The following is a 50,603-nucleotide window of genomic DNA, read 5'->3' on the forward strand; positions in this document are numbered from 1 at the left end:
AAATTATCAGCAGAAACCCGGAAATCAAAAGTAGCATAATCTAAGGGTTTGAATAATTGCATTAAATCTAAAGTTACATCTTTTAGCTTTTGCAACTCTGGAAGAGACAAATCCACATTGATTTTTCCGAAACCACCACGGCGCTTTGCTTGTAGGTCTAAAACTTGCTCTTGCATAACTGCACCTTCTGTTGTTACGGTTTCCACTGCACCAATAAACACGGGTGCATCATTTCCCACCACACCTACGGTAATTTCACGTCCGGGAATAAACTGCTCGCACAACACTGCGGCTTGAAATTGCTGATGTAATTGCTTTACTTGATTTTGTAATTCTGATAATCCTGTCGATACTTCCCAAACTTGCAAACCTAAGGAATAACCTTCACAAGCAGGTTTGAGAATACATTTTTTCCAAAGTGGTAGATTGACAATTTCTTCACCAACCCCATAACGACACCAAGGGGGTGTTAAAATTCCTCGCCATTGCAAAACCGGTTTGAGAAAATCTTTATTAAGCGTCAGACTTTTGACCGTTGTATCTCCACCGGTGTAAGGTATACCCAATTGTTCTAAAATCGCCGGTGCAAGGGCGGTACGGTTGCGCGATGTGGTTCTAACGGAAAGATTCCAGATGAATTCTGGTAATTGATTTTGTCGCCATCTTTCCAATAAATTATCTAATGTACCAATTAAATCCACATCGTAACCTAAAGCTGTTAAATTAGTGGCGACAGCTTCCACTTCTTCGGTTTCGCGCCAGTGGTAGTGGGTTTCTTCTGTTGCGTCAGAGTTAGACATGATGTCCGATTGACGCTCGAATAGGATTCCGATTTTTCGCATTTTTTGAGGTAGAAGTGTCAATTAATTAAATCTCTTTTTATCTGCTTGACCCAATTAATCACAGTATTATGAGAAACTCCGGTTTTTTTCTCAATCGCCCGAAACCCCATACCTCCCCGATATAAACCCAAGCATCGCTGCTTAACTTCCTCTGGATAACCTTTAGGTGAATAATTCCCTGAAAACTGCTTTCCACATTCTTTGCAAATATAGCGTTGCTTATTGTGACGATGACCATTTTTAGAAATTCGTTCTGATTTGCAATGGGGACATTTCATTACTTGGGATTCTTGTGGGGTGGATATCTCAACTTTTTCATTATTTAATTGTGCAATCATTACTTTGTTGTGCAAAGCTTCATCCCCAACATGGGGACGTAGGTAAGCTGTAATTAAATTTTTGATTTGAGAAATGATTTGCTGACGGTAGGTTTCATCGCTGCGTAAAGCAACCAGTAACAGTGCATTACCCGATTGCGTGCATACGTCGGCGAGCAAATGACACTTGTGAGAACTCAAGTTAGGATTGCGTAAGGAAAGCATGTTTGCAAGTCCCTTAACAAACTCCTGAGTAAAGCTTTCATCAATAGATTTAAAAATAGTGGAATTGGTAAAATATTGGATAAACATGACTTTGGGAGCGGGATTATCAAAGAATTTCACGCATTTTTCCACCATCTGCGCGATAAATTCTTCTAAAGGTAGTTGAGCCATTTCTGAGCTATACATTTGCTCGCCTAAAATACGCCCTTGTTCGATGTGACGCAATTCCAAGGCGTGAAAAATCGCTAATTTGTCCGGGAAGAATTGGTAAAGGGAACCTACCGCAGTATCGGCGCGAGTTGCAATGTCATGAGTTGTTGCTGCATCAAAACCCATCTCTAAAAATACTTCTGCTGCTGTATCTAAAATTCGATTGACGCGCTCTTTACTACGCTTTTGCTTTGGTTGACGGCGCATTGATGGCTTTTCGCTTGTCATTTATTTAACTAATTTTCTTGCTTCTTGTTGACAAACATGAAATATTTGTCATATTTTAAATTTAATAAAACATGAATAATCTGTCGCAATTATAGCTATTTCGGGGAATTATTAGTAATTCACCCCGGATTAATGTGCAATGCAGGGAGGAAAGAATGAAACCCGTATTACCCGGTGCGCCTTGGTTAATTGCTCATAAGTCGATGTTGGGAATAAACAAGCCAAATAAAATCACTTTAAACGGTAAGGATTATGTGATTTGGCAAAATGCTAAAGGAGAAGTTTTTGCACTCGATAATATTTGTCCGCACATGCAAGCACCTTTATCGAATGGTTGGGTTTGCAAAGAAAGAAATACGATTGCTTGTCCTTTTCATGCTTTGGAATTTGACACAAAAGGTAGGCTTTATCAAGATGAAAAATTTAACATTCAATCTTTAGCTGAACCTTTAGAACTAAAGATGATCGGAACTCAATTTCAATATCCATTTTTGAAAAGCTTATTGAAAAAATCATTGCTCAAGGCTATAGATACAATTGTAGAGCAAGATACTACTGCTGTAGAAAATCTATATCCCCGACAAAATCCTAAAATTAAACTACCCAATGAAGAAATTATGTTTTATGCAGAGCAACTTTACCAACAATGGTGACAATATTTTGGGATTTTAAATTTGGGATACTATGGTGTGTTTTCCCAAAAAATCCCGAGAGACACCCCACCGGGTCGTCTCTACAATTTGACTTTTGTTAGCGCTTAGCGATAGTGTACCGCAGGTAGCGCAGCTATAGGTATTGCCTGGCGTTTAGCCACATTTTGACTTATGTCCTACGGACACGCAATAACTACGTTACGCTTTGCTAGGCGCTAATGAATTTTGAATTTTGACTTATGTCCTACGGACACGCTATAGCTATAGCTGCGCTACCTGCGGAGCCGCTACCTACGGATCCGCTAATGACTTATGTCCTACGGACACGCTACGCTAATGACTTTTAACTTATGTCCTACGGACACGCTATAGCTATAGCTGCGCTACCTTGCGGATCCGCTAATGACTTTTAACTTCTTACTTCCCCTCCTGGGGCGATCGCATCAATTAATCCCCCAACCAAACCGTATCCTCATTAACCCCAACCACCATCAAACCAGACTTATCCAAACCCCGTCTTACCTGATGCCATCTAGCCACTAGCTGCATCGGCGAACCTTCAAGCAAACCCACTAATTCTAACTTTCCGTCAGAATGGGTCAAAATATAACGAAAACGTTTCACCGAACCATTACAATGCTGACGTATTTCTTCCACTAATTTGATAGCTTCGATAATTGGTAACTGAAAATGAGTCGCATGTTTTACGGGTCGTGGATGAAATAAATATTGAGGAATCACACCCAAGCGATGCAGACGTTTGAATAATTCAGTCATTGTATTTACTTCTGCATTGACTCCCCGCATCATTGCTATTTGCGAAGTTAATACACAACCAGCTTGTCTTAAGTTAGATAATGCTTTTTCTGTGATCACTGTGATTTCTCGAGGATGGTCAAAATGACATTGAATGACGATTTGAAATCGAGAATTATATTGATGTAAAACTTCTAGTAATTCTGGGTCCGTAGTGAAACGAGAAGGAAGAAAAGCAGGTAACTTGCTACTTATGCGAATTTGCCACAGGTGAGGAATTTGCGATAATGCTGCAAACAGGTTAGCTAAACGACGAGTACTGCAAATCATGGGGTCACCACCAGAAAGCAACACATTATCAATTTCCGGATGCTGTTTGATGTAGGATATTGCTTCTTGTAAATCTTCGATAGTCTCCTTGACCATTACATCCTTACTCATCAACCGTCGTCGAAAACAATAACGACAGTGACCTGCACAAGCCTGAGTGACAATTAATACCGCTGTTTGCTCGTATTTATGCTGTAAGCCAGGAATGATAGTTGAAAACTCTTCACCACTAGTATCAAGGGAACCTAAATCATTCTCTTCATAGGGTGATGGAAGTAGCAATTGACGCAAAGGATCTGCAGGATTTTGCCAATTTATTAGATCAGCGTAACCCACAGGAACCATTAAAGGAAAACGTTGTTTTGCATTCTCAATTAATTGCTTATCTGCATCATCGAGAGACAACCAATCTTCTGCAGATTTAGATAAATTCAGGCTTTCAATTAATTCGTCTCGCCAATTTCTTACTTGTGGGAGTTTCTCACCTATCAACTCTGTCATGGATGGTTACCTCACGCAGGAAATTGCTTTCATTATCAAAATTAAACCATAAATATTTGATAAGTAATATCTATTGCTTTGAATATATGAGTGACCTATGAGGAGAGAGTCAAAACCCTAACAATAATAGATTTCTGTATGTATCAATGCCCTAACCTAATTATCTAAACCTATAAAATATGCAGGATTTTCCAGTTCTACAAACACCTCAGGGGGAGCATCTCACTTTTCAAAATTTGGGAGTTCCCCACCACCAATAACAACAATTTTCATTTTTCAAACATGCGATCGCAACGAAAATCAATTATGAGTAGATCCAGCACCAACTAATAATAAGCTCTGTAATTGATTGGAGAATCAAGAAAAATTTACTCTCATCAACAACAATATTTATTGATAGATTATTTCTTGATATTCACCCATTCGTAAAACTCGATCGCTTCATCAGCACAGCTATGACATCCACCACATGTTTTACTATCTTCCATCTTACGAATCCGACCTTTACGAATTAACCGACCGAGCATACCTCGTAAAGCATCCGCATCAATACGAAAATGTAACTGTAGCTCGGCAAGAGAAACTTTTTTGTGTCGAACAAAAAATTGTTGCAATTCTTGTAAAACCATTTTTAAATTCAGTTATGTTAATTCCTCCCTGGGGGTAGGTTAGGAGGAGTTTGGGAGATTAAGGGGGAGTCAGAGGGGCTATGACGGCTTCAGAGAGTTTAGGACGTGATCAGTTAGAGAGGTTAGGGAGGAATTAGGAAGCTTAACATGGGATTATTTAGCCTTGGCTTTTGACTTCCGCAAAGCGGAGTGGTGCTAGTTGCTTTTCGCTGTTTGTAAAGGCTTTGAACCAACTATCTTCATTCCAAAAAAGGTTGCAAGCATAAGCAAACTTAACCCAACAATCCAAGTAATAGAAGATGTTGGATGTTGAGCAAAAGTTGCTAATTGATAATAAATTACCGCTACAACATAAGCTAAACCTGTAGTCCAAGAAGCTGCAAATATAGTCCATCCCCAATTTGTCTCTCGGTAAAGAGCCGCAGTTGCAGAAACACAAGGGAAGTACAACAATACAAACAAGAGATAAGCAAAAGCAGCAGCCTTATTCGGAAATAGTTGAGCCATTTTCCCGTAAACGCTAACTGATACACCTTGAGCTTCTGCTGCTTCTTTTTGCTCTAAGGAAGAAACATTTGCAGAGCCAAAATCTAAGGGGTCGAGAAATTGACTGGGGAGTTTGGATAAATTTTCGGGGATACTAGCGAATGCTGTACCAATTCCACCCCATAAGCTGTATGCTTCTTCTACTTCCTCTACTTGCTCTTGTCGATCCAACTGGCTATACAGAGAATTCATTGTCCCGACCATAACTTCTTTCGCAAACACACCAGTGAAAATACCGACTGTAGCAGGCCAATTTTCTTGGGTTATACCCATTGGATTAAAGACTGGAGTTAAAGTTTGACCTGTGGCGCTAAGAATTGAGTCTTGGCTATCTTGTTTGCCAAAAGAGCCGTCAGTACCAACTGAATTCATAAAACCTAAAACTAGAACCATCAAACAAATAACCACCCCAGCCTTTTTAATAAAACTTTTGAGGCGATCCCAAGTACGTAAAAGTACCCCTCTGAGTTTGGGAATGTGATAGGGAGGTAATTCCATCACAAAAGGCGCAGCTTCCCCCTTCAATAAAGTATTTTTCAAGACTAGACCGGTGAAAACTGCCGCCAAAATACCGAGTAGATAAAGACCTAAAACAATATTTTGACCGCCAGTCGGGAAAAATGCAGCAACAAATAAAGCATATACTGTGAGTCGAGCACTACAAGACATGAAGGGATTCATCATGATTGTAGTTAGGCGATCGCGTTGATTTTCTAAAGTCCGCGTTGCCATAATTCCCGGTATGTTACAGCCAAATCCTACTAACATCGGCACAAAAGATTTACCCGGAAGCCCCACAAAGCGCATCAACCTGTCCATTACAAATGCAGCACGTGCCATATAACCGGTATCTTCCAGTGCCGATAAACATAAAAACAACATCCCAATTTGAGGGATAAAAGTCGCTGTTGTCTGAATACCACCACCTAAACCATCAGCCAAAATACCAATCAACCAACCGGGTGCACTAACATTAGTTAATAGCTCTTTAGTTCCATCAACAAAGACCGTAGCAAAACTAATATCAAAAAAGTCAATAAATACACCACCGAAGTTAATGGAAATCGCAAACATCAGGTACATGACCAAGAGAAAAATCGGGATACCCAAAAAGCGATTCAAAACTACTTTGTCAATTTGGTCGGACACCGTACTTTTTACTTCCCGTCTACGTTCGACTGCATTTTGAGTTAATTGACGGATAAAAGTATAGCGGCTATCTGCAATGATGATATCAACATCATCTTCTAGAGTGTTGTGAATTTTACGACGATTCTCAACGACTATCCTTTCTAACTCTTTGCTGTGTAACTCAGGAGCAATTCTGTCTTCATATTCCAGTAATTTTAAAGCTGTCCAACGCTCGTCAAATTTATGGTTAGGACTGTGGTTGGAACTATTTTGTTTAATAAATGGTACGAGTTCAGTCAGTGCATTTTCAATAACAGCAGGATAAGCTACATAAGAGCTTAAAAGAGTTGGTTTATCAAAAAGATGATCCATTAATAGCTTCAATTCAGCTATTCCTTCTTCCTTTGCTGCATTTGTGGGAATAACCGGACAACCAAGATGCTCTGAAATAACTTTAAGGTTGATGGAGATATCTCGTTCCTTAGCAACATCCATCATATTTAGCACTACCATCATAGGTAGACGCATCTCCATGATTTGAGTAGAGAGATAGAGATTGCGCTCTAAATTTGAAGCATCAACTATATTTATGATGACATCGGCTTCACCGGATAGGAGATAATCTCGGGCGATTAACTCATCAAGTCCTGTATCTCCTTCTTCAGCATCGAGGGAGTATACCCCCGGTAAATCAACCACTGTAACTTGTTTATCGTTATGGTGATAATTTCCTTCTTTGCGCTCAACAGTTACTCCAGACCAATTACCAGTTCTTTGGTTAGCACCTGTCAAAGCATTAAAAACCGTTGTTTTACCGCAGTTCGGATTGCCTAATAAGGCGATTACTTGCTTCGTCATCACTTGACCTCTTCAACAAACAGGGCATTAGCTTCATCTTTACGTAGGCTAAGTTTAAAACCTCGCACCAGAATTTCTACCGGGTCTCCTAGAGGTGCATGTCGCGTCACTGTAAATTCTGTTCCTGGAGTCAAACCCATTGCTAGCAATTTTCCTCTATAAGCACGGGCTGCTTTTTCGTAGCCAACCACCCGACCCATAGAACCAACTGCTAAATCCCGTAAATATTTGTTATCGTCCATAGTCTCAATTTCTCTTTTAATCGGTCAGTTAACTTCTTTGATACACATAATCTTTTGTGCCATACCAACCCCTAAACCAATTCTGTTATCACCGATTGCCACAATTACAGAACCACCAATAATATTAATCAATTTAATTTTGCTTCCTGGAACAAAACCCATTGCAATGAGACGATGCACTGTACCTTCAGAACCTTTGAGTTGAAGAATCTGAAGACTTTCTCCCTGAGAAGCCATTGCTAAAGGGAAAGGTTTACTGATATTTACCCGGTCATATGATGATTCTTGAGCTTTACGAACTTTCCCATCCTGTTGTGCTAAGAAATACTGAGTATTTTGAGCAGAATTATTTCCTTTCTGATATTGATTGCCATCATAGTTGTTCATAATTCTTTCTAAATGAATTACAAATTTATTGCAAAAAAAATATAAGCCAGTTAGACGAGTAGCATTAAGTAAATGATAGTAATTTCATCTGTATTAAGAAGCGATAGCAAAATAACTCCTACTAAAAATCAGCTGTATTCAGTATTCAGTAGGCAGCAAACCAATGTTAATCAATAATTTGAATCGCATTATATTCATACTTGAATCAAAATCTTCATAATTTTATAAGACTTCTAGGAAGTTATTTAAGATTAGAAAATATGATAAGGAGAATATATGTATTCTATTAGTCTAATCCATAGTCTTTAGCTAAATAAGAATCTTTTCTTTTAGTTAGACTATCAAGAAATAGGAATTTATTGCAATAACTTAAAAAATCTCAAACCTAAATCACTGAGTATCTTTCAGAAAATCAACTATCCAATTTTTTTAATCATTAAAGCCAAGTAATCCTTGCAAATACTTCACAGTAACTAATTAGCTTAATAAATCTCTTCAGATTAAAATGAAAGTATTTTCACATAACTTTGTTAAATGGGAGAGATAATTGTAACTATAAGAATTAGCAATCAAAGATTGAGATAAACTACCATCTAATAACAAAAAGCTCTGTTAGAACTATATACTTTAGAAAAACTACAGGCTTCATTGATGAAACTTAAATAAATATAAAAGTAATAAAATATTTGAATCGTATGTTTGAAATTCTAGTCGGATAAGATTGAAAAATATAACCCTGCTGCGAATCACTGCTTCAGACTAACAATCCTTGGGACTAACAATTGAGGAATGAGAATTTAATAATCTCTAATTCCAAAATTTGGAATGGTGCATTACGCAATGCTACCAGCACCCTACTTTTGTGATTTATTTCATCCACATTTCTAACTTAATTTTTTAAACTAAACTTTAATTGTCTTAGAGTAATAAAAATAAATATAGCGAAAATAATTTTCGATTAAAAATTTACTCGGAGAATCAGTAGTAAATAATACTAGTATTTACAGACATAAGCAGAGGTGTAGAGAATTTGCATAGGCTCGCTGAAATAGAGAAAATATGTCAGAGTTTTACCTTTTTTAGTGAAAAATGTGATCGTTGTAAAAACGACTGATAATTTCCAAACAAAATATACTCCCCTCGAAAGCTAATAATACCAATCTCCTTTAATATTGCTGCACTTTGCTTATAGAAGGGAATAGCCCTTGGACATCGCAAGCTGAACAGACCCCGTACTTTTTCAAAGCGCAATCCGGCGCACCCGAACTGATATCATGTCCGGTAAAACACTTACGATAAGGTTCGTAGTAGCGCTTGAGCGCCAATATCTTTACTATGGCGCTAAAGCGCTACTACAAACAAACATATTTTTTCATAAGTAATTAAGCGGACATGATATGACAAGGTGATGGGGAAAAGATTGAAAAAAATGATGTGTGGAAGTATTTTTTTCAATCTGTATAACCATAGCTGTAAGAAAATCACAAGATTAACCAATGACCATTAACAGAAGCAAAAGTTGAGTGTGCGTAGCGTTACAGATCGGTTTACATAGCAGACTGATATCCAGCAACAAAAAAACCGAGTTTGTTAGGAACTCGGTTTTTTTGAATTTATTTTTTCTGAATGTATACTAACCGACTTGAAGCGAGGAAAATCTTTAACCAATGAAGTGGAATTTACTCACTGCAAAGTTAATGACATTGTGAGTTAAAGGAAGACTATCAATTACCATAGTCAAACACAACAACATCATGTAGGAAATGGAATAGAGAAACATCCCTCGAGCTAAAGTACGATCTTCAGGATTATTTAACAATTTCCATGCTTTTTGGATAAATACGCTACCTAATCCCAAAGCAACACAAGCATAGACAATTCCACTTGCGTGGAGGGGATAAACCAGTAACAAGCTAGCAGCAACAGTAACTAGGGTGTACCACCAAATTTGCTTGACAGTTGGCTCGCTACCTGCCACAACTGGTAACATTGGTACGCCTACTTTTGCGTAATCATCTTTAATCATTAAAGCTAAAGACCAAAAATGAGGTGGCGTCCACACAAAAACAATAGCAAAAATTAACCATGCTGTGAGACTTAAGCTATTGGTGACTGCAGCCCATCCCACCAATGCGGGGATCGCACCTGCAGCCCCACCAATCACAATATTTTGTGTGCTATGACGCTTGAGCCAGTGAGTGTAAATTAGCACGTAAAATGCGATACCAGACATCGCTAACATTGCAGCTAATAGATTGGCACAAACAGTTAATAGGGTAAAGGAAATGATAGCTAAAGCGATCGCGAAAATAATCGCATCCCGCCCTTGAATTCTACCGGAGGGCATGGGACGGTGACGCGTGCGCTCCATATCATAATCGATATCTCGGTCATAAACACAATTGATTACTTGGGCGCTAGCAGCTGCAAAGGTTCCACCTGCAAGAGTTGCTAACAAAAGCAATGGATCTACCTCTCCCGAAGAAGCAATCCACATACTTCCAGCTGTAGTAATCAATAGTAGGGGAATGATTCGAGGTTTTGTCAGCTGGTAATAGCTTTGGACTACCTGGAGAAAGGTTTCGTGGTGGCGAGAGACGTTTGTCTCAATCATCTTGACAATTAGTTCCTTATGAAGGTTGACAACTTATACTGAGCGCCTGTGTGACAGGGAGAGAAAATCTAATAGCAACGAGAAAAGTTTTTGCTACAAATAGTTCCTTTCGTAATCTTCAAGTTCGAGTAAACAAGAAAATTTCATTATTCAAAAATCGAGATTGAGACTTGCTAGACCAAATTTTGAGTTGGGTTGGTTTGATTTGATTTTTGATCGGATTTTGCGCCGGAATTCAATCTCGAAATTTTGCAATAAGAATCTGTCAGGACTTAAGCAAACCCCATACCATGACCTGCTTGGGGTAATCTACAATAAACGGGATACCCGAAAAAGCTTCAATCTTACTGCTTTTCCCATTAGTGTTTCCATCTTTAAGTTGGCAATACTCGCCAACAACCAGCTATAAATTCTAAGTTAAGAGTTTTTTAGCTAATTAATCCGTAGCATTTTTAATCAAATCGCTTGAACCTTCCATCCAATAACAAATAATTACCTGGGAAATGGGGGTTGAGATGGGGAAGTTCGACTTTCCTGTGGGCTGTATTCCTGTGGGTAATTATATTAATTTTCCAGAATAGGTATTTTCCAGAATGAGCGGATATATGGTGATTCTGGATGGAGAATATACTTCAGTAAATCCCAATACTAGCAACTCCCGACACTAATACTCTGACTAACACCCACAAAATTTAGCACAATTAACTTTTATTTACCCCATCTCAAATCAATTATGACGATAGATTTTACTTATTTACTGCTCAACTACTACTAATTAACTTGTAGTAGATGACTCAGTAACACTTGTAGGAGTAGAACTATTAGAAACGGAATACCAGTCACGAATTGCAAATGTTGTGAAAGCAACTAAAGTTCCTAACAAAGCCGCTCCGATAGCCTGATGGGAAACTGTCAATGGCTCTACCTGTAAGTGCAGCCGGAAAGTCGCGAAACCTAAAACCAGTTGCAAAATCAATAAAGAAGCGGCTAAGTTCGCTAATTTTCGTAACACTGCGTGTAAAGCAGGCGTGCGCCACGCAATAAATACTACTGCTAAAGTTGCTGCTGTAGGGGGGAGAATGCCAATTATATGGCTATACATGACAGCACAAAGTTGAGAATCGCCAAAACATTGATGTAGAGCCCATCTAGAACCAACCAATGCTCCAAGTAAACTTTGCAAATAGACAAAAATTGCTGCAGTTAAACCTACCCAAGGTAGGCGAGCAACAGTACCGGTACCTTGATAGGGAGTAAGGACTACACCAATTACTATCAGGGTAATAAAAAATAATAATGCTGTTGCTAAGTGGGCTGTGACAATATCAAACCGTAACAGTTGGGTAACGGTAAGTCCTCCTAGTATGCCCTGAAAAACTATTAAGAAGAGGGCGAAGGTTGCTGCAAATGGTAACCAACGGGGTAAGGAGCGACGATACCACCAAGATAAACCAGAAAGTGCGATCGCACCAAAGCCAATTAGTGCTGCATCTAAGCGATGAAACCATTCTAAGAAAACCTGAAGATTCATTTGCTTTGCAGGCACCAATTCACCATAGCACAATGGCCAATCCGGACAAGCTAATCCGGCATTCATGACTCGGGTTGCGCTACCTATAGCCATTAAAACTAAAGTAGCTATACATAATTTCCAGACCAGGCGACGAATCTTTTCCCGTGGTTCGTGCTGTTTTGTGGTTACTAGATTCTCTTGTTCTAGGACAAATTCGCTCATAAACAATACCTTTTGCCTGCAATATGTTAGCTATGAACGTGTTATTAATGGACATCCCCAGCTGTGAAAATTTTAGCTATGGATATTCCAAATATTTATCGGCACTAATAAATTAGTACTGATTCACCTATACCCTAGCGTATAGACCAGGGTGAGATATTAAATCTCATCTAATACTTTGAAGCAAGCTAGCCAGTTTTCCCGTGAAGCTTTAGGTATTTTTCAGGTTCTTGGGACTAAACGATAACAATTGGCAGTCCCTTTGATTTTTTTTTACAAAATTACGACTTACAAAATTACGACTAATCTCAGCGCTCCTATTCTTTGACTATATGCTGTTGAAGATTTGAGTTATGAAATACTTGCAAATGATGAAATCTTGATATTCACAAGTTTATTTTTCCATACATTTTAGTCTGATTCGAGAATATTCTACTCACAAAAACCAAAAGTCGCAAAAATAATATTTACGAAAATAATATTTACGAAAATAAAATCTTACTATTAATCTTCCTGGCGCGATAAACTTTACTTTAATGTTAAGAAATGTATAAAAACAAAATACCGTTGCTAGGGTTTGTAGGACATCTTTACCTTGGCTTGAAAGGTGAAGCATGAACTTCAGAATCAGATTTATCGCGGTTTGTTTGAAGGCGCTATATAATGCTTCAATTTGCTATTTACTAATTATTATCAATAATATCTTTTATTCTTAAGCAAAATTACTCATAATTACCCCTAAAAATAAGAAAATTACCCCTAAAAATAAAAAAGTTGAAAAAATTTGCGATCTTGTCACCAGTTTGTCACTTCTTTTTGAATAAGCTTTACCAAAGCTTTGTGAATGAAATAACAAGCAATGAACAAAAATAAACAACTCGCAATGAACAACGTTGATTTAGTTGCACCTGGAGAACAAGCAGTGGTGTACGAAACAATAGTTGAGCTCGCAGGAGATATTTTTGTAATGCAAAGAAGTATGAATTTAGCTCGTCATGGTCAAATGTGTATCGACTATAAATATCAGCATGTAGATATCTAAATTTTCGCTTCTGTTGTATCCGAGAATATATTTCAGCTTGTAGGTTTACAAAAATAAATAAAAGTTGGCTGATTGTTTGATTTCTTGATGGAATAGATTTTTAAAACGTACTGTATAAGCAATTCAGTCATAGCCGATAAACCTGACCAAGAATAATCTCAAATTTGGTAAAGTTAAGAATTTAAATTCTCCCGTAGGCCAGATTAGAAATTGTAACACTCCTATTTCTTGTGCAAATTAGTTTAGTTTTTTTAGTTAACTGTTAGTAGTCGGTTATAAACGCAATTTTTGAATTCAACATCCATATTCCAGATGTAACTTTGTTGCACTTACTACAAAAAATATGGATATATCACATCTAGTAAATGTTTTTAGCCGACTACTAATAATTAAGCAGACAAATTTTGACATGTTGTTTTAGGCATTATATTTTGAGTTGGAATCACAAAAATGACTCACTAGTTGTCTTTATAACCTGTCATAAATTGTTTGAACAGTTATCAGTTTTTTTTCTCAAACAAGAGTGTGAATTCGCAATTATCGGCGGATGCAAGTGCGAGATACAAGTCTATATGAAAGGCGAAATTCTTACGTAGTTTAAGAGTATCCAAAAGAATGATTACTCAATTTCCTTTGCTCACTGCAATCATTATTTTTCCGTTATTAGCAACATTTGCTATTCCATTAATTCCAGATAAAAATGGTAAGACTGTCCGTTGGTATGCCTTAGGAGTAGCAATTGCAGATTTCGCATTAACAATTTACGGTTTCTGGCGTAATTACGACTTACAAAACTCAAGTTTACAGCTGGCAGAAAGTTATTCTTGGATACCTCAATTGGGTATGAATTGGTCGCTGGCAGTAGACGGTTTATCTATGCCACTAATATTGCTCACGGGTTTAATTAATACTGTGGCAATATTTGCAGCTTGGAGAGTAGAGAAGAAACCGCGTCTGTTTTATGCATTGATGCTGGTGATGTACAGCGCCCAAGTAGGTGTTTTCGCCGCTCAAGATATGTTGTTGTTCTTCCTAATGTGGGAAATCGAATTGGTACCTGTATACTTACTAATTTCGATTTGGGGTGGAGCAAAACGTCGTTATGCTGCGACTAAATTTATTCTCTACACTGCTGCTGCATCCATCTTCATTTTGGTCGGTGGATTTGCGATGGCTTTCCACGGAGATACATTCACATTCGATATGGCATCTCTGGGAATGAAGGAATATCCCAAAGCTTTTGAAATGCTTGCTTATGCAGGTTTCTTTATTGCCTTTGGTGTTAAGTTACCAGTTTTTCCATTCCATACCTGGTTACCCGATGCTCATGGTGAAGCTTCAACTCCAGGTTCGATGATTTTAGCAGGCGTGCTATTAAAGATGGGCGGTTATGCTCTCATCCGCATCAATATGGAAATGTTACCCAATGCACATGTTTACTTCGCCCCAATGTTAGCTGTTTTAGGGGTTGTAAATATTATTTATGGTGCATGCTGTGCTTTTGCTCAAACCAACCTCAAACGTCGCTTAGCATATTCATCCATCGCTCACATGGGATTTGTGTTAGTTGGAATTGCTTCCTACACAGAAATCGGTATGAGTGGTGCGGTATTACAAATGCTTTCCCACGGTTTGATCGCTGCAGCTTTATTCTTCCTAACTGGTGTCACCTACGAACGCACCCATACTTTGATGATGGACAAAATGGGTGGTATGGCTGCATTAATGCCTAGAACCTTTGGTTTATTCACCGCCGGTGCAATGGCTTCTCTGGCTTTACCAGGAATGAGTGGTTTTGTAGGCGAGTTGATGGTTTTCCTCGGAATTACCAACAGCGATGTTTACAGTTCCAATTTCAAGGTGATTATTGTACTGTTATCTGCGGTAGGGGTAATTTTAACTCCAATTTACCTACTCTCCATGTTGCGTGAAGTTTTCTACGGCAAGCAAAACGAGGAATTAAAACTCGACACTTTTGTCCCTGATGTTAGACCCCGCGAGTTGTTTATTACTGCTTGCTTGTTAATTCCAATTATTGGCGTTGGTTTGTACCCCAAACTGATTACTCAAATGTATGATGTAAAAACTGTACAGGTTGCAACACATGCGCGTCAGTTTTTACCAGTAGTTGCAAGCAAAGAAGAATTTATCTTGCAGCAATCCCCCATTTTGACAATTCCAACATTAGCTGATTCTGAAATTTCAACCTTGGTTAGTGTTATCGAATAAATATTCTCAACGAAGAAAGCAAGTGCGGTCAAGTGAGAGATCGCACCTGCATTGATTCCGGTAACCCAGAATTGGTTTTCGAATCTAGAATTGATTTTGAATCCAGAAGTAATTTTTGAATTAAGAAGTGATTGTTAAGTTTACTTCCGAATTAATTTCCGGTACATCCCGTCTGCCACAGAAACACTAAATTTTAATTACGTTCGCTTTTGATCGCGGACTGACTTCGAACAAAATCGTTGAACACTTGAACCCTGTCTACACCCTATTTATTTAGACTTAGACGGGGTTAGCTATTTTTTGTCAGAGAAACATGTGATTGCAGAAATGAGCCTATGTGCTAACGCCCCGCTACCGCTAACACTGCGCTAACAGTAGTCAGGATACAAGAGATAGGAATTAAATAATCCTTATACCTAGCTTTTAGCTTTTTTCGCTGTAACTCACTGACTTGCAATCCGCTATAATTGTAGTTCTTTAGACTTGACTTGTACTATCCGGTGGTGGCCAAACATAGAGCACACCAGAGAATAATGATGATAACTGCACATATACGGCCATATTAAGCAAGAATGTTAAGGTAAACAGTGTTTTTCACGGTGAGCAATAACACATCATGATATATTGCTATGCAGTGTTAATCGGATGAGAAAAATATGACAAAAAATTAATTGAGTATTGAAGTTTGATTTGAGTGTTAAAGTTAGATTTGTGTATTAAATTTTAAATATTACAATATCGGCTTTTTCTCAAGTAATAAAACGCAATGTTAGTAGAACATAGTGTTTTATATCTATAACCGGTCCTATTTCTTCATTTTCCAATGGTTAATCCCAAATTTGCTTTACTTTAAAAGGCACTTAGAATAAAGTAATCGCAGCCACAGCAAAAAATTATTTTCGAGTAGGAGGAAATACAGGCGATGATAATTTCCCTATAGAAGGTTAGTAGTCATAAACATGTTTTATAGTTAATGCAGTATTTGACTATAAAATTTAGAATAATTAAGTACTGAATAATTAAGTACTGAAAAATTAAATCATTAAAGAATTAAATCCCTAACAAAGTATTGAGGTATTGACAAACATTGCAGAATATTTATCAGAACAGTTTAATTGCAGAGGTTTAGGTGATAACCTCAGGTTTATATCTAACCGAAGCATTCGTAAGTTATTCTAGTAATTGAGAAATTAACAAAACTGTGATGTAGACTTCAAAGCTATAATAGGGGCTTGTGCATGCTCCGATATTCAGATCTTGTCCTATAAGATCCTTAATAATTAGCTTGCCGATATTGTGTAGATAAATATAAGTTTGGTTTGGTATCGAAATTAATTTGCATAAATTTGCTTCAGTCCTAGAACTCTCACGAGTCATAAATACAAGGTTATACTATGTCCTCAGTTTCTTAGTTAGTATTTTCTTGGTTCCTAGGTTCTTAGTTTTTAATTCCGTATTCGCACCGCACCGTATCAAAATATGTTCTCAATCTCAAGGCTCGTACTTTGTGGTGTTCTTAACAAAGATTTTGAAGACTGAAGTCCCAACTGCAAATAATGGGCAGTTGAATTACCAAAATATTAGATCTTCAAACTAAAAAAAATATCATCTTTATGGTATTAATTACTTGAATATTCCCTGCAGATGGTAAACAATCCTTGATGGATAAAAGAGGCATATAAGAATTCTTTGCTATTTCGGTCGATTTATCTATTTTTTCAGAGTTGTACAGAATCATTAAATAAGAGAAACGACCGAAAAAATTAATAAAGATTTCAGACTCAATGTCTATATATCCGATAGGCTGGATTACCTTAGTAGATGGGTCGTTTTATCTAAGACAGTAAAGTCGTTAATTTTATCAACCGTGAAAATTCCAAATTCGATCTGGACATTACTCATAGGCATTGTTCTGACCTTAGCAAGTCTGTGGTATGGTCAAAACCACGGATTGCTACCTTCAGCAGCCTCTGACGAAGCCGATTTAGTGGATGGTCTGTTTAATTCCATGATGACCGTATCCACAGGCATATTCTTAATTGTGGAAGGTGTAATAATTTACTGCGCTATTCGCTATCGTCGCCGTGCTGGCGATAATGAGGATGGTCCGCCAGTACATGGTAACGTACCCTTAGAGATACTTTGGACTGCTATTCCTGCTGTTATTGTACTTGGTATATCAGTTTACAGCTTTGATGTCTATCAGCAAATCGGAGGATTGGGTCCCAGCAAAGAAAATACAAACCCAGTGGCGACAGAAACTAGAAGCGCGCCGGGAACTGCTGTCGCTGCCACTTTAAGCGATGGACAACCACTATTAGCATCCGATCCCCAGTCAGATGGAGATAATCCTGCAGATAGTGAGGCATTACCTGCGAGTGTAAAAGTAAACGACAACTCAGAAATAGTTGTTAACGTTACAGGTTTGCAATATGCTTTCATTTTTACCTACCCAGATACTGGGGTTGTCTCAGGGGAGCTTCACGTTCCTGAGGGTCGACAAGTAAAGGTAAATATGAATGCTAATGATGTAATTCATGCTTTCTGGGTACCTGAATTTCGCTTAAAACAAGATTTAATTCCCGGTCGCCAGACTGAATTAAGTTTTACCCCCAACAAATTAGGTAATTATCCTGTAGTTTGTGCTGAACTTTGCGGTCCCTACCACGGCGCAATGAGAACCCAAGTTATAGTTCACACCCAGGAAGATTTTGATAGCTGGATGAAACAGCAACAAATTGCTAGCGCTCAACAAATGGAGCAAGCAGTTGCACTTGCTTCCTATACCGAACCAATGGGAATTTCATCGGAAATAATCCCCAATGATATGCACGCTGCTCATCACCATCATTAAGGAAGCCAGTTAGTCGTTGGTGGAAAGCCCTACGAAAAATATAACCAACAAGCAAAAACCAATAACTGACTTAACTCAGAATTATTTATGACCAAAGCACAGATTAAACCGGAAGTACCATCAGTCCCAGTGACTGAACACCGTCAACGAAAATGGTGGGAATACTTTACCTTCAACACCGACCATAAAGTAATTGGCATTCAATATTTGGTTACCACCTTCATGTTTTACTGCTTGGGTGGTGTATTTGCTGATTTAGTCCGTACGGAGTTAAGAACTCCAGCATCAGATTTTGTAAGTCCAGAAACCTACAATGGTTTGTTTACCCTGCATGCCACAATTATGATTTTTTTGTGGATTGTACCAGCAGGTGCAGGATTTGCTAATTATCTAATTCCCCTAATGATTGGGGCAGAAGATATGGCATTCCCCCGTTTGAATGCTCTTGCTTTCTGGATTGTTCCTCCCGCAGGACTATTACTAATTAGTAGTTTGATTGTTGGTGATGCACCCGATGCGGGTTGGACATCTTACCCACCCCTGAGCTTGGTTACGGGTCAGGTTGGTGAAGCCATCTGGATTATAAGTGTCTTGCTCTTGGGTACGTCGTCAATTTTGGGTGCGATTAACTTTTTAGTTACCACATTCAAAATGCGAACCCCTGGTATGGGTTTCAATCAAATGCCTTTGTTCTGCTGGGCGATGTTAGCTACTTCAGCTTTAGCATTGATTTCTACTCCAGTACTTGCAGGTGCTTTAATTCTGCTTTCCTTTGACTTGATTGCTGGAACGGCATTTTTCAATCCTACTGGCGGTGGCGATCCCGTAGTTTACCAACATATGTTTTGGTTCTACTCCCACCCAGCGGTTTACATTATGATCTTGCCCTTTTTTGGCATTATCTCCGAGGTAATTCCCGTCCACTCCCGCAAACCAATTTTTGGTTACCGAGCGATCGCTTACTCTTCCTTAGCAATTAGCTTTTTGGGTCTAATTGTTTGGGCACACCATATGTTTACTAGTGGTGTTCCTGGTTGGTTGCGGATGTTCTTCATGATCACCACCATGATTATTGCCGTACCCACGGGGATCAAGATATTTAGTTGGTTGGCAACAATGTGGGGTGGAAAGATTCGTCTCAACAGTGCCATGCTTTTTTCAATGGGCTTTTTAAGCACCTTTGTGATTGGTGGAATTAGTGGCGTAATGCTGGCTTCTGTACCATTTGACGTTCACGTCCACGATACATATTTTATTGTCGCCCACTTGCACTACGTTCTCTTCGGTGGTGCAGTTTTCGGGATCTTCTCTGGTTACTACCATTGGTTCCCTAAAATTACCGGACGGATGATTAATGAATTTTGGGGTAGAGTTCACTTTGCTCTGACATTTGTCGGTATGAACATGACCTTCTTACCCATGCACAAATTGGGAATGATGGGTATGAATCGTCGTATTGCTCAATACGACCCCCAATTTACTGACCTCAACCAAATTTGTACTTACGGTTCTTACTTACTGGCAATTTCCACTCTTCCATTCATCATCAACGTAATTTGGAGTTGGATGTATGGACCAAAAGCTGGTAATAATCCATGGCAAGCACTAACTCTGGAATGGAAAACAACCTCTCCACCAATTATTGAAAACTTCGAGACTACTCCAGTACTTATTTGTGGGCCCTACGAATACGGTATGGGATATAGTATTGATGAGGTTGATGTACCCCTTTCCGATGAAAAAGAACCAGTCTTAGCAGCAGGTCCCAACTCAATTTTGCGAGCCGAGCAGGAAGGAAAAAATGCCGAGTCTAATAAGGGAAAGTAATTAGATCAAATCTTTTCTGAAAACAAGAGGTATGTTTTTACTTTTGCTCTCCTGATGATAGAAATTTAAATATTCCCAGGTTTTAGTTGCCTGGGAATAACCCCAATTAATTGCGTTACTTCGCCTGCTAGAACCAGAATGTTAATGACAATATAGCAGTATACTCGCTTCTATGAAGGAGCTAGATCTTGAAAAGATAAATTGAACATGTGGGGGTGAAGATTTGGGATATTTAACCTTAATTTTTGCTCGCGAAGCTCATTAGCAGTAGTACAAGTATCGAATTCTAATATTTATGCAAACTCAAACAGTAGATCCGGCAAAAACGGAACTCAATCATCACCATGTGGCAAGTGCAGGACATCATGCCGAACATCCAGACCACCGTATAACTGGTTTATTTGTTTTCCTCATTGCCGAGGGAATGATTTTTATGGGTATGTTTGCAGCGTATCTAATTTTCCGTTCTGAGTTACCGGTTTGGCCACCCCCTGGAACTCCAGAAAGAGAACTGCTGCTACCCGGAGTAAACACCGCGATTCTAATTGCTTCCAGTTTTGTCATCCATAACGCAGACACTGCGATTAAGAAAAATAATGTCACAGGGATGAGAATTTGGTTTGCCATTACTGCATTGATGGGAATCGTTTTTCTCTGCGGACAGGCGTATGAGTATTACCATTTGGAATTTGGTTTAACCACAAACTTGTATGCTAGTGCATTTTATGTGTTAACAGGTTTCCACGGACTGCACGTTTTCATTGGCGTATGTGCAATTTTGGCTGTATTTTTACGTTCTCTCAAAGCTGGTCACTACAGCAGCGAATCTCACTTTGGTATTGAGGCGGCAGAGATTTACTGGCACTTTGTAGACGTAATTTGGATTATTCTTTTTGGTTTGCTTTACATACTTTAGCTGTGGATAATTTTAATCTCGGCTCAAAATCAATTTTTAATATTTCGATTTTTTAACCCCCATTGTGGGGTTTTTTATTTTTTGGTGAGAATTGGTACGGTGCTACGCACAAATCATATGATGTCCGCTTAATTACTTATGAAAAAATATGTTTGTAGTAGCGCTTTAGCGCCAATATTTGTCTATCGCGCTAAAGCGCTACTACTAACCTTATTACAAGCATTTTACCGGACATGATATCATTTTGCTCTGGGATAATAATACCGGAAACTTACTTCGAAGTTAGGATAAATTTTTTATTTTTGAGAAGGATTGAAGGAGAAAAGACTTCAAATATAAGCATATTGAGACAAAAGAATCAATTTAACTGTATTAGATATGTTTTTTTTTGAGTTTAATCTGTTTTTTTGAGCAATTACTTTTAAATACTCAAAGGTATAGTTTAATTATATTCTTAATGTGCATAAGTTAATTTGGCAGCACCTATTCTAATTTAGAAAGAAAAAAAGTAATTTCTGTTATCTTTTCAAAGAATTCATTGCTTTGAAATTATATCTAGTCGCGGGCAATTAATATTATATTGCCTATTAGATTAAATATGAGAAACAAAATAAATTTTACTTTTTTTTTACTTTATAACACTAATAAAGGATATTGAATCATGTCTGAGAAAATTGTCGAACACTATGAAACAGATTGTGAATTTACTTTCCCAATCAAATTAAATATACCTGTTACAGTTCATCCGCAAGTATCTGTTACCCCAGCTAATGCAGTTCAAGAGAAGTTACCCATATCTTTTGAACCTGATATTTTGCTAGAACCAGAAGTTAAAAGTAAAAAACCAGTTTGTCAAGCTTTAGGTGGTTACTAAAATATTCACTTCATTAACCAATTTATCTTTAATTGGTAGCAAAAAATCAACTACATCAAACATCATAAAAAAATAAAAGGATAGTTAATTATGTCTGAGAAAATTACCGAAAGCTACGAAAAAGCTTGTGAATTTACTTTTCCTATCAAGTTAAATATACCTGTTACTGTTCATCCACAAGTATCAGTTACTCCAGCTAATTCTACTCAACAAAAACTACCCATCTATTTAGAACCTGATATTTTGCTAGAGCCAGAAGTTAGTAGTAAGAAACCAGTTTGTCAAGCTTTAAATGGCTATGATAAACAGCCATATCAAGCTTAGTGATATCTGCTAATCACACCAAGCAAACAAATTTAAAATAAAACTCAACCAAATATCTAAATCATCAGAGGATAATTGATTATGTCCGAGCATACCAAAGAATATTATCAAAAAACTTGCGAATTTACTGTTCCCATCAAGTTAAACATACCTGTGACAGTTTGTCCGGAAGTATCTGTTGTTCCAGTGAATCCTGCTCACGAGAAATTACCTATTTTCTTGGAGCCTGATGTCTTACTAGAACCAGAAATTAAGAGTAAGAAACCAATTTGTAAGCCCATTGACACTTACAAGTATTAATCGCGATGCCTCTGACCATGCCCTGAGACGCACCTGCGGTGAACGGGCTTATCGCAGTTACTGAAAATAGTAGTAGAGAAAACAGTAATAGATATTAAGTATAATCACCAAATCATGATTATATTTAGAACTATTTGTTGCTAGTTTTCGATGAATAACTGTTATTCAAGGAAGTATTATAACTAGTCTTTAAGTGATTACTTCCTTGACAACTAACTTCATTATGGAAGTATCGTCCTACAGTAACTATACTAATAATAGTGACCTAAAGTTATGTCTACTTTACCTGATGTAAAATCCAACTCAGGAACCAAAAAAATTTTGGTTAATTTGATGTTGAGAGTTCCAATAGAAATTGAGCTGGACTTATCACAGAGTTTATCTACAGAATATCTTCAATTTTTTCCCCAAGAAGTTAAGTCTCAAATAGATAATTGTGAGGAAATTACTATTGCTAAGGGATTAAATTTATCGAATTCACTTGAAGATGTGTTAATTGATTCAAGTCAGATAAAAGAAATAGTGAATAAAGCCATTGAGGATAATCAAGTTTTGCCTTCATTTCCGCTTTCAGAATCTGAAACTACAGAAAAAGACTCTAAAGATAAATCACTTCATAATCAAGACATAGAACATTCCTTAGAGAAAGAAATTAATCTCACTCATAATTCAAACATAAGATTAAATAAGCCATCTATTACAGGTTTGGTAGATTTATTCAACGATGGAATGGTTTTTACTATTAATGCTTTAGGAACCATACTATTTTTGGGCAAAATTGCTAACTATAGTTGGGAAAGCGAGACATATGGCGCTACACGCAATTAAAAAGTCAAAATATGAAAGGTAAAAATATAACCTACGGGTTGCGCGCTCTTTGAGAACATTCACTGATAAGTGCGGGTAAACACGCTATGCTAACAAAATTCAAAAGTTAAAAGTTTATTACTCATAGGCTTTAGCACGTCTACGACTTTAGGGGAACTGCTACGTTTCGCTTCCACTAGGCGCGTTTGGACGCACTACGTGTTAGAACGCGCTTACAGCTTTGCTGCATCTAAAACTAATTTCTCAACCTAATTACGTAACGCTATAAAATTCACTGTACTAAGAAATTAAAAGTGTATGACTGTATTATGAACCGCAGTTGCTTCTATTGTAAATATTCTTAGTCATTGGGGGTTTTTACGGTTATTTACAAGACATTAAACTTGTTATGTTGATAGATGGTTATAAAAAATAAGTTTAAGTCTTATCATCCAAATCAATGAATAATCTATCTTTGATAAATTGGAGTCTTGCTTCTGAAGTTGGTTATACTAAATTTTTTTATAGATACTTTATTAGACAATTTTATAAACGTATTCTCCAACAAGATAATATTATTCAATTAAATAAAGAAATTTCAATTAACCTTCCTCGTACTAGTAGGTTTGGAACCGAGTTATTTGTAAAAAATGGTTATGTTGATTGGGGAAGTGAAGAATATTTTATTAGATATCTTGATAAGCAGAAAAGTTTTTTAGATATTGGTGCAAATATTGGTTATTACTCTTTACTGCTTTCTCCTTATTGTCATAAAGTTTATGCTTTTGAACCAGACCCCAGAAGTCTTAACGCTTTAAAAGAAAATGCCAGAAAAGTTGATAATATCACGGTGATTCAAGAAGCTGTTTATTCAGAAGCTGGTGAAATGCAGTTTGATATTACGAGGTTACCTGAATTAAGTAGATTAAATACAAAATCAAAAGCAGTTCCTGGAGATTGTATCAATGTTAAAGTTAATACTTTGGATGGTTTTGCCAATCAACATCCTGATTTAAGAGTGACTGCAATCAAAACAGATGTAGAGGGTGCTGATATTGAAGTATTGTTAGGTGGAAAAAATTTAATTGAGAGAGAACAGCCTTTAATTTTATCTGAGGCTTTTCCTGATAATCGTTTGCTTGAATATGCAAAACAGCTTAATTATTTAATTTTTGCTTTTGTAAAACCGAAAGATAAATCAAAATATCATTTAAAACCAAAGTTTATTCAAATTACAGGATATCCCAAAGATGTTCTTCCCAAGATGATATTTTTAGTTCCCAAAAGACTTCATCAAGAATTTTTCAAAATTACCAATAAAAGTTAGTTCATTATTTTAAACTTTAGTTTAGGGCATAAATCATCAAGGGCTGAAAATCATTTAATGCTTCAGCAAATGTTTCGGTCATTGATTTTGATCTAGTATTTCAGCCATCTGTCCTTTTCTTCATACCAATTGCATTCACACAAGTAACAAATTCCTGACATTTGCTAATTCCGGAATCCCATAGTCACTATTGTCTAAAATTTACTGAACTAATTCATCTTCTATATCATTAATAATTGCTTCTATCAGCGGTAATGCATCAAATTCTATATCTGCCGCGATCGCATTCATCCAGTCCTTTAAGATGCGATCACATTCAGCTTGTGCTTCCTCAATCTGCTTTTCTATTTTAAAAATACTTAAAGCATCTGTCTGAGTAACTTTAGCTACTTGCAGATGTATTATCTTTTTTTTAACTTCGAATCGGTGTCTTCCCCCACAACTAAATAATCGGTTTTCTTACTAACCGAATCAGTAATCGCCCGAGATTGATTTTTCGATTTTGCGATCGCATCAATTAATTTCTCGATTTTTCCTCGGAGGTGTTGAAAGTCTGGAATTATTGACTATTTGCTGCTTGATTAGCAGTCAGATATCAACTTGCTATTGTAATTAGGGAAGGTTACCTTACAATCTTCCATCTTTGCAGTTGCTCCTCAAAAATATTTGCATCAAGAGTGTCCATATCAAATGCAACATAACCATCCGGACGTACTAAAATAATCCGACCTGTTTTTGCACCAAGCTTTGTTTCAAAATCGCCGCGATAATCAACTAGGGTGTTAGTATTAGCTTTAAATTCATGGAATTGTGGTAAACCATTATTTAAGATCGCGTGCGCCTTCAACATCTCATCACTGCTGTTGAGAATTTGGTCTATCTGTTTGCGTCCAGACTGTGCTTGATTTGGATTGATAAATAAAAGCAAAGTGTAGCCAGGGAAACGTAGGAGTTCGTACAGTCTTATTGTTTCATGGTTAGCGCTCATCAACTCCATGTCTGGTATGCGCTTTCCTGCAAGTTGACCTTTTCCGGTATCGTAACTAACCCCCAACCCCGATAAATTTTGAGCAAGTTTTCGCTGCACGAATGGTAAAGGGATAAAAATACGAAATAGTAATTCTCGCATTTGTCGTAGAATTCTTTGGCGTAAGAGTAAACTACGTAATAAAAAGTCACTCACGCGCAAAATGCTAGCGCCAATTTTATGACGTTCTGCATTGTATGTATTGAGGAGAGTTTGGGGTGATTCAGCTTTGACAGCAAGAGCTAATTTCCAACCGAGATTAAAAGCATCTTGGATACCAGTATTCATCCCTTGACCGCCAGCAGGACTGTGGGTGTGGGCTGCATCACCAGCAATAAATACTCTTCCAAGTTGATATTTAGGAGCTAGACGTAATTCGGAACCCCACCGCGATAACCATTTTGCTTGACTTAAAGAAACTGGTTTTTCTAAGATCGCACTGATAGATTCTTGGAGCTCTTCAAGGTCAAGTTCGCGCTTCTTGGGCTGGTTTTGATATTTACGGTCAATAGTAACAATACGATGGGAGCCATCGTCAAAGGGTACAATGAAGGCTAAACCTCTATCGTTGGAATGCTGTTCGGTTCCACCTTCTGCGTGATGTCCTTCCATATGAATATCGCCTAAAAAGGCAGTCCAAGAGTAGGGAGAGCCTTCAAAGGGTAAACCAAGACCTTCTCTTACCGTACTGCGCGAACCGTCTGCACCTACTAGATATTTAGCTTCAATCTCAATTTGAGCGCTATCCTCATTTTCGACACTTGCACAGACTCCTATTTCAGTTTCTTGAAAATGAGTCAGGCTGTTGCTGCGTTCTACTTCTACACCAAGTTGATTGAGACGGTGCTCTAAAATTGCTTCGGTTTCGGCTTGAGGCAAAATTAAGATGTAAGGAAAGCGAGTATCAAGTCCGTACATATTCGCTCGGAGTGGGTTTTGTGCATTAGCGCTAAAGTCAATTCCGGGAGATGTGTAACCGCGTTGAATTAATTCTCCTGCAATACCCAAGATATCGAAAAATTCTAGGGTGCGAGCATGTACCACTAGCGCTTTACTGCGTGTAGATGGTTTGTCTCGTTTTTCGATAATTCGCACATTAATATTACGCCGAGCGAGTTCGATCGCAACGGTTAAGCCTACTGGACCTGCACCGACAACGAGAACATCTGTTTTTTGTGACATAAGGAATCTCCTTTTTAATTACGAGTCAATACAATTCAAACGTTTGATTTAAAAAATAGTAAAAAAGATATGATTTTGGGAACTGCAAAAACTAGAACAACAATGATTGATGAATCTTCATGGAATATAGATTACCATTTATCAAAAGCGTGAAATATGATATTAATCAGGGGATTTTGAGAAATTTGAAGTATATTTTTCTAGAGAATAAACCACAAACTTTTGACTACAAGTAAGACTCTTGAGTAGCAATTATCAACTTACTCACTTAATACAATTAAAACGTATGTTTGAATTTTTGGCAAGTTTCACTAATTGAGAAAAGTCCTATTCACCTCTAATGATTCTTATCTATTTTGAAAACGAGATACTACACACTGACCCATAGGTTATAATCACAAATAATTCTTATTCAAACGTTTGATTAAAGTAAAGGTGAATGTAGCTACCGCTGATACTAAAGAACAAATACTCAACGTTGCTGAGAAACTGTTTGCCGAAAAAGGCTTTGCAGGAACAACTTTGCGTGGCGTGATCCGAGAAGCGGAAGTTAATATTGCTGCTGTTCATTACCATTTTGGTTCAAAGGAAAAACTTTTTAGTGCTGTTGTGCAAAGAGTTGCGAAGCAGATTATTCAAGCTCAACAACGCCAATTGAAGAATTACGAAAATGGGGAAAAGCCAACTTCTGTAGAAAATCTTCTGGAAGCTTTTATTGCTCCTCCCTTACAAACGATCTCACAAATGGGAGAGATGGGAGTAATTCGGGCTCAGTTTATCGGACGCTGTCGTACGGAACCATTTCCAGTACAGCAGCTTGCAGAAAAGGAATTTAGCGAGAATCACCAACGCTTTTTAGATATGCTTCAGCGAGCACTTCCCGATCAAACACGCTCGGAATTACAGTGGAAACTGGATCTTTCAATTGCAGTACTGGTTCGCGTTTTAACTCAAGTAGGTAAACCCAATGCACTGGTACAAGAAAATTCCCCACAGGAAGTGGAAGTTGCTATCAAGCGTTTGGTTAATTTTGTTACTCAGGGAATGAAGGCTTAAATTCTTGGGAGACGACCCAGTGCTTTTTGTATCTTAATAATAAGAAAATATATTTCTTAGGTGATGGACAACAGTAGCCTGGACTTTAGGATTTGATAAGGTTTATGCGATAAGTGATCGCGAAGACTACCAGTACGTTGGCGTCAATTTGAGCACTTTATATTTTGGTAAATACATATCGGAAGCGATGATCACCCCTCCAACAACTCTAACAACTGCTCTTCACTCAACTGCGTAACCCCTAAACTTTGCGCCTTTTTCAACTTAGAACCGGCATCTTCCCCCACAACTAAATAGTCGGTTTTATTACTAATAGAATCAGTAACCTTACCACCATATTTTTTAATTAAAGCTTTAGCATCATTACGCTTGAGGGTGGGTAATGTACCCGTAACTACAAAAGTTTTTCCTGCTAGTTTTTGATTAGTGTTAACATCTTCTGTATTTGGATTTGTAGCGACAAATTGTAAACCAGCAGTTTGTAATCGTTGAATTAAAGTTTGATTGGCGCTGACCTGAAACCATTGATGTACGGATTCAGCAATTTCAATTCCAATCCCATAAATTCCTTCAATATCTGTAACTTTCGCCTGTGATAATTTTTCCACAGAAGTAAACTTTTTCGTTACAGTTTCAGCAATAACACTACCTACATGACGAATTCCCAAACCATATAATACTCGCGCCCAAGGTTGATTTTTCGATTTCGCGATCGCATCAATTAATTTCTGTGCGGATTTTTCCCCCATGCGCTCCAATTCTAATAATTTATCGATTGTCAAATCATACAAATCGGCGACAGAAGTAACCAATCCTTTATCTACCAACTGCTCTACGACTTTTTCCCCCATCCCGCGAATATCCAAAGCATTGCGACTTACCCAATGTTCGATTGAACCTTTCACAATCGCCGGACAAGATGTATTAACGCAACGGGTTACCGCTTCTTCCTTTTGTCTGACTACGGGTTGACCGCAAACTGGACAATCACTGGGCATAACAAAGGGTGTAGTATCATTGGGGCGGAGCTCTTTTAATACCCGTAATACTTCCGGGATAATTTCTCCAGCTTTACGAATTACAACGGTATCGCCAATGCGGATATCTAATTGGGCGATGCGATCGGCATTATGTAAAGTAGCCCGAGAAACCGTTGTTCCGGCTAATTGTACGGGACGCATTTGAGCTAAGGGTGTTAAAGCTCCCGTACGTCCCACATTAACTAGAATATTTTCCACGCGGGTGGGTGCTTCTTCGGCTGCATATTTTAATGCTACAGCCCATCGAGGAAACTTCTGAGTAAATCCTAATTGTTCTTGAAGTGCAAAGGAATTTAATTTTACTACTACCCCATCGGTCATATAAGGTAAGTTGAGCCGTTCTGTGTCCCAATACTCGTAATATTGCGCTACTTCCTCAATAGATTGACATAGTTTTTTATTGGGGTTTACCTTCAAACCCATGCGATGTAATAATTGTAATCTTTCCCATTGAGTATTTGGTGTTTTAGCATCATCCATTCCAGGAAGATGTAACGTATAAGCAAAAAAATCTAAACGCCTGCGATCTACTACTTTAGGATCTAATTGTCTCAGGGTACCTGCTGCTGCGTTACGGGGATTTGCAAATAAACTTTCTCCTGCTTTTTCCCGTTCTTGGTTAATTTGGTTAAATACATCTAAGGGTAAAAATGCTTCCCCCCGTATTTCTATTCTTTCCGGTAATGATACATCATTTACATTTAAACGCAACGGAATAGAACGAATTGTGCGCACATTTTGGGTAATATCTTCTCCTGCGACCCCATCACCTCTAGTTACACCTCTAACTAAAACCCCATTCTCATAGGTTAAAGCTAAAGCCGAACCATCTATTTTCAGTTCGCAGACATATTCTGCTTTATCTGGAGATTCTACCTCATCTGCAGATGATACCTGTCTGCGCCAACGTTGTTCCCAAGTTTTTAACTCATCAATATTAAATGCGTTTTCCAAACTGTACAAAGCAATATTATGCTTGACCGAGTTAAACTGAGTTGCGGGTTTTTCACCAACCCTTTGAGTGGGACTATGGGATGATATCAATTGAGGATATTCAGCTTCTAAATCCTGCAATTCCCGATACAAGCGATCATAAACTGCATCTTCCATGGTGGGAGCATCCAGAATATAGTAAGCATAACTAGCTTGTTGCAACAATTGGCGCAATTCTTCAATTCTTTGTTGAACTTCCGGTTTAATTGATACCACCGTAATTATCTCCACTCGTCAAAACAGCATATAGTGATAAGCGCAAGCTCTGCGCATGCAATCGCCGAACCAAACACAGATTTTATAGTAGAAGTCAGCAGTAAAAATGGCTTCACATCTGGCTTTTAGATTATTAACTAAAAGTAATGGTCAGCGATTGCCGATAGCATAATTAAAATTAACTATTTTGCTCTAAGTTTCTTACTATAGCGCTAAGTTAGCCTTATTCCTCCCTCGGGGGAGGTTAGGAGGGGGTTAAATTCCCTCGGGAGAAGTTAAGTCATTACTTTTTACTCATTACTTTTTACTTATTACTTTTAGAAGCGGTTATATTTCCTCAAGGAAGTTTAAGACAGGGTTTTATTAACTCCAATCTTCAACTTCATAAAGAAAGCGCGTACCACCAATCAATTTTCGATTTGCAGAAGTGCTTTGAACAAAAACCGTATATTTTTCCAAATTACTCGGTTTGAGACGAACTGTTTCACCAACAGGAATTCCCAAAATATCCCTTGCTGCTTCTCCTTCAAATAAATCGCCGGTTTTTCGTTCCATCAAAATAATTTCTTTATGACCTTGAATCGTTTCCTTTTTGGTAAATTCGTAAAAACCCCTTCCAACTTTGAAAGTTAAACCATTTTCCAAAACAAATGATTTGATTGGGATGTTTTCGTCAATATCTAGAATCTGGAAACGTCCTGGAGGAACAGAGCGCAAATCAGCATCTTGGTAATAAGATGTTTCTTCACGTCCCATCATCGCGTTAAAGATTTGATTTAACCCCCGATTCATCCGTCCTTGTTTGATGATTTCTTGTTCGTAAGCTTGCAATTGGTCGTTGGAAGATTGTTGATAGCAAACAGCTAAGAATAAGTCAGTAATATAAGAAAATTGGTCTAGATTAATATGAAATCCGCCAGATGCTTGGGCTAATTCTTGATAAAAAGGTGTCGCATGGGAACGATTTAGTGCTTGTACCCCATACACCATAATTTCCTGCTCGGCTAACTTCTTGATTTCTTTGCGCCAATTTAATTTTTTGGGATTATGTGCTGGTGGATGGGGTATATCATCCCCAATCAAAACTAAAGACTTAGATGCAGAATCTGACCAAGATAAAGATTGAGCTTCATGTAATACTAACTCGTAACATTCTGGCGCATCTCCACCACCTGTTGCTTCTACATTTTGGACAAAATTACAAATTGCATCAACGTCACTGGAAAGGTCAAATATTTTGGTGACATAAGTTGATTTTTCATCGCAATAATCACCATGAGCAATAATACCGATTTTGATTAAAGCAATTTCATTCATTAAGCGGGTAACGCTTTCTTTTATTTTTCGTCTGACCTGAGTCAAACAGGGATACATGCTTCCAGTGGTATCAAAACTGAAGACTACTTCAATATTGCTGTTAGTCATTTATTTTTTTGAGATTTTTTTATTTTGAAAAATTTGAAAACTTGAAAACTTAAAATTTGAAAATTTGAAACTTTTGGAATTTGAAACTTTGATTTTGCTATTATGAAAACTCTATTTTACCTACGCGACAATAATTACAAAACCACAAAAATACGCTATTACAAGGCATATAAATTAAGCTATCTATGCCTATAAAATTTAGTGGAAATACTGTTTAATTTTTTATCTTGTTGTCTTAGCAAAATATGATAGATAATGCACTAAAACTCCTTTACAAATATGAATTTTTTCAATTTTTCCCATCTCTGCGCTGTTGGTGTTGCTGCACTTATTTTTGAGAAATAAAAAATTTTTACTTTTTAGTAGTACATAAATACTACCATTATTTGCTAAACAAGTAAATACCTCTACATCTGAACTTTAGTCACAGATTTGTAGAGATAGCCTGGTGGGGCGTCTTGTAGTGTATCTGTGATTTGTGGATACGACCCGATGGGGCTTCTCCCTATGTTCCCTGGGTGTATCGGCGCACTATTCGAAGAGAAAGAATTTTACTTATCGGTACGATAATTCAAATGTTAATTACATTATCATTAAAGAGTATTTTTATATGTACCATCGTCAACGGGAGAATTTCCCTTATAGTTGCAAACTAAAGTTGTAAACTTAAAAAAAATCCCAGGTTGAAGACTTGGGCAGTCTCATTGATAATGATGGGCATATTACCTTAGAATTTTTGGCATGAAATCGTGACAGAAACTGGAAGTTACAAAGATACAGTAAATTTACCCTCTACTAAGTTCGATATGCGGGCAAACGCCGTCAAGCGCGAACCCGAAATCCAGAAGTTTTGGCAAGAAAATCAAATTTACGAACGCCTGTCCCAAGAAAACCCAGGCGAATTATTCATATTGCATGATGGACCTCCCTACGCCAATGGTTCTCTGCATATTGGTCATGCCTTAAATAAAATTCTCAAAGATATTATTAATCGTTATCAGTTATTAAAAGGACGTAAGGTTTGCTACATACCGGGCTGGGACTGCCACGGTTTACCCATTGAACTCAAAGTTTTACAAAATATTAAGTCAGCAGAACGGCAAAGTTTGACTCCTTTAAAGTTACGCCAGAAGGCAAAGGAATTTGCCTGGAAGACAGTTGAGGAACAACGGGAAAGTTTTAAGCGGTATGGTGTTTGGGGCAATTGGGATAACCCTTATTTAACCCTAACTTCGGAATATGAAGCAGCGCAGATCGGGATTTTCGGTGAAATGATGTTAAAAGGTTACATCTATCGCGGTTTAAAACCCGTTCATTGGAGCCCCAGTTCGAGAACTGCTTTGGCGGAAGCTGAGTTGGAATATCCTGAGGGTCATACTTCACCGAGTATCTATGCTGTTTTCCCGGTTGTAAGTTTGGCGGATACAGCGAAATCTGTACTTTCAGAGTTTTTACCAGATTTGGGTGTGGCAATTTGGACAACTACACCTTGGACAATTCCCGGTAACTTGGGGGTTGCAGTCAATCCAGACCTCAGTTATGCGGTGGTTGAATTTAGCAAAGATGTGACATCTTCCGTCTCTACAAAGTACCTGATTGTTGCTGCTGATTTAGTAGAACGGCTTGCTGAAACTTTTGACGCAAAATTAACTGTCAAAGCGACAATCAAAGGTAAAGATTTAGAAAATTGCACTTACCGTCATCCCCTATTTGAACGCGAAAGTCCAGTAATTATCGGTGGTGATTATATTACAACTGAGTCCGGTACAGGCTTAGTGCATACCGCTCCTGGTCACGGTCAAGAAGATTATATTGTCGGTCAGCGTTACGGTTTACCGATTGTGTCCCCTGTTGATGATGCTGGTAAATTTACAGAGGAAGCCGGACAGTTTGCTGGTTTAAAGGTTGTAGGACCAAAAGGTGAAGTTAGTGAAGGAAACAAAGCGATCATTGACGCCTTGACTGCAGCGGGTTCCTTATTAAAACACGAACCATACCTCCACAAATACCCCTATGACTGGCGTACCAAAAAACCAACTATTTTCCGTGCGACGGAACAGTGGTTTGTATCCGTAAAAGGTTTTCGCGATCGCGCCTTAGAAGAAATCAAAGAGGTGAAATGGATTCCCGCACAGGGTGAAAATCGCATCACCCCAATGGTTGCAGATCGTTCCGACTGGTGTATTTCCCGTCAGCGTTCTTGGGGGGTACCAATCCCCGTATTTTATGATGAGGAAACTGGGGAAGCAGTATCAACGGAAGAAACCATTGCTCACGTGCAAAAAATTATTGCTGAGAAGGGTTCCGATGCTTGGTGGGAACTTCCAGTAGAGGAGCTATTACCAGAAAGTTTCCAGAATAATGGCAAAAAGTACCGCAAAGGTACGGATACCATGGATGTGTGGTTTGATTCTGGATCTTCTTGGTCTTCAGTAGTACAACAACGTCCCGAGTTGCGTTACCCTGCAGATATTTATTTGGAAGGTTCCGACCAACATCGGGGTTGGTTCCAATCCAGTTTGCTTACTAGTGTGGCGGTAAATGGTTGTGCGCCTTATAAAACTGTGTTAACTCACGGTTTTACCCTGGACGAACAAGGACGCAAACAAAGTAAATCTTTGGGGAATGTTGTCGATCCCAAAGTAGTCATTGAAGGTGGAAAAAACCAAAAGCAAGAACCTGCTTACGGTGCTGATGTTTTGCGCTTGTGGGTTTCCTCAGTCGATTATACTTCCGACCAACCACTTGGTAAAAATATCCTCAAGCAAACCACCGACATCAGAAACAAGATTCGCAATACAGCGCGATTTTTGTTAGGAAATTTGCATGATTTTGACCCCAACAAAGACGCAGTTGCTTTTGAGGAATTACCGGAACTCGATCGCTACATGCTTCACCGTATGACTGAAGTGTTTAAGGAAATTACCGAAGCCTACGAAAGCTTCCAATTTTCCCGCTTCTTCCAAACCATTCAAAACTTCTGCGTGGTGGACTTATCTAACTTTTATTTAGATGCAGCGAAAGACCGGTTATATATCAGTGGGTCTAAAGCTTTCCGTCGTCGCAGTTGTCAAACCGTATTGCAAATAGCTTTGGAGAATTTAGCTAAAGCAATGGCTCCAGTATTATGTCATATGGCAGAAGATATCTGGCAATTCCTCCCCTACGAAACACCTTACAAATCAGTGTTTGAATCGGCTTGGGTAGATTTAGAAGATAAATGGCATAATCCAGAATTAGCCGAAAAATGGCACCAAATTCGGGAGTTACGCACCGATGTCAACAAAGTATTGGAGCAAGCGAGAGCCGAAAAAATGATCGGTGCTCCCCTTGAAGCCAAAGTTTTGCTTTACATCCCTAACCAAAAATTACTTGCATCGGTAAAATCATTCAATCCCGAGCAAGGTAATGGTGTAGACGAATTGCGCTATCTGTTCATCACATCCCAAGTGGAAATTGTTGATGATGCAGAAAAAATCCAAAGCTTGCAATATAACTTGCATTCAGATAAATGGGATATTGGTGTAGCCAAAGCAGATGGTGAAAAATGCGATCGTTGTTGGAACTACTCCACCAAAGTTGGTGAATCGAAAGAACATCCCCTGCTTTGCGAGCGGTGTATTCCAGCGTTAGCAGGAGAGTTTTAACTTAACCCTGACCGTATTAATTTTATTAAGTTTGTAGTTGGGCTTTAGCCCTGAAAGGTTTTAAAATGAAAGCGCTAAAGCGCAACTACGAACCAATTACCCATTACCAATTCACAATTTATCTAACAATTCATGGGTCAACTTAATAAATGCTTTAGAACCAGAAGAAGTAGGTGTAGTTAAAACAGCAGGAACAAAACTATCTACAGCCTTTGCAACATTTACATCGGTTGGTATTTGGGTCTGAAAAACTTTTGCTTCCCCAAAATCTTGATGAACGCGGTTCATTACTTGTTTATAATATCTACCGCTAAGAATGTTTGCATTGGACATAGTAAACACAATACCCAACATTTCAACGTTGATACTCGTCTCCTGTTCGTGACTTTCTTTTAAACGTGCAATTCTTCTTTCTAATAATTGAATACCTACCACAGATAAGGGTTCTGGCTTAGCTGGTAAGATATAAAAATCACTAGTAGCTAAAGCGCTCCGAGTTAAAAGATTATAACCAGGAGCACAATCTAAAATAATAAAATCATATTTTTCCCGTACCGGTTCCAAAACCTTAGCCAATAAAACCCTTTCAAAACGATTCCAAATAGTTTCAAAATCCTTTTCACCAATTGTTACTGCTTGTTCGTGCAGCATTTCTGAAACTACAAATTCATCATATAAATCAATATCTCCTGGTAATAAATCTAGTGATTCCAACCTACAAACACCAGACTCAATAATATCTTCAATTGAATATTTGCGTTTTCTCCCAGGATTAATAATTTCGTCTATTAAATATCGGAATGTTTTTCTTTGTTTCCGCAGTTTAGCAAAATCGACAGGTGACATCAGACTGAGTGTGGCGCTAATCTGAGTATCTAAATCCAATACCAACACCCGTTTACCATGATTTTTTGCGAGACAAGTCGCAATGTTGACGCTGAGGGTTGTTTTACCCACACCACCTTTCATATTGGCTGTTGCAATTACATGACCCATATTTTATTCCTCTGGTGACGCATTCCCAACTAGGTAACTTGCAATTCTACTGACGATGGAAAGATTTGCTTAACTTTAAGATTTCTTAGTAACCAAAAAGTAATATACTTGTTCGAATTTGGCAATAAGCAGTCAGAATTATATCAGTCACTGGATTTAGGAGAAAGCCTGATTTAAGAAAAACTAGATTTCTTAAACCAATGTAAGCTTTAACCTTGATGGCAACTGCTTAATATCCGTCAGTCATCTAAACTAAGCCACACCCAGTTGGAAAAATTGAGTTTTGACCCCAGGGAAAACTATGGGTCTGGATGCGATCGAAGTTCACGGACAAATTCACGATTTTTTGTCGGTTCACATCTTGTACTCTTTTCAGTAATTTAACTTTAAATACAAATCTCCAATTAATTATTCTTCGTCATGAGTTAGCTTTCATCCGCTCATAATTACAGCAAGATTTACCAGATTTTAAATACTAAGTCCTTTGAGACTTGCATAAGCTTTACTTGAATTTCTTACCCATTATCAAACTTCAAAAACATAACAAGTTTTAATCTAAAACATAAATCTCAAACACTACTTTGAACTATCGCAATTTGTAGTTGTTCTTCCAGTTCATTACAGTCGAATCCCAGTTCTTTCAAAGCCCGTACACCAACTCCTTCCCCCTCAATCAGAATTCCCAACAATAAATGTTCTGTCCCGATGTAAGAATGTTTTAATTGCTTAGCTTGCTTGAGTGCAATATCAAAGATTTTTTTGGCTCTGGGGGTGAAACAAGTTGTGTTAGGGTTTCCCGAACCATGACCAATAATACTCTCTACCGCTTCTCTCACTGGTTCTAATTCAATACCCGATTCAGAGAAAACTCGAGCAACAAGACCTGTTTCTTGTCGCAACAAACCCAACAGGATTTGCTCTGTTCCCACCCACTTATGCTGTAAACTTCGTGTTTCCTCTTGTGCGAAAGAAATAGACTGAATTGCTTTTTCAGTAAACCGCTGAAATCCAGGTAATTTAAGACGTAATTTGCCAAAAAAAGTTTGCACAGAACCGAAAAAATCTTCAAACATAATGTCCTCCTGAGTGGATATCTTTTTAGTATTTCGTTCCTTGGTCTGTTGTTCTGTAATGGAGACCTGCTCGCTAGATGAGAAACCGTTATAGAGGAATGTCAACAAATCCTCAAACATCTGCACATTAGCGTAATACCAGATAAATTGGCGATCGCGCCGTACGGTAACGAGTTCCTCTATTCGCAACTTTTCCAGGTGATGGGAGAGTGTTGAATTGGGGATTTTTAGTCGTGATTTTAGATCACCCACATTCATCCCCTCTGGGTAGGCTGCAAATAGTAATCGCATCACGTCTAAACGTGCTTCTGAGCCAAGTGCAGCAAAGACATCGGCATAGCTAGCAGAATCATCCATGTATTTCTAGAATAATCGAAATAACTTATTTTTCTATAATAGTCGAAATAAGTGAGGTGTCAAGTTATCCATTATGGTTATGCGATCCATTAATCCATATGACAAAGATGCTGAATTTAGGTGTATTAATTTACAGAAAAGTGAACAAAATCGAAGTAATTTTTACTAGGCTTCCAAGCAAAAAATATGTAACTCATAAGTCTACTACTGTCTCATGTCTGAAAGTAAGGATACAAGACTCACATTTGATTGTTGTGGAGGGAACTGATTTCCAATCTTAAATCAACACTAAGTTATCTCGGTGAATCACCGTTTCAGCACCTTCATAACCTAAAATTTCTCGAATATCACCGGAACGGAAACCTTGAATTTTTTGTAACTCAACACTGTTGTAATTAACTAATCCTCTGGCAATTTCATTACCATCGCGATCAGATAAAAGTACCGCTTCTTGAGTATCAAATTCACCTTCAACTTCAGCAATTCCAGCAGCTAGTAAAGACTTACCTCCAGTAGAAATTGCTCGGACTGCACCAGCATCTAAATATAACTTCCCTGATGGAACTAAACCGTAAGCAATCCAGCGTTTTCGAGCCGAAGTTGTTTCTGGACGAGGCTCAAAGTGGGTACCAATACTTTCCCCCTGCAAAATTTTTTCGATATTTCTTGGATATTTACCTTCTGTAATTACCGTACGAACTCCAGCAGCAGTTGCAATACGAGCTGCAGAAATTTTTGTTACCATTCCCCCAGTACCCCATTGGGAACCCTGAGCACCAGTTTTTACTTGCGATCTAGTCAGTTCTTTAATATCACTCACTAAAGAAATTGGTCGAGCGTCGGGTACAAAACGCGGATCTGCAGAATAAAGTCGATCCACATCAGTTAGTAAAAATAACCAATCAGCTTCTACTAAACTTGCAACTAAACCAGACAAAGTGTCGTTATCACCAAACTTTAATTCATCTATGGCGACCGTGTCATTTTCGTTAACAATTGGAATTACTCCTAATCCCAAAAGTTCCTTGAAGGTATTGTAAACGTTAAGATAACGACTGCGCTGCACTAAGTCACTACGAGTCAATAAAACTTGAGCGATAGGTTGCTGTAGAGTCGTAAATAGATCGTCATAAACCCGCATTAACTTACCTTGTCCCACCGCTGCGACTGCTTGCTTGAGAGCGATCGCTTTTGGTCTTTCAGTTAAACCCAAGCATCCACAACCAACCCCTACAGCTCCAGAAGAAACTAAAATTACACGGTTACCTTTCTGTCTTAGCTGTGAAAGAGTTTCTACAAGAGTCGCTATTGTAGAGAGCGACAATTTACCCGTTTCAGGTTGAGTAAGACTAGAAGTTCCAATTTTGACGACTATTGTTTGTGACATCAATCAAAATGCATTACCAAGATTTGCTTGGTTATCCCATCTCCAGTTCAAGATTTATCATATCTTTGATGGTGGGTAATTGTTAATAAGTAATGAGTAATGAGTAATAAGTAATGGGTAATGGGTAATGGGTAATGGGTAATAAATTGATTAGAAAAAGCGATCGCCATTTTGAAAAGACTTTAGTGGGATGTAGTCAATATTTAGATTGAGACTTTCCAATATCAAAATATGTTATCAAGTAAAACTCAAAATAAAACTTAATACTTCTAAAAACGATCACCAATTACCAATCACCAATTACCAATCACCAATATCAAATACTGCAAAATGCCAGTCCTTCTATAAGCTGAAGGCTGACACTTTACATGTATAAAAAATTGTTATTTTTGGGTCTTTATTTGGGCTGACCCGGTATTTATTACTATTATGATCCCCGATTTTTGTATCAAAGACAGATTTCTTAATTATCTCTTTAGATTTACTTTTTTCAAGTAGTCTCAAGTTTTATGTACATTTGTGTTTTTTGCAGTGATGGTCGCTCCCAAGCTTTCCGAAATCCAGACTTCAAAATTGCGAATCGGATGACTGCGCAGCGCAACACCAGGATTAACGATAGGTTCGACTAAAATAGTGAACATACCCAAACGGTTACCACCAATTACATCTGTAAATAAGCGATCACCGACCATCCCTACTTCTTGCGCGGGTAAATTCATCCCCTTGAGTGCTTCTCGAAGTTTGCGACGGGATGGTTTTGCAGCTCCAAGATAGTAGGGTAAATCTAAAGAACGGGCGATACTACCAATTCGACTTTCACTCAGATTGTTACTAACTAACCATAAAGATGTACAGGAACGGATTTCTTCAACCCATGCTTGTAATTCTTCAGAAGCAGAAGCTGCTTTTACCGGTACTAGGGTTTCATCAACGTCTAATATCAGACCTTTAAGTCCATATTTCCGGATTGTGTCTGGTGTCAATTCTAAAACCGAATTTTGTAAAATTAAGTCGGGCTGTAAAAGATTACTCCAAGTCATTATCAAAACTCAAAATCGAAACTAGAAAATAAATATCCTTCGGACTCTTTTATTTTCAGGGATATCCGGTAATTAATAGTTGTTAATTACTAAATTAGTGTCTGTTTAATTACCCGGAATTAAAAATAATAACAAGTCTACGAATATTACGCGTTTATTAGGCTCATAGGCTGAAATGATACCACTTTATAAATAGGGAAGATGATAAAGAGATTTACCTTTTTTGTCTTTGTTTGCGGATTTGCTTCACAGCAGCTTGATGTTCTGGTAAGGTACGACTGAATATGTGGGTACCGTCATAACGAGCAACGAAGTAAAGATAATCAGTTTTCTGGGGATCCAATGTTGCTTTCAAACTTGCTAACCCAGGTGAGGCGATTGGTGTAGGAGGAAAGCCAGCATTAATATAAGTATTATAGGGAGATGCTGTTCTTACTTGGGCAAAGGTAAGGGGTCGATCTGCTGTTTGGCGAATACCTAAACCATATTCTACAGTTGGATCGCTCTGTAAAGGCATACCGATCCGCAATCGGGAAGTAAATACACCAGCAATTAACCGTCTTTCTTTTGTAACTACTGCTTCTTTTTCAACGATACTAGCGAGAGTTACCCAATTTTTTAAGCTCAGAGAAGTATTATTACTTGCTTCTTGATATACGGGTAATGCAACTTGCTCAAATCGTTGCAACATTTTTGTAACTGCAGCTTCGGGAGTAATACTATTGGGATCGAAGTTATAAGAGTCGGGATATAAAAAACCTTCTAAGAAAGGAATATCTGCAGGTAACCAAGGATACCTCTTACGGTCAACTTTTGCTGCAGCTTGCAAAAAATCTTGAGCGGGAAAAAAACCTTGTTTTTCAAAAAAAACCGCCATTTGTTGCAGAGACCAGCCTTCTGGTATGGTAAAGGAATATTGAACAACATCACCTTGCCAAATTTTTGCGGCGATATCTGGTAAGGATAATGAAGGGGATATTTTGTAAGTTCCCGCTTTAAAACCACCTTGGGGATCTTGAAAATTTAAATATTTCGCCCATAAATCCCATGCTAACTGGGAACGAATTAATCCCACTTCTGTAAGTTTGTTACCTATTTGCTGGATCGCAGTTCCAGGAAGAATTTTTATTTGCAGTGGTTCTGCATTACTCCCTATAGAGCGAACGGGGGAACTAACCCTTGTCCACCAAATAAAACTTTGCAAAATAAAAATTACCAAAGTTAACGGTAATCCAAACAATACTAATCGCGACCAATTTTTTTTCTTTAAAATCATAAATTCACTAAAAAAAATTAATCACTTAAAAAAAATTAACCATTAAAAAAATTAAAAACCGAAAACTAAAATTTTCATTCTAATTTTCAATTTTTAATCATTGAATTCACTCATTTAATTTTTATTATTCGACTTCGTCAAATAGATGTTCTTCCAAATAAGGTTGAACTTGGCGAAATTCTTCCGGAGAAAGTAATTCTGGTTTACCGTTTTTTGATACTCGTGCGAAGAACAACAGCGGATCTACTGGCGTGTAAATTCTATACTCTTGCTCTTCATGATAGAAGCCAGCTAGAAGCTGTAATTGCTCGGGTTCTAAATCCGCTTCTTCATCTTCAATTTCTAAAATGGTGATTTCTGATTCTTCAAATGGAGGTAATTCACCAGCAACTGTTAGAGCATAAGCAGTATGTTTTAACACTAAGTCGTACTCAGATAGTACAGCTTGAGCGGTGTTAAATATTTCCTCAAGAATTGCGTCATCTTCGATGAATACAGGTTCTTCTTCTTCCTCTTCACCTTGCCAAGCAAAAATTTCTACGGGAGAATCGACGGGGAGAAGTAAAACATACTCTTGACCATCAACACTTAGAGAATTTTCGACATAACACTCAAGTGACCGATTCTTGTCATCTGTCAAAGTAACTGTTGTCAGATTATTATTCTCATTTTCTTCTGGAAATGGAGGGGGAAACATAGCCGTGTTGTGAGATTATAAAACAACCAGCGGTCTCTGAGAATCGTTGAACTATTCAATAAGCGATGATGCTAACTAAATAATTTTCGATACAGATTCAATGCTAGTCGACAAAATTCAGAATATCATTTCCAAGCAATGATAACTTAGCTGATATGTTACTAACTTAAATAGCTTATTATCAAGTTTTTACTCTAGCATCTAACCATCGTTGTAAGATTAAAGATGCTGCTTTACGGTCAATTAAACCTTTATTGCGGGACGGAGAACGTTTTTCCGCAATTATTAATTGTTCCGCTTGATAAGAAGTTAATCGTTCATCAACATATTCAATCGGTAATTCTAGTGCTTTTCCTACTCTGTAAGCAAATTTCTTGACTTGACGAGCTTGAAATCCTAAGGAACCATCCATGGAATATGGTAGCCCAACTACTAACACATTAATTTGTCTTTGTTGAACTAATTGACGGATTTGTTCTACGTCTCGTTCGAAAGATGTTCTCTCAATTGTCGTGAGTCCAGTTGCGATTAAACCGGTGCGATCGCATCCTGCGACACCGATTCTTTTTCGACCAACATCTAAAGCAAGAGCCAAAACCAATGAGTTTGACCCTTGCTTGTGGGAAAAAGTTACTTGTTCTGAATTATTTTTTTTCCTATAAGTTTGTTCTTCAGATTTTTTTTCTTCAGAAATTTCTTCTTTAGAAATCTCTCCTCGATTCGATTGATTTTCTGGTTGGTTGTGGGGATCAATTTCCACCAGATTTCTCCTGGGATTTGTCTATTGGTTCCTTATTATTAGATATTTCTAAATTACATTTATGTTGAGGTAAAGATATATTTTCTGAAGAAGAAGTTTTAGGAGATCGCTTCCCTTGGGTAGAAATTTGCTGATGAGCTTTCCAAGACATCCCACCCGGTATTGGTTTGCGTGCTGGTTGTAAACCCTGCAAAACTTCCGGTAATTGAATACCTTCTAGAGATACAAATTTGGATTCTCTCACTTTATGCCATACGGAACGAGACATAATTAAGGTATGCTCGATTCGGTTTGCTCCAATGTGTTCTAGATATTCTTCTCCCTCCGACAAATAATCTGCAGTTGATAGTTGCAAAGGTTGTTGGGGAAAATCTTGGGTGATTCGAGCTAACTGGGACAACAACTCTGGATATAGCCAAGTGTAAGCTGGATGAACGATTAGATGTGCGACGTTACTTTCTTCACCTTTGCGATCTATTTTCAGTTGAAAATAACCAATTGCGGCTTTTCTTTGCGGTTCAAAAACATAACCACTAACCACTTCACTCCGGTTGATCCACTGCGCAATCGCATTTGTTAAAGCGCTGAATAAACTAGTCTTAAAATCACAAGTTTGGCGGTCAAATACCTGTCTGACCAAAGGAGGCATTGACTGGGTATCTAATTGATATAACAATTGAGCATCAGCATTACTGACTGGCAACAAATTGGGCAAATCTGGCTCATTTTTAGCTAATTCAGCCAGAGAATCTGGAGAAATTTCCCAATAGGTCAATTCAGCAAGACGTTGAAAACCATTTTGTCGATATAAAGCTAATGCTTGTTTGTCATTAACATTTACTTCTAAAATCCAAGTTCTTGCTTCCAAGATTGATTCAAAGCAGTGACGTAATAACTGCGAACCAACTGCTTGTTTTTCAAATGCACGATTCAACATTACTTTGTCAACACGCCATGTGCTGCGAGTTTTGTTAAATGGCGAAACTTGAACTATTCCCAGTAAGGTTCTTCCCTGCTCTGCGACGTAAGCACAAAACCGGTATTGTAAAGGATTGGGGAACCAACTCAGAAATTTGAGAAAACCAAACCAGCGACGCAACCAATGCATCTGCTGCATAGCGATCTCAGCTTCTTTTTCCGAAGAAGCTGCAAACGACTCTTGTGTTAAGCGTTCAATACCATCCAAGTCCCGGTATTGCAGAGGACGGATGACAACGCTGAGGTTCCGAGGTAGAAATGAAGTCATTTTCATTCGAGCCGCTATTCAGCATTAAATTTACTACCGTTGCTGGGAATATATTCCCCTTATAATTTTAAAGGCTTTGAGCTAGTTACCACTGACCCAAAAGAGTGATTTTAGTGACACAATCTCACACCAACACGTTACATTATAGTGTGGATATTTTAATAATTCTGCTTAAGAGTAAGGAATCATGCGATCGAGCATAGAACTAAATTTTCGTGCTTTATCGCCCATTTTATTCAATTTTTAGATATAAACCTCTAAAGCCTGATTTCTTTAATTTTCTGGTTTAAATTTTCTGGTTTAAATTTTAAAGTTCAAATTTTCGAGTTTAAGTTTTCAAGTTCAAATTTTTGTGAGTTCAAATTTTTGTGAGTTTAAAATTTTGTGATTTCAAAAATCTGTGAATTCAAGTGTTCGAGTTCACTTTTCAAGCTTAACTTTTACAACTCAATGCTTCGAACTTAATTTTTCAAACTTTTAATTTTTCAAACTTATTTTCTCGAACTCAATTTTTCAAATCTCTATCTTTCACTGTTACTATGAGTATTTTTTACTTTTGCTATGGCTATTGTTATAAACATTTAACTTTTTATTATAGGTTACCACAAACTGTTACTAATACTTTGTTGGGATAAAAATGTTTGAATCAGAAAACAGTGTTTTTACTCGATAATCAACAAAAAAAGGTGCTACCGCCCCGCCAGTATAATTTTTCAGGTTCAAATTGTCAATCTCAAATAGCTAAATCTTAAACGCTAAAATCTAAAAGCAGATTTGTTAATTATTACCGGCAAAGGTAAGACAACAAAATCTGCTCTAAAATCTGAAAATTTTAAAATATTTTAAAATATTTGAATGAATATATTAATATATTTATACTTCGATTATATTACTTGTCGAGAGATTAACTTTTCAAAATTAGCTTGCGTTTGATGGAGTAACTCTTCACGACTGTCTTGGTTTTTAGGATTTAGGCTTGGAACCAGATTACGAGCTTGGAGAGTCATATGAAGCTGCAAATGAGCAACATATTCGCTGATATCTTCACGTTCTGCGTCTTGGCTCACGATAGAATTTGATTCCATTACCATTAGTTCTCCTTTAGTCGACTTTATAAAAAGTTATCATGCGGTGGCTACTTACCCAACTAATTTGCAAAGAACTGTAATGCTTATGGTGAGGTTTGTAAAGAAGAATTAAGGAGAGTCAGGAGTCAGGAGTCAGAAGTCAGGGGTCAGGAGTCAGGGATCAGGAGTCAGGGGTCAGGAGTCAGGGGTCAGGAGTCAGGAGTCATAAGTCAGGGGTCAGGAGTCAGGGATCAGGAGTCAGAAGTCAGGGGTCAGGAGTCAGGGATCAGGAGTCAGAAGTCAGGAGTCAGAAGTCAGGAGTCAGGGGTCAGGGGTCAGGAGTCAGGGATCAGGAGTCAGAAGTCAGGAGTCAGAAGTCAGGAGTCAGGAGTCAGAAGTCAGGAGTCAGGGGTCAGGGGTCAGGAGTCAGAAGTCAGGGGTCAGGAGTCAGAAGTCAGAAGTCATCATAAATCATCAGAAGTCAGGAGTCAGGAGTTAGGAGTCGTAGAGTAGACTCCAATAATGAACTAAACTACTGCTTTAGCTTTCGCAGGTGCAACATATGGTTTTTCCACACCTTGCGCCAAGTATTCAGCTAGTTGAGATTCTATTTCCTCGCGCACTATTTGACGATATTCTAAGAAATGCTCGTTATGAGCGCAGGTTGCAAGGTAATGTTCTGCAACTCCTGGATTATGCTTGAGAATGCTGAACAAATGATGCCAAAATTTCCAGCGAGTTGGACGCTTGATACCTTGTCGCCAAAGAATAATCAAAAATGCTTTCACTACTTTCCATTCTGGCATCTTGGCTGGTGCTTTCCAGCTTGGTTTGCCCATCATCAGAAAACAACGATAGGTACGGTCTAAATAATTTACTGGATCGTACAGCTTACAAAATGCCTCAATGTATTCCCTACCAATATCTTCTAAGGGGCGAGTAGGAATAAAATTCATTAAAGTTGTTTGATTGATATTACCATCTTTCTCGCTGCGTAGTCTTCCCTCTTTGCTCAAACGATGCCAAAGTGCAGTATTGGGAAGTGCTTGTAACATGGCGAAGGTTGTGGAGGGAATTGCTGCTTGTTCTGCGAAACGAACAATGCGATCGCCTGCTCCGCTTTTCTCATTATCAAACCCAATGATAAATCCAGCCATGGGACGCAGACCAGATTTAATAATGGTTTGTACCGCATCGGTAAGAGAACTACGGGTATTTTGAAATTTTTTAGTTAACTGTAAACTGTCTTCGTCTGGTGTTTCAATCCCTAAAAATACAGCAGCGAAACCACATTCAACCATTAATTCCATCAGTTCTGGATCTTGCGCTAAGTCAACGGATGCTTCGGTATCAAAGCGGAAAGGATATTGATGTTCAGCCATCCATCCTTTTAACTCTTTGAGTAATAACTTAACGTTGCGTTTATTACCAATAAAGTTATCATCCACCATAAAAACACCACGTCGCCAACCCAATTCATAGAGACGATCCAATTCTGCAAGGAGTTGTGCAGGGGTTTTAGTTCGGGGTTTGCGTCCATATAAGACAATAATGTCGCAGAATTCGCACTGGAAGGGACAACCACGAGAAAACTGCACCGACATCATGTCATAAGCGTCAAATTCTAGTAAATCAAACCGGGGTATGGGTGTGGTAGTCACATCTGGTTTCTCTGTAGCGCGGAAAACCCCCGATGTTTTACCTTCTTGGACTGCTTGAATAAACATTGGTAGAGTGATTTCTCCTTCATCGAGAATGAGAAAGTCTGCTCCTACTTTTTGAGCTTCTTGGGGTACAGAAGTTGGATAAGGTCCACCAACCGCAACTAATTTACCATGGCGTTTGGCTTCTTTGATTTGATCAAGTAAATCCTGCTTTTGCACAATCATTGCAGATAAAATTACTATATCTGCCCAAGCCCATTCTTCTTCTGTTACCGAACGAATATTACGATCTACTAACTTAAATTCCCACTCCTGCGGCAAAATTGCAGCTACTGTTACTAAACCTAAGGGTGGTAGTAAAACTTTGCGGTCAACTAAATCTAGAATCTTTTCATAGGACCAAAATGTTTTTGGAAATAGAGGATACACTAATAAAATTCGCATCAGAATTCTTTAACTCCTCACACTTTATGTTTTAATATTTGGCTTTTAAGATTCTTTACTTCTAAGGTCTTTATTTTTAATAAATATATATTTAATAAATATAAATTATCTATTTCAAAAAAAATATAATGGGTTGAAGTATGGGAATCATTCAGTATTGCAATTCATAAGATTGTAAATTTTAATCTTACGAATTTTAATCTTACAAATTTTAATCTTACAAATTTTAATCTTACAGATGTAATCCTGATAAATCTTGAACCTTACAAATATTTACCAACTTTGATTTATGTTAGCACTTAATATATTTTTTGGTGCTATATTTTTTGAATAAAGATAATAGAAATTCATATATTGGTCATACATAATAATTTTTGAGAAAGTAGTTATAAGTCACAAAAATAGTTATAAATCACAAATAAAATTATTGCAGGGTGCGTATTTGCGGACAAGAGAATATTTTCCGGTCACTTCATATGTCTTATAGGTGGAGTATAACGCAGAGACATATGGTAACAATGAATATTTTATGTCTCTACATATATGTATATTTCTGAAGATATATTCTTGAAAAAACTTGATATCTACAAAATTAATTCTAGATAATTGAGACCCAAGAAAATAAATCTAATTCGGTTTTTTTACTCCACTAATTTTTAAAACATCCTCCATGGTGGCACAATAATTAGGTAAGCCAAAAATAGTTGGATTCACAACTTTTTCATAACTAAAATGTCGATAGTTCATACAAAATCTATCCCAAGCAGCCATTTGGATGCGGAAAACAGCAATCAATACGTTGGCTAAGGGAAGGGAAAGAGGAATACGGAACCAAATCTTTTTATTGAAATAGCTGCATAATTCCTCTACTGCTTGGTTAGCAGTTAACCTCTGTTGACCCAAAACTAAATAACGAGGTTCCCCTTCTTTCGGAGGATTTTCAATTAAATGTCGGATAACGGTGGCTATATCTTTCCCATGGATGAAGTGAAAGCTACCGTCAGCCTGTAAAAAACGAATTAGATCGATATATTTGGTAACTTCAGGAATACCGGATGTCAGGTGGGAGTATGGTTTGTTGCGATCGCCTCCCAAAACAAAAGTTGGAAATACTTTGGTTATTTTATCTGCCACAGGTACTTGATTCATTTGCTCCAAACACTGATATTTAGAACGAATGTAATCTGTACCAAGTTCTCCTGCTTCCTTGAGGGCTTGGTTTTTGGAGTCTAGTACGCTAGCTGTAGAAAAATAAATTACCTGTTCGCAGCGTTCTGGATCTAACAGTTCTATTAACTTTACAGTTTTAGTTACATTGATATCATAAGTAGCTTCTCCACCCCATGCAGTCGCAGTCAAAACAGCAACATCAATAGTTGGAAGTAAATCGGCGAAAGCATCAATGTTTTGCATATCGCCTTGAATAACTGTAACCCCCGGACGCGCTTGGGTATCAACTTTTAGTTTTTGGGGATTTCTTACAAGTAGATATAGTTCGTGATTAGTATCTTGAATTAATGTTTCGCTAATGTAGTGACCAACACAACCACTCGCACCGGTCACCAAAATTCTTTTTTGAGTCATAAAAACTGTTTTGTTTTTGTTGTTAGTTATTGTGAAATATTTTGTATGGTTATTCCAACAACTAACAACTACAATTTGAGAAGAATCTCATTTTCCTTGAACCAGTCACACTTAAAAAGTAATGAGTGACAACTGAATTTCAGGGAAAGATTAATGTATTCCACTCAAATTTTTAGCGGTTTCAAAGAAATAAGCAACATTTTCTTCTGGGGTATCTGGTAAAACACCATGTCCCAAATTCAAGATATGTCCTTGATTACCAGCTTTGCGAACCGTATCGATAATGCGATCGCGAATAAATTCTTTAGAACCATAAAGTACGCCGGGGTCGAGATTTCCTTGAACTCCCAAGTTTGTACCCAATCTTCGTCTAGCATCAGCCATATCTACCGACCAATCTACGGTAATAATGTCAGCACCTGATTTTGCCATTTTTTCTAGCAAACCACCGCTACCGGTCACTAGCAAAATTAATGGTGTATCGGGATGGGTTTCTTTTACTTTCTTAAATACCCGTTGCTGATATGGTAAAGCAAAAGTTTCATAATCTTGAGGACTTAATTGACCAGCCCAAGAGTCAAACATTTGTACCACTTGAGCGCCACAATCAATTTGATAACAAATGTAAGTAGCAATAGAATCGGCAATTTTTCCTAGGAACTGATGCAGCATGGAAGGCTCAGAAAACGCCATGCTTTTAATCGTGGAATAGGTCTTAGAGCCCTTACCTTCAATAGAGTAAGCAGCTAAAGTCCAAGGAGCACCAACAAAACCTAAAACTGTGGATTGATCGCCAACTTCTTGACGCAAAGTCTGTAAAATAGTTTTGATAAAAGGTAATGATTCTTCTGGCTCTAAAGGATACAATTGATCCACTTGGGCTTGGGTACGAATAGGCGAAGTAATGACTGGACCTTTACCTTCAGCAATATCCATTTCAATCCCCAAACCAGGTAAGGGGGTGACGATATCAGAAAACATAATGACCCCGTCTGGCTGAAAAGCTTTCCAAGGTTGCAAAGAAATTTCAATCGCTACTTCCGGAATTTCCGAACGTTGGCGAAATGAAGGGTACTTTTCTCTTAATTGTCGATAAGCTTTCATATATCGTCCCGCCTGTCGCATCATCCATACGGGAGGACGTTCTAAAGCTTCACCACGAGTAGCCCGCAGGAGATGAGGAACAGTTGAGGAAACTACCATTTAATACTTCACCCTAAATGACTCTTTTTTTGCAATTTTTAGCTTATCATCCAGGGAATCAACTTTGTTATTTGTCAATTTTTATTTGATATTTGCCAATTTTTATTAATGATTTGTTACTGCTCCCTCGTTATTTTCCACTGATTATTTACTCAATGTCTTGCAAACAGCTATATTTGTCACACATTATGTGTTTGTAGATTAGAGTTAAAGCACAGCTACTAATGGTCACTTATCCCTTAAAGCACTGAAAAATACTTTGAAAAATGCCCTTAATGAAGTTGATATCGTAAGAAAAATTAATGCTTTTCATCAACTTGAGCATCAAATTTATGTTCTCTGAGGAAAGCACCTTTGTATAGCTTTTAAACTGGACATAGTGTTTTTATCCGCCTTCGGCGGAAGGCAGAAGTACGTTCAGCTTGCTGCGTGCAAGGGCAGAGGGCAGAAGGAAAAACCTGGTATAAAAACTAAAACTTCTTGCCTATTACTAACGTAACGCTGCGCTAACCGCCACTG

At 37.9% G+C, this 50,603-nt stretch carries 37 protein-coding genes (1 of these 37 only partly in view); 13 read left to right on the top strand and 24 right to left on the bottom strand.

Annotated features, from left to right (window positions below):
* Together BC008_RS24570 and BC008_RS52800 are read right to left on the bottom strand one after the other, a co-directional pair.
* On the bottom strand, positions 1-800 hold the 5' portion of the coding sequence (locus tag BC008_RS24570; protein WP_235595931.1) for a D-alanine--D-alanine ligase family protein. The gene continues 154 nt to the left of window position 1, outside the view; the window shows 800 of its 954 coding nt (coding positions 1-800); its start codon is at positions 798-800; the stop codon falls past the left edge of the window.
* Positions 801-859: 59 nt separating this feature from the next.
* Positions 860-1,822, bottom strand: coding sequence for a TetR family transcriptional regulator (locus tag BC008_RS52800; protein WP_027846821.1), 963 nt, complete (start codon positions 1,820-1,822; stop codon positions 860-862).
* Positions 1,823-1,977: 155 nt separating this feature from the next.
* On the opposite strand from BC008_RS52800, the gene BC008_RS24580 reads away from it, so the two are divergent.
* Complete coding sequence (locus tag BC008_RS24580; RefSeq protein ID WP_027846820.1) at positions 1,978-2,475, top strand: Rieske (2Fe-2S) protein; 498 nt, start codon at positions 1,978-1,980, stop codon at positions 2,473-2,475.
* Positions 2,476-2,922: 447 nt separating this feature from the next.
* Here the strand turns inward: BC008_RS24580 and BC008_RS24585 are convergent, their stop codons facing one another.
* The 7 genes from BC008_RS24585 to BC008_RS24615 all read right to left on the bottom strand — a co-directional run bounded on the left by BC008_RS24585 (position 2,923) and on the right by BC008_RS24615 (position 12,204).
* Entirely contained in the window at positions 2,923-4,062 is a 1,140-nt protein-coding gene (locus BC008_RS24585; protein WP_027846213.1) for a KamA family radical SAM protein, read from the bottom strand.
* Between the two features lie 401 nt (positions 4,063-4,463).
* Positions 4,464-4,691, bottom strand: a complete 228-nt coding sequence (locus BC008_RS24590) for a FeoC-like transcriptional regulator (RefSeq protein ID WP_027846212.1) — start codon at positions 4,689-4,691, stop codon at positions 4,464-4,466.
* Positions 4,692-4,886: 195 nt separating this feature from the next.
* Entirely contained in the window at positions 4,887-7,226 is a 2,340-nt protein-coding gene (gene feoB, locus BC008_RS24595) for a Fe(2+) transporter permease subunit FeoB (protein ID WP_027846211.1), read from the bottom strand.
* A complete protein-coding gene (locus tag BC008_RS24600) occupies positions 7,226-7,468 on the bottom strand; it encodes a FeoA family protein (RefSeq protein ID WP_027846210.1) in 243 nt (80 codons plus the stop codon). Before BC008_RS24600 ends, feoB begins: the two co-directional genes overlap by 1 nt.
* A gap of 24 nt (positions 7,469-7,492) precedes the next feature.
* Complete coding sequence (locus BC008_RS47610; protein WP_058183963.1) at positions 7,493-7,855, bottom strand: FeoA family protein; 363 nt, start codon at positions 7,853-7,855, stop codon at positions 7,493-7,495.
* Positions 7,856-9,515: 1,660 nt separating this feature from the next.
* The gene (locus BC008_RS24610; RefSeq protein ID WP_027845183.1) at positions 9,516-10,469 is read right to left on the bottom strand and encodes a heme o synthase; all 954 of its coding nucleotides are present in this window, start codon (positions 10,467-10,469) and stop codon (positions 9,516-9,518) included.
* Positions 10,470-11,244: 775 nt separating this feature from the next.
* Entirely contained in the window at positions 11,245-12,204 is a 960-nt protein-coding gene (locus BC008_RS24615) for a COX15/CtaA family protein (protein ID WP_027845184.1), read from the bottom strand.
* Between the two features lie 883 nt (positions 12,205-13,087).
* Here BC008_RS24615 and BC008_RS50735 point away from each other — a divergent pair.
* The 10 genes from BC008_RS50735 (at position 13,088) to BC008_RS24665 (ending at position 24,704) form a co-directional block, all read left to right on the top strand.
* The gene (locus tag BC008_RS50735) at positions 13,088-13,246 is read left to right on the top strand and encodes a hypothetical protein (RefSeq protein WP_201026174.1); all 159 of its coding nucleotides are present in this window, start codon (positions 13,088-13,090) and stop codon (positions 13,244-13,246) included.
* A gap of 615 nt (positions 13,247-13,861) precedes the next feature.
* Positions 13,862-15,475: an NAD(P)H-quinone oxidoreductase subunit 4 gene (locus BC008_RS24625; RefSeq protein WP_027845185.1), complete on the top strand. Its 1,614-nt coding sequence runs from the start codon at positions 13,862-13,864 to the stop codon at positions 15,473-15,475.
* A gap of 1,867 nt (positions 15,476-17,342) precedes the next feature.
* Complete coding sequence (locus BC008_RS24630) at positions 17,343-18,329, top strand: cytochrome c oxidase subunit II (RefSeq protein ID WP_027845186.1); 987 nt, start codon at positions 17,343-17,345, stop codon at positions 18,327-18,329.
* 87 nt (positions 18,330-18,416) lie between these two features.
* Positions 18,417-20,156 carry a cytochrome c oxidase subunit I gene (gene ctaD, locus BC008_RS24635; RefSeq protein ID WP_027845187.1) on the top strand — a complete coding sequence of 580 codons (1,740 nt, stop codon included), beginning with the start codon at positions 18,417-18,419 and terminating at the stop codon, positions 20,154-20,156.
* Positions 20,157-20,451: 295 nt separating this feature from the next.
* Positions 20,452-21,072, top strand: a complete 621-nt coding sequence (locus tag BC008_RS24640; protein WP_027845188.1) for a cytochrome c oxidase subunit 3 — start codon at positions 20,452-20,454, stop codon at positions 21,070-21,072.
* Positions 21,073-21,733: 661 nt separating this feature from the next.
* Positions 21,734-21,946, top strand: coding sequence for a hypothetical protein (locus tag BC008_RS24645; RefSeq protein ID WP_058183964.1), 213 nt, complete (start codon positions 21,734-21,736; stop codon positions 21,944-21,946).
* Positions 21,947-22,036: 90 nt separating this feature from the next.
* Complete coding sequence (locus BC008_RS24650) at positions 22,037-22,270, top strand: hypothetical protein (RefSeq protein WP_058183965.1); 234 nt, start codon at positions 22,037-22,039, stop codon at positions 22,268-22,270.
* Positions 22,271-22,351: 81 nt separating this feature from the next.
* Positions 22,352-22,570, top strand: coding sequence for a hypothetical protein (locus tag BC008_RS24655; protein WP_036265441.1), 219 nt, complete (start codon positions 22,352-22,354; stop codon positions 22,568-22,570).
* Positions 22,571-22,843: 273 nt separating this feature from the next.
* Complete coding sequence (locus BC008_RS24660; RefSeq protein ID WP_058183966.1) at positions 22,844-23,398, top strand: hypothetical protein; 555 nt, start codon at positions 22,844-22,846, stop codon at positions 23,396-23,398.
* 439 nt (positions 23,399-23,837) lie between these two features.
* A complete protein-coding gene (locus BC008_RS24665; protein WP_058183967.1) occupies positions 23,838-24,704 on the top strand; it encodes an FkbM family methyltransferase in 867 nt (288 codons plus the stop codon).
* Positions 24,705-25,326: 622 nt separating this feature from the next.
* Here BC008_RS24665 and BC008_RS24670 read toward each other — a convergent pair.
* Positions 25,327-26,913 (bottom strand): FAD-dependent oxidoreductase, encoded by a 1,587-nt coding sequence (locus tag BC008_RS24670; RefSeq protein ID WP_027843338.1) that lies wholly within the window; start codon positions 26,911-26,913, stop codon positions 25,327-25,329.
* Between the two features lie 435 nt (positions 26,914-27,348).
* On the opposite strand from BC008_RS24670, the gene BC008_RS24675 reads away from it, so the two are divergent.
* Positions 27,349-27,969 (top strand): TetR/AcrR family transcriptional regulator, encoded by a 621-nt coding sequence (locus BC008_RS24675; protein WP_235595932.1) that lies wholly within the window; start codon positions 27,349-27,351, stop codon positions 27,967-27,969.
* Positions 27,970-28,160: 191 nt separating this feature from the next.
* Here BC008_RS24675 and ligA read toward each other — a convergent pair whose 3' ends face one another.
* Together ligA and BC008_RS24685 are read right to left on the bottom strand one after the other, a co-directional pair.
* The gene (gene ligA / locus BC008_RS24680; protein ID WP_027843340.1) at positions 28,161-30,218 is read right to left on the bottom strand and encodes an NAD-dependent DNA ligase LigA; all 2,058 of its coding nucleotides are present in this window, start codon (positions 30,216-30,218) and stop codon (positions 28,161-28,163) included.
* A gap of 363 nt (positions 30,219-30,581) precedes the next feature.
* Positions 30,582-31,643 carry a vWA domain-containing protein gene (locus BC008_RS24685; RefSeq protein ID WP_027843341.1) on the bottom strand — a complete coding sequence of 354 codons (1,062 nt, stop codon included), beginning with the start codon at positions 31,641-31,643 and terminating at the stop codon, positions 30,582-30,584.
* Positions 31,644-32,392: 749 nt separating this feature from the next.
* On the opposite strand from BC008_RS24685, the gene ileS reads away from it, so the two are divergent.
* Complete coding sequence (gene ileS, locus BC008_RS24690) at positions 32,393-35,290, top strand: isoleucine--tRNA ligase (protein WP_027843342.1); 2,898 nt, start codon at positions 32,393-32,395, stop codon at positions 35,288-35,290.
* Positions 35,291-35,401: 111 nt separating this feature from the next.
* Here the strand turns inward: ileS and BC008_RS24695 are convergent, their stop codons facing one another.
* The 12 genes from BC008_RS24695 to hemE all read right to left on the bottom strand — a co-directional run bounded on the left by BC008_RS24695 (position 35,402) and on the right by hemE (position 50,084).
* On the bottom strand, positions 35,402-36,286 hold the full coding sequence (locus tag BC008_RS24695) for a ParA family protein (RefSeq protein WP_027843343.1): 885 nt from the start codon (positions 36,284-36,286) through the stop codon (positions 35,402-35,404).
* Between the two features lie 569 nt (positions 36,287-36,855).
* On the bottom strand, positions 36,856-37,716 hold the full coding sequence (locus tag BC008_RS24700; protein WP_027843344.1) for an ArsR/SmtB family transcription factor: 861 nt from the start codon (positions 37,714-37,716) through the stop codon (positions 36,856-36,858).
* A gap of 277 nt (positions 37,717-37,993) precedes the next feature.
* Positions 37,994-39,103, bottom strand: coding sequence for a glutamate 5-kinase (proB, locus tag BC008_RS24705; RefSeq protein WP_027843345.1), 1,110 nt, complete (start codon positions 39,101-39,103; stop codon positions 37,994-37,996).
* A gap of 500 nt (positions 39,104-39,603) precedes the next feature.
* Complete coding sequence (locus BC008_RS24710) at positions 39,604-40,143, bottom strand: YqeG family HAD IIIA-type phosphatase (protein ID WP_027843346.1); 540 nt, start codon at positions 40,141-40,143, stop codon at positions 39,604-39,606.
* A gap of 214 nt (positions 40,144-40,357) precedes the next feature.
* Positions 40,358-41,419, bottom strand: a complete 1,062-nt coding sequence (mltG, locus tag BC008_RS24715) for an endolytic transglycosylase MltG (RefSeq protein ID WP_027843347.1) — start codon at positions 41,417-41,419, stop codon at positions 40,358-40,360.
* A gap of 124 nt (positions 41,420-41,543) precedes the next feature.
* A complete protein-coding gene (locus BC008_RS24720) occupies positions 41,544-42,116 on the bottom strand; it encodes a DUF3727 domain-containing protein (RefSeq protein ID WP_027843348.1) in 573 nt (190 codons plus the stop codon).
* Positions 42,117-42,297: 181 nt separating this feature from the next.
* On the bottom strand, positions 42,298-42,717 hold the full coding sequence (ruvX, locus tag BC008_RS24725) for a Holliday junction resolvase RuvX (protein WP_027843349.1): 420 nt from the start codon (positions 42,715-42,717) through the stop codon (positions 42,298-42,300).
* Positions 42,718-42,865: 148 nt separating this feature from the next.
* Positions 42,866-44,140, bottom strand: a complete 1,275-nt coding sequence (locus tag BC008_RS24730; protein ID WP_036265448.1) for a GNAT family N-acetyltransferase — start codon at positions 44,138-44,140, stop codon at positions 42,866-42,868.
* A gap of 866 nt (positions 44,141-45,006) precedes the next feature.
* Complete coding sequence (locus tag BC008_RS24735; protein ID WP_027843351.1) at positions 45,007-45,207, bottom strand: hypothetical protein; 201 nt, start codon at positions 45,205-45,207, stop codon at positions 45,007-45,009.
* 509 nt (positions 45,208-45,716) lie between these two features.
* Entirely contained in the window at positions 45,717-47,297 is a 1,581-nt protein-coding gene (locus BC008_RS24740; RefSeq protein WP_027846505.1) for a B12-binding domain-containing radical SAM protein, read from the bottom strand.
* A gap of 627 nt (positions 47,298-47,924) precedes the next feature.
* Positions 47,925-48,881, bottom strand: coding sequence for an NAD-dependent epimerase/dehydratase family protein (locus BC008_RS24745; protein WP_027846506.1), 957 nt, complete (start codon positions 48,879-48,881; stop codon positions 47,925-47,927).
* Between the two features lie 150 nt (positions 48,882-49,031).
* On the bottom strand, positions 49,032-50,084 hold the full coding sequence (hemE, locus tag BC008_RS24750; protein ID WP_027846507.1) for a uroporphyrinogen decarboxylase: 1,053 nt from the start codon (positions 50,082-50,084) through the stop codon (positions 49,032-49,034).
* Positions 50,085-50,603 lie beyond the last annotated feature (519 nt).

The sequence above is a fragment of the Mastigocoleus testarum BC008 genome (genome assembly GCF_001456025.1).
GTDB classification, from domain to species: Bacteria; Cyanobacteriota; Cyanobacteriia; order Cyanobacteriales; family Nostocaceae; genus Mastigocoleus; species Mastigocoleus testarum.

Bases quoted from the DNA above. Each gene is read 5' to 3' on its own strand.
- feoB (WP_027846211.1), bottom strand. From the start codon at position 7,226: ATGACGAAGCAAGTAATCGCCTTATTAGGCAATCCGAACTGCGGTAAA.
- BC008_RS24695 (WP_027843343.1), bottom strand. From the start codon at position 36,286: ATGGGTCATGTAATTGCAACAGCCAATATGAAAGGTGGTGTGGGTAAA.
- BC008_RS24665 (WP_058183967.1), top strand. From the start codon at position 23,838: ATGAATAATCTATCTTTGATAAATTGGAGTCTTGCTTCTGAAGTTGGT.
- BC008_RS24650 (WP_058183965.1), top strand. From the start codon at position 22,037: ATGTCTGAGAAAATTACCGAAAGCTACGAAAAAGCTTGTGAATTTACT.
- BC008_RS24655 (WP_036265441.1), top strand. From the start codon at position 22,352: ATGTCCGAGCATACCAAAGAATATTATCAAAAAACTTGCGAATTTACT.
- BC008_RS47610 (WP_058183963.1), bottom strand. From the start codon at position 7,855: ATGAACAACTATGATGGCAATCAATATCAGAAAGGAAATAATTCTGCT.
- BC008_RS24685 (WP_027843341.1), bottom strand. From the start codon at position 31,643: ATGACTAACAGCAATATTGAAGTAGTCTTCAGTTTTGATACCACTGGA.
- BC008_RS24740 (WP_027846505.1), bottom strand. From the start codon at position 47,297: ATGCGAATTTTATTAGTGTATCCTCTATTTCCAAAAACATTTTGGTCC.
- hemE (WP_027846507.1), bottom strand. From the start codon at position 50,084: ATGGTAGTTTCCTCAACTGTTCCTCATCTCCTGCGGGCTACTCGTGGT.
- BC008_RS24580 (WP_027846820.1), top strand. From the start codon at position 1,978: ATGAAACCCGTATTACCCGGTGCGCCTTGGTTAATTGCTCATAAGTCG.
- BC008_RS24735 (WP_027843351.1), bottom strand. From the start codon at position 45,207: ATGGAATCAAATTCTATCGTGAGCCAAGACGCAGAACGTGAAGATATC.
- BC008_RS52800 (WP_027846821.1), bottom strand. From the start codon at position 1,822: ATGACAAGCGAAAAGCCATCAATGCGCCGTCAACCAAAGCAAAAGCGT.
- proB (WP_027843345.1), bottom strand. From the start codon at position 39,103: ATGTCACAAACAATAGTCGTCAAAATTGGAACTTCTAGTCTTACTCAA.
- BC008_RS24700 (WP_027843344.1), bottom strand. From the start codon at position 37,716: ATGGATGATTCTGCTAGCTATGCCGATGTCTTTGCTGCACTTGGCTCA.
- BC008_RS24625 (WP_027845185.1), top strand. From the start codon at position 13,862: ATGATTACTCAATTTCCTTTGCTCACTGCAATCATTATTTTTCCGTTA.
- mltG (WP_027843347.1), bottom strand. From the start codon at position 41,419: ATGATTTTAAAGAAAAAAAATTGGTCGCGATTAGTATTGTTTGGATTA.
- ctaD (WP_027845187.1), top strand. From the start codon at position 18,417: ATGACCAAAGCACAGATTAAACCGGAAGTACCATCAGTCCCAGTGACT.
- BC008_RS24585 (WP_027846213.1), bottom strand. From the start codon at position 4,062: ATGACAGAGTTGATAGGTGAGAAACTCCCACAAGTAAGAAATTGGCGA.
- BC008_RS24590 (WP_027846212.1), bottom strand. From the start codon at position 4,691: ATGGTTTTACAAGAATTGCAACAATTTTTTGTTCGACACAAAAAAGTT.
- BC008_RS24720 (WP_027843348.1), bottom strand. From the start codon at position 42,116: ATGTTTCCCCCTCCATTTCCAGAAGAAAATGAGAATAATAATCTGACA.
- BC008_RS24745 (WP_027846506.1), bottom strand. From the start codon at position 48,881: ATGACTCAAAAAAGAATTTTGGTGACCGGTGCGAGTGGTTGTGTTGGT.
- BC008_RS24615 (WP_027845184.1), bottom strand. From the start codon at position 12,204: ATGAGCGAATTTGTCCTAGAACAAGAGAATCTAGTAACCACAAAACAG.
- BC008_RS50735 (WP_201026174.1), top strand. From the start codon at position 13,088: ATGAACAACGTTGATTTAGTTGCACCTGGAGAACAAGCAGTGGTGTAC.
- BC008_RS24600 (WP_027846210.1), bottom strand. From the start codon at position 7,468: ATGGACGATAACAAATATTTACGGGATTTAGCAGTTGGTTCTATGGGT.
- BC008_RS24660 (WP_058183966.1), top strand. From the start codon at position 22,844: ATGTCTACTTTACCTGATGTAAAATCCAACTCAGGAACCAAAAAAATT.
- BC008_RS24670 (WP_027843338.1), bottom strand. From the start codon at position 26,913: ATGTCACAAAAAACAGATGTTCTCGTTGTCGGTGCAGGTCCAGTAGGC.
- BC008_RS24610 (WP_027845183.1), bottom strand. From the start codon at position 10,469: ATGATTGAGACAAACGTCTCTCGCCACCACGAAACCTTTCTCCAGGTA.
- BC008_RS24640 (WP_027845188.1), top strand. From the start codon at position 20,452: ATGCAAACTCAAACAGTAGATCCGGCAAAAACGGAACTCAATCATCAC.
- BC008_RS24710 (WP_027843346.1), bottom strand. From the start codon at position 40,143: ATGACTTGGAGTAATCTTTTACAGCCCGACTTAATTTTACAAAATTCG.
- BC008_RS24645 (WP_058183964.1), top strand. From the start codon at position 21,734: ATGTCTGAGAAAATTGTCGAACACTATGAAACAGATTGTGAATTTACT.